Genomic DNA, 56,687 nt, shown 5'->3' with positions numbered 1-56,687 from the left:
AACGCTCCCGCTATCCTGACCGAACTGTTTGACCGGAGCGAAAACTGGCACCCCCGAAGCAGCCCCCATGTTGTCAATCTGAGCCTGCTGCCCCACACGCCAGAAGATATGGCCTTGCTGGAAGCCAGTCTGGGTCGGGGGCGGCTGGCCATTCTGTCCCGCGGGTATGGCAATTGCCGGATAGAGGCAACGGCAACGCCACATGTCTGGCGTGTGCGTTATTTCAATTCCATGGATACGCTTATTCTGGATACGATAGAAGTCTCCTTCGTACCCGAAGTAGCCTGTGCGGCGGTGGAGGATATTGCGGATTCCGCTGCTCGCCTGCACGAAATATGTGCCGTGCTGCGGGAAGAAAATGCCAGCCCGCGGGGCACGCAGGCATGAGCAGGCTCCCTCCGCGGTTTGAAGGGTCCTATCTGGGGGATACCGCACGGCTGGCGGACGATGCCGTTATGGAATGCAAGATATGCTGGAGTGTGTATGACCCCGCAGAAGGGTGCGAGGTATGGCAGATACCCCCGCATACACCATTTGCCAGCCTGCCGGATTACTGGCGCTGTCCCACATGCGATGGCGCAAAAGAGCAGTTTATGGTGGTATCAGCCGCAGCGGTGGTGACCGCGGCAGCGGCTGATGAGGTTCCAGCCAGCCCCCCTGCTCTTGCGCAGGAGGAACCCGGACAAAAGCCAGACCCAGCCAGCGGTTTTGCCCGTGCGCTGGAAGATGTGTTTGCCGATATCTATGCTGGCAAGATGCGTGGCCTGCCGTTTGTAAATGAAGCCCTGAACGTTAAGTTCGTAGGGTTCTGTTCGTTTGAAGGGCAGATGGTCGGGGCGCTGGTGACACCATGGTTCATGAACCTGGTCGTACTCCCCGGTGCCGGAGAAGACTGGTCTGGTGTGGTGTCGGGGAGCAAAAAACTGCTGGATTTCCCCTCCGGCTCCTACGAGTTTACTGCGGCCCTGCGTGATGGAGGGGTAGAGGCGCTGCCGGGTTACTGGGCGTGTTCGCTGTTTTCACCCATGTTTAATTTTACCACCATGTTGCAGGCGGTTGATACGGCGCAGGCTGCCGTGCGTGGTTTGCTGGACCCCGCGCTCAACCCACAGGCCAGCACGGTCCAAGCCGGGGTGTCCGCTCCGCAGGCCGAGCCGTCGGCAGAAAAGTCGGATATGGGGCGCAGGAGCCTTCTGGTTGGCCAGTTAGCCAAACGGGTGGGGGCGCAGGCGTGATTGGCACACTTCTCCTGCGTGGGGGACAGGCCGGGCAGCCCTGGCAGGTGCAGACACGGAATGTAGTCGATGCCGGGCTGTTATGCGCGGGTTTGCAGCCTGCTCAGGCTCTGGCGTTAGTCGGCCGTGTTTTTGGCCTGTGCCGGATGGCCCATATGGCCGCCAGTGTACGGGCCATGGGGTTGGCGGAGCACACAGGGCCTGACCACGCCCGTATGCAGGATGAAATTTTACAAGATCATGCATTGGCTCTGCTGGTCACACTTCCCGCATATCTGAATCTGCCCCCCCAGCGCGAGAGCCTGAGCAGGGTATTGCAGCACCGGCAGGCAGGGCCAGCCATGGCCAGAGAGTTGACCGGGGCAGACGCAGGTCTGGCGCATATGAACGCCCAGGCGTTTGAAGCATGGCTTGCAACCGGGAAGACGGAAACAGGCGCTTTTCTGCCAAGGCTGTTCAACCGCTGCCAAAGTGCGCTGGAAGGAGTGGGAGCTGCGGTGGACATGACGGAACTAACCCCGCAGGCCATACAGGCACAGCTTGCACATGGACAGGAGCCACATGTTCCCACCATGGCGTATGACGCCAGCATCTGGCCTGATTATGCACATTATCCCGTTATGCAGGCTCTGGCTGGAGCGGGGGAGGTAACACCTTTTGCGCGGCTGATTGCGCGGTTGCTGGAGTTTCTGGCCTGTCTGGAGGGGCGGGTGGATACCATGTTCGCCCGTGTCCCCCCCTTTTTGTCCAGTATGGGGGCCGGGGTTGGGGTGGCGCGTGCTGCGCGCGGCATGCTGGTCCATGCGGTGCAGATGCGTGGCGGGTTGGTGGTAAAGTATCAGATTCTCTCGCCCACCTTCTGGCATATGGCCGACGGCGGCCTTTTCCGGCAGGCCGTCTCCCGCCTTAAGCCGGGCTGCGCTAAGGTGTCGGTCGAGTGTGTTCTGGCAGCACTTAACCCGTGTGTGCCTGTTACGGTGGAGGTGGCGTAGCATGCATGAAATGTCCTTATGCGAAAGCCTGCTGGACGTGATCGAGGAGAGCGCACGGCGGGAGGGCTTTACAAAGGTCACATGCGTAAGGGTGGAAGTCGGGCGTTTTGCCGGGGTGGAACTATCTGCCATGCGCTTCGGCTTTGAGGTTGTTGCGCGCGGCACGGTGGCCGAAGGAGCCGGGCTGGACTTTGTGGATGTTCCCGGCAGCGCATGGTGCTTTGACTGCGGGCAGACCGTGACGCTCGGAAACCGTCTGGACCCATGCTCCAAATGTGGGGGCGTGCGTCTGCAACCTTCGGGCGGGATGGAAATAAGGCTGAAAGACATGGAGGTAATCTGATGTGTACAACATGTGGCTGTAGCGGCGATGGCGCAACGTTTGAAGGGGAAGGCCACGCCCATTCCCATGGTGCGCACCACCACCATGCCCACCCGCACGAGCATGAACACGAGCACGGTCACGATCATCCGCATCCGCATGACGGGGCGCATGATAACGGCAGTCTGGACTATGGCAGCGGTCCCGCACGGTCGCATGCGCCGGGGCTGTCTCAGGCGCGGATGGTGGAAATCGAGCGGAATATCCTTTCCAAGAACGATACCTATGCCGCCAGTAACCGTGCCCGTTTTGCACAGAACGGCAATCTCGCGCTCAACCTGCTGGCAGGTCCGGGGGCTGGTAAAACCACATTGCTGGTCGAAACGCTTAAAACACTGGCGGGCACCATTGCGTGCTCGGTTATTGAGGGCGACCAGCAGACCAGTCATGACGCAGAGCGTATCCGGGCCACAGGCACACCCGCCATTCAGGTCAACACCGGCAAGGGCTGCCATCTGGATGCCCATATGGTTGGCCATGCCGCCGAACACCTTGGGTTGAGTATGGGCGGTATCCTGTTTATCGAAAATGTTGGTAATCTGGTATGTCCGGCGGCGTTTGACCTTGGAGAAAAACGAAGGGTTACGCTGCTTTCCGTAACGGAGGGGGAGGATAAACCTCTCAAATACCCGGATATTTTTGAAAAAGCGGATATGGTCCTGCTGACCAAGACCGACCTTCTGCCTTATCTGGACGTGGACGTTGCAGCGCTGGAAAGCAACGTAAGGCGTATAGCTCCTGCCGCGCGTATCCTGCATGTTTCCACCCGTAACGGGCAGGGCATGGCGGAATGGCTGGACTGGCTAAAAGGCGAGCGCCGCGCATTGCTGGACGCTCTGGCGGCGCAGGCGCAGGCCCGTGCGGACATGCTGCGCGCAGCGGAGTGAACATAACGTGGTAGCACCTGCCTGCATTTTGGTTGTTGATGATGAACCGCGCTCCGTGGAGGTTATTGCCCGTATTCTGCGTGAGGAATTTGAGGTTCTGAGCGCAACCAGCGTGGAGCAGGCCCGCACATTACTGGAGAACAGCTGGGTTCACGCCATTTTTTGCGACCAGCGGATGCCGGGCATGAGTGGTGTGGAATTTCTGGCGGAAGTGCGCGCCCGCTGGCCCGACATCGTGCGGATGATCGTGACCGGTTATACCGAACCGGAGGACATGATAGACGCCATTAATCAGGCAGGTATCTACCAGTATATCACCAAGCCGTGGCATCCGGACCAGCTTTTGCTGGCAGCACGCAATGCCACGCAGCTCTTTGCCATGCAGCGGGAGTACGAACGTCTTTCGCTCGAACTCAGGCTGGCTCCTCCTGTGGTGGAAGGGCGTTTGCGCCAGCAGCGGGAGCGTGTGGCGGGCAGCTACCATTTTGACTCCATTATCCGCGCCCCTGCCAGCCCGATGGGTGATGTCTGCCGGCAGGCCGCTAAAACAGCAGTATTTGACATTCCTGTGCTGATTGAAGGGGAGACCGGAACAGGCAAGGAACTGCTGGCCCGTGCGGTGCATTACGCCAGCCAGCGCGGTGCCGGAGCGTTTGTTGCTGTCAATTGTGGTGCCATACCCGATGACCTTCTGGAATCCGAACTGTTTGGTCACCGTAAAGGCGCTTTTACCGGCGCGCATGCAAACCGCCGCGGCCTTGTGGAAGAGGCTGATGGGGGTACGCTTTTTCTGGATGAGATCGGGGATATTTCTCCCGCTTTTCAGGTCAAGATCCTTCGCTTTCTGCAAGAAGGCGAATTCCGTCCTCTTGGTACTAACGAGACAACGCGTGTGGATGTGCGTGTGCTGGCCGCAACGCACAGGGACCTGCGGGCAGAGGTCCGGGCAGGACGGTTCCGGGAGGATCTGTATTTCCGCCTCACAGGTATGGTGCTGGGTATCCCCCCGCTGCGGAGCAGACCTGCGGATATCCATGTTCTGGCGCAGCACCTGCTGGATGCCGCCTGTGCCCGGCACGGGCGGCATGTGCGCGGTTTTGCGCCGGGTGTCATGGACGTGCTGGTGCGTTACGCCTGGCCCGGTAACGTGCGTGAACTGCAGAATGAAATTTTGCGCATGCTGGTGTTGGCTGAAAGTGACAGTCTGGGGCTGGACCTGCTGTCTCCCATGCTCGTGGGAGTGGAGCCTGTTGCTGCAACGCCGCAGATACCGTCCGGGGCCGAGGTTGCTGTGCATGAGAGTGGCACCCTGCAGGAACGCATGGATGCGCTGGAGGCCGATGTGCTGATGGAAACCATTGCCCGGTGTGGGTGGAACAAAAGCCTGACCGCGCGTGAGCTTGGTCTCTCCCGCGTGGGGCTGCGGGCCAAGCTTGAGCGTTACGGCATTGTTCCCGATGCGGGAAAACAGAGTTTGCAGAAGGGAAATTCCTGAAATGTGTCTTGGTATTCCCGGCCGGATAACGGCAATTGTGGATGAACAGGCCATGCTGGCCGAAGTGGATGTATCTGGTGTGCGCAGGCAGGTGGATGTACTGTGTGTCGCAGAGCCGGGCAAACCGCTGGCAGAGCTTGTGGGCGTATGGGTGCTTGTGCATGTTGGGTTTGCCATGAGCCGGATAGATGAGGCAGAAGCACAGGAAACACTGCGACTGCTCGCCAGCATGGACGAACTGGCAGGGGAACTGGACGCCATGCGTAACAGTGCGCGTGTCTGAGCCATGCAGTTTGTAAAGGAATTCCGTAATCCGCATCTGGCGGAAGCTCTTCTGGCACAGATCAGCCACGTAGCCGGGCGCATCGGTCGTACCCGCAAGCACCCTGTTACGGTTATGGAGGTGTGCGGTGGGCATACGCATACGATATTTCGTTACGGGTTGGACCGGCGGCTACCTGCCAATATCGAGTTTGCGCATGGTCCGGGCTGCCCGGTCTGTGTTCTGCCTAAAGGGCGCATAGAAGACGCCATAGCCATAGCGCACAGGCCCGGTGTGATCCTGACCACATTTGGCGATGCCATGCGTGTGCCCGGCGGTAGTGGCAGCCTTTTACAGGCCCGTGCAGCAGGGGCCGATGTGCGTATGGTGTATTCCCCGCTGGATGCGCTGGCCCTTGCACGGGCCAACCCGGAGCGGCAGGTCGTGTTTTTTGCTTTGGGGTTTGAAACAACGGCCCCATCCACCGCCCTGACCGTTTTGCGCGCCAGTGCCGAAAATATCAGCAATTTTTCCATTCTGTGCCAGCATATCACCATTATCCCCACCCTGCGTGCCCTGCTGGAACAACCCGACTTCAACGTGGATGGGTTTATTGGTCCTGGTCATGTTTCCATGGTGATCGGCACACAGCCTTATGCCTTTATTGCGCAGGACTTCAAACGTCCGCTGGTCGTGGCGGGCTTTGAACCGCTGGATATTCTGCAGTCGCTCCTGATGGTGCTGAACCAGATCGAGGCGGGGGACGCACGGGTGGAAAACCAGTATGCGCGTGTAGTGGCGCCACAGGGCAACCCGGCCGCCATGGCCGCTATCGGGCGGGTTTATGAGGTCAGGGAAGCATGCGAATGGCGTGGGCTGGGCCAGATTGCGGGTTCCGGTCTGCAATTGCGGGCTGAGTGGAGCCGTTTTGATGCGGAAAAACGCTTTGCCATACTCCCCCATCATCTGGCTGATCAGGAGCAGTGCTGCTGCGGAGATGTGCTGACCGGGCGGATAAAACCCCCGCAATGTCCGGCATTTGGGCAGACCTGTTCGCCAGATCATCCATCCGGCGCGCTTATGGTTTCCTCTGAAGGGGCTTGTGCTGCCTATTATGAATATCATGGCGTAGGGGAGGCAGCATAATGCCTGGCACTCTAACTGGGATTGGTGCAGAGGGTCGTATTACGCTTGCACATGGTGGTGGTGGCAGCGCCATGCGTTCTCTGATCGATGAGGTCTTTCTGGCCGCCTTCACACAAGGTCCACCTGCTGTGCAGGAAGATCAGGCCCGGCTGGACCTGGGTACACTGGCCCAGGCGGGAGACAGGCTGGCATTTACAACAGATGCTTTTGTGGTGGAACCACTGGAATTTCCTGGTGGGAATATTGGAACACTGGCCGTGTGCGGCACGGTTAATGATCTGGCAGTGGGTGGAGCCGCCCCTATGGCTTTGTCGGCCGCATTTGTGCTGGCCGAGGGACTGGAGCTTGCCGTGCTCCATCGGGTGGTGGAAGCCATGGCCCGCAGTGCGGCTCTGGCTGGTGTGCGTATTGTTACGGGAGATACCAAGGTCGTGCCTCGCCATGCCTGTGACGGACTGTTTGTTACCACAAGCGGGATCGGGGTTATTCGACCGGAACACACCATAAGCATTGCCGCCGGACAACCGGGGGATGTTGTGCTGGTCAATGGCACATTGGGCGACCATGGGGCCACCATATTGTGCGCGCGTGGCGATCTGGCGCTTCAGGCGCATTTGCAAAGCGATTGCGCTCCCCTGAACACTCTGGTGGACGCTCTGTTACACGCTGTTCCCGATGTGCATTGCATGCGTGACGCCACGCGCGGCGGTGTTGCAGGAGTGCTGAGCGAACTGGCAGACGCCAGTGGTGTGCTGGTTAGGGTTCATGAGGCCGCATTGCCAGTTCACCCCGCAGTGGAAGGCGTATGTGAAATTCTGGGCCTGGACCCGCTGTTTCTGGCCAATGAGGGCAAGCTGGTGGCTGTTGTTCCTGCATGCCGTGCGGCGCAGGCGCTTGCTGCCATGCAAAGCCACCCGCTAGGGCGCAATGCCGCCATTATCGGCACGTTGCAGGCCAGTTCTGGCGGGCATGGGGCTGTTCATATTGTTAATGAGTTTGGTGGCGCACGGATTTTGACAATGCCATCAGGCGAACAACTGCCGAGGATTTGCTAACATGCCGCAAAACCCGTCCGTTCCGGTTTTAAGCTCCTTTGGCATGGCGGCCCGTTACATGCAGGCTTACAGGCTTCTGGCGGCTTTGCTGTTCTTTAATGTGCTTGCCTGGCTGGCGGCATGGTTCTGTTTTGGGGGGAATGCCACGCTCTTGGCGTCTGCTTTGCTGGCATGGGTGTTTGGCCTGCGTCACGCCATGGATGCGGACCATATTGTGGCGATCGACCTTGTTACCCGCAAGCTCATGGTTGCCGGGCGCTCTCCTCTGGGGGTGGGATTGTTCTTTTCCCTGGGGCATTCCTCGGTCGTGTGTCTTGCCGTACTCTTTCTGGCTGTTTTGCCGACACATGACTGGCTGGAGCGCTGGCATCTTGTAGGGGGTGGGGTTGGCTCGGCTGTTTCCATCACCTTTTTGTTCCTTATGGCGGCATACAATGTGTATGCCGCCATAAGGCAATGGCATGCGTTGAGGCATAAAACCGATAGGCCCGATGCGCCACCCGGCGGCGTTATGGCACGCCTGTTTGGCCCGGTTTTTCGGCTGATCGGGCGGTCGTGGCAGATGTATCCGCTGGGTTTCCTGTTCGGTCTGGGGTTTGATACGGCAACCGAGATCGGTTTGCTGGGGTTGGCGGCGGCCCAGAGTGCGCAGGGGCTTGGGCTTGTGGGTATTCTTATGTTCCCATTGCTGTTTACCGCAGGTATGTCCGCCATAGATACGTTTGACGCGGTGCTGATGATGCGCGCTTATGGGTGGAGCGCACAAACGCGAACCCGCCGCCAGATTTATAATCTGGCCATTACCAGTGTATCCGCTTTTGCCGCCGTTGGGGTCGGGGCTACGGAATATGTGTCCGGGCTGGGGGAAGATGGCGCAGCAGGCTCCGCCCTTGTGCAGATGGCGTCTGGTCTTGCAGAGCACTTTCCACTGCTGGGGGGCATGATTCTGGTGGTATTTCTGGCGCTGTGGGCGGGTGCTGTCATGTGGGACAAAGCAGCGGTACGGCGGGCGGAGGGCATGGCTCCCGTACCACATACCCGAGGCTGAGCCTGCGCCATGCGCACGGTTCTGGAGCATAAAATCCGCCACAGGCAGGGTGTTGCCGTAACGCCCAGAATGCGTGAAGCGCTCAGGTTGTTGCGCCTGCCGCAACCAGATATGGACGCCTATATAGCCCAGCAGGTGGAGCAGAACCCATTTCTGGAACTGCCAGACTGGGAGTTTGATCAGGGTTCGGGCCGTCCTGACCCGTCGGGTGGGCACTCCACCCATGATGCGACCGAACGGCTGGCCTCGGCCGAAGTGTCGGTCGAGGAGCAGATTCTTCGCCAGATTGCCCTTTCCGTCAGGCCCGCATGGCTTTGCCGACTGGCAGCCCTGCTACTGGAAGAGGTGGATGAATTTGGCCGATTATCATCCACCGTGCTGGATACATTCTGCCAGAGCCGGGGTGTTGTACGCACCTGCGCGGAGGAAGCACGACACTATCTGCTCAGGCTGGACCCTGTGGGGGTTGGGGCTTTTTCTGTTGCCGAATGCTTTGCAGTGCAGCTTGATGATGAAGGGCTGTTGAGCGAAGCATTTACCAGATTGCTGGCAAACCTTGGCCGTCTGGTCAAAGGAGACCGGTCCGGGCTGGCGTTGCAGTGCGGTGTGAGTGCGCAGGAATTGGAGCAGATGCTCCAGACCCTGCAACGTCTGGAACCGTATCCTTATTGCCGGCAGGTTGTGGAGCCAGCCCTGTTACGCCGGGCCGAACTGCGTGTTGAACAGGATGAGCAGGGTGTGTGGCGTGTGTTTGCCTATGCGGATCCGGCACAGAGCCTGAAGCTGAACACGGAATTGCGCGGCCAGCTTTCTCCGCGCATGAGTGCGCGTGAACGTGGGCAGGTCAAGGAGTGGATGACCGATGCACGCTGGCTTGTGAATGTTGTTGCCAGACGGCGCCAGAGCCTTGTGCTGCTAGGGCAGAAAATTCTTGCGCGTCAGCCAGATTTTTTACACCGGGGCGTGGAAGCCCTGCATCCGCTGACCATGCTCCAGATCGCACAGGATATGCAGGTGCATGAAAGTACGGTCAGCCGACTTGTGGCGAATAAATATATCTCCACCCCAGATGGCGTTCTGCCGCTACGTTTCTTTTTTACTGCCGGAGTTGGTCGCCATGGGCAGGCTCCCCCACGTGCGGCTGCTGCGGCCAGAGCCTGTCTGCGCAGGGTTGTGCGGGAAGAAAAACCGGATAATCCCCTTTCCGACAGCGCCTTGGTCGAGGTTCTGGAACAGCAGGGATTCCGGGTATCCAGGCGCACTGTTGTCAAATATCGCCAGCTGATGGGAATACGTTCATCCTTTGCCCGCAAAGGTCAGGTCATTACAGTATAGACGTATATTGCATGGTATTTGGCATTTTCTGCGGTTTTAATATACCGGGAAGGAAAAATTATTTTTCATTGCGGTTCTTGTTGCTACGGAGGCCACGGTCCCCGCGTAAGCCCGGAGCAGCGTTGCCTGGCATAATGAGCCCATATACTCCATTGCTTCCGCCACATGAGGTGTCTGTGGGATATTCCACCACAAACCCCGCAGCCCCTGCCAAAAGTGTGGAAGCATATGGCTCCATGGCAACACAGACGGGGGAGAGCCTGAAGCGGATATGGGATATTCTCAAAGATATGGGGCTTGGTATGGGGGGTGGTGCAACTGTCCAAGGCCCGGCTGGCTGGTGGAAATTGAGATTGTAGCTGCCAGACCGCCGCATCATTAATCCATCCTGCGCAAGGGTCTGGGGCGTGTATGTCCTTGCACTATTTTAATACCGGGTAATGGCAGGCAACCGCGTGGTCGGGGTTGATCTGCGTCAGGATGGGCGCTTCGCTCTGGCAGCGGGCCTGCACTGCCGGGCAGCGTGTATGAAAGCGGCAGCCCGCTGGTTTATTGACAGGGCTTGGAATGTCTCCACGCAAAAGGACATGCCGTGGGGCCCCCACAACCGGGCGGGGCACGGCTTGTGTTAAGGCTATGGTATAGGGGTGGGCTGGATTGTGCAGTACGGCATCCGTCTGCCCCAGTTCCACAATCACGCCAAGGTACATAACCGCAACACGGGTGGATATCTGCCGGACCACGGCAAGGTCATGGGCGATAAAAACATATGTCAGGACAAGCTGTTTTTGCAAATCTGCAAATAGATTGACAATCTGGGCCTGAACCGAAACATCTAAGGCCGAAACAGGTTCGTCCGCCACCACAAGGCGGGGGGAAAGCACCAGAGCGCGGGCAATGTTGATACGCTGGCGTTGCCCGCCCGAAAATTCATGTGGGTAGCGCTCCAGAGCAGCACGAGGCAGACTGACCAGTTCCATCAGTTCTTCCAGCCTGTGTACAATCGCGGCAGATGTGTGTCTGTGCTCATCCTGTGTGCGGTGGACCCGTAAGGGTTCAGCCAGCAGGTCCCCGATCCGCCTGCGGGGGTTAAGGGATGCATAGGAGTCCTGGAACACCATCTGCATCTGCTGGCGCAGGGGACGTAAAATACGTTCGGGCAGGTGGGTTATATCCTGACCATCAAAAATAATCTGACCTGCGGACACATCGTTAAGCCGTAGCAGGCAGCGCCCCAGTGTGGACTTGCCGCAACCGGACTCTCCCACAAGGCCCAGCACCTCACCGGGCATAACAGTAAAGGAAACGCCATCTACTGCTCTGAGTGTTTGCCCGCGTTTGAGGCTGTAGGTCTTGTAAACATCCCTGATGGCCAGCAGGGGCTGTGCTGCATACGGGGACAAAAGAGAGCGAGCCGCCTGCGCGGTGGAGGGAGTGGAATGCATGGGCCTTCTCACGGAACGGGCGTTACGCTGGCGCAAATGGGTGCGGGAAGGGGATGACCTTCTCCGGGAAGCACACAGGCGACCTTGTGCGTGGAGCTGACCGTGCAGAACGCAGGAGGCGGAGCAGGCAGGCAGGAGGCATGGGTATAGGGGCAGCGCGGTGCAAAAGCGCAGCCTGCTGGGCGTTCCAGAGGTTGGGGTGGGGTGCCGGGAATGGCTGGTAGCCGGTCCGGGCGAGGGCCGTTCATGGGGGGGATGGAAGCCAGAAGAGCTGCGGTATAGGGGTGCTGAGGGTGAGCAAACAGCTCCTGCGTGGTACCTGTTTCCGCTGCCCGGCCGGAATACAGGACCAGTGTGTTATCGCATGTTTCGGCCACCACCCCCATATCGTGCGTGATCAGCAGGACAGAGGAGCCATAGCCTGTGCGAAGCCTGCGCATGAGGTCCAGAATCTGGGCCTGCACGGTTACGTCCAGTGCCGTGGTGGGTTCATCCGCGATCAGCAGGGACGGGTTGCAAGAGAGCGCCATGGCGATCATGGCGCGCTGGCGTAGCCCGCCAGAAAGCTGATGCGGGTATCTGTTGGCGGTATTGGCAGGGTCTGGGACTCCCATCTCTCCCAGCAGTTCTACCGTGCGGGCGCGGGCCTGCCGGCGGGAGAGGCTCTGATGGGCCCGTAACTGCTCATCAATCTGCCAGCCAATGGTGTAAACGGGGGTAAAGGCGGTCATCGGGTCTTGAAAAATCATGGCGATTTCCCGACCTCGCAAGATGCGCATTTGTCTGCCCGGCAGGTTCAGCAGGTCCTGCCCTTTAAAGCGGGCGGAGCCGCTAATATGCACACCCGGCGCATCTATCAGCCCCATAAGGGCCATGGCTGTGATGGATTTGCCTGATCCGGATTCTCCCACCAGTCCCAGAATTTCCTGCGCACCAATACTGAAGGAAAGGTTTTCCACAATAGGGATGACCTGCCCGCGTGAGGTAAAGCTGACACACAGGTTATGCACATCCAGCAATGGGGGGGAGGGTGTGTTAGTGGGCATCACGCACCCTTGGGTCAAGGAAAAGATAGGCCGCATCCACCAGAGCATTGGCCAGCACCACAAATACTGCTGAATACATGACCGTGGCCATAATCAGTGGCAGGTCAAGGCTGTTGAGTGCCTGATAGGTCAGGCGGCCCACGCCGGGCAGGCCAAAAACAACCTCTGTCAGTAATGCGCCCCCACCGACAAGCTGTGCAAAATCCATGCCAAAGAGTGAAACAAAGGTTATCAGCGCCGTGCGCAGACCATGGCGGAGCAGGATGCGGGTAGGGGATAACCCTTTGGCTCGGGCTGTGCGTATGAAGTCTTCCTCCATAATTGCCACCAGATCAGCCCGTAAAATACGGCTGTAAATGCCAACAAACATAACTGCCAGCACACACCACGGAATAACCAGTGCCAAAAACCAGTCACGTGGATTTTGGGTGAAGGGCACATACCCCAACCCAGGCACCCAGGAAAACAGCCATGTATCATGGTAGCGGTTCTGGGTGATCAGGTTAACAACCTGCCCAAGCCAGAAAACGGGAATGGAAATACCAACCAGACCGGTCATCATGAGGGTGCGGTCAATCCATGAGCCTTTGCAGGCTGCGGCAACGACCCCCATGCCAATGGACAGCATCACCCAAATAACAGCCGCTCCGGTTACGAGCGAGAGGGTCACAGGAGCGGCACGCATGATTTCGGGCACAACCAGTTCACCACGGTTGGCGTAGCTTGCCAGATCACGGGTGATGAACAGTTTTTTCATCATAATGGCGTATTGTACGGGCAAGGGGCGGTCAAACCCATATTCCTTGCGGACTTTTTCCATGGTCTGGGGGGCCGCATTGCGCCCTGCAATACGGGCCGTGGGGTCTGCACCGGGCGTTGCAAAAAAAACGGCGAACACCAGTGCAGAAATACCGAACAGAACAAAAACCGTCTGACCCAGACGGCGCAGGAGAGGCATGATCATGGTCTGTCCTTCCTCTTATTCCCGCCGGGAGGCATCGCGCACATCCAGTGCATCACGCAGGCCATCACCCAGAATGTTCAGGGCAAGCACTACGGCCACAATGGCCAGACCGGGGGCAATGGCGACCATGGGGCGGGTGTAAATCAACCCTTCACCATCCAGTATGATGGTCCCCCATGAAGCAGCAGGAGCCTGCACACCAATGGAGAGAAAAGACAGCGCACTTTCCGCCAGTAGCGCCATGGCCATAAGCAATGGCCCCATAACCACAAGCGTTGTGCTGACATTGGGCAGGATGTCTCGCACCACAATACGCCAGCGGGGTACGCCAAGGCATCTGGCCGCAGTCACAAATTCCGCCTGCCGCAGCGCAATAACACGCCCGCGCACCGGGCGTGCGGCATAGGGCACATAAACCAGTGCAATAATCACAATGGGAATAAGCAGATTATCGGATTCTATCACAAACGGTCCGATCCGCAGGCCCGAGGTAATCGTAACAATAGAGAGTGATATGGCGAACAGATAAACAGGCACCGCCCACATAATATCCATCAACCGGGACAGAACCATATCTGTCACACCGCCAAAAAAACCGGCGGCAATGCCGACTGCTCCCGCCATAACAAGGCATAATACCGCAGCACTGAAGGAAATAAGCAGGGAGTTCCGCCCCCCATACAGCAGCCGGGCCATAATATCACGCCCCTGACTGTCTGCCCCCAGCAGGTAGGCTGCCTGTCCCGTGGGGCCAATGGGGCTAAGGCCTAGGTGCAACGGGTTGTCGTTGGGCTGCATGATGTCCGTTTCCTGCCCGTTGAGCATAATGGTGCCTGCAACGTTGGAGACAAACGGATCGGTATGGGCAATGTGGTGCGCGTAAAACGGAGCACACAGGCTGGCCACCACAATAAAGGCAAGAACCGCAACCGAGGCAAGGGCTGCGCGGTTGCGCAGCAATGACCGCAACGCGCTGGCCCATGGGCCAGCGGAAGGTCTGGGCATGTCGGATGGCTTTGTCATTGTGCCTGCATGGGTCAGTTCCTCAAGGGGAAAAGTCACCTTGTGGCGTTATGCGGGGAGTGAGTGGGGTCATCCCTGCTCCGTCAGTAACGCTTCACGCTTCATTTCCAGTTCAAGCCACTGTTCTTCACATTCGGCCAGTCTGGCTTCAATTTTCTGTAGCTCAGTGGAGTGTCGGTCAAACGCTTTGGGGTCTTTGCCGTACAGGTCTGGGTTCGCCATGCTGGAGCGGTGCGTCTGGGCTTTGGCTTCCAGTTTTTCCATTTCCTGCGGTAGATTGTCCAACGCATACTGGTCTTTATAACTCAGTTTACGGGTGGCCTGTCTGGTTGCCTGCTCGCGGGGTCTGGCGGGTTCGGGCGTGGGGATGACTGGGGATGTTTCCAGTGGTTGCAGGTTCCGCTGTACCAGCATGTCGCTATAGCCACCGGCATATTCCACCCATAAGCCTCCGCCTTCGGCAGCGAGCACGGATGTGGCGATACGGTCCAGAAAATCACGGTCATGGCTGACCAGCAGGACTGTGCCGGGGTAGGTACTGAGCATATCTTGCAGGATATCCAGCGTTTCCAGGTCCAGATCGTTCGTTGGTTCGTCCAGAATCAGCAGATTGGATGGCTTGGCCAGTGCACAGGCCAGCATAAGACGGCCCCGTTCCCCGCCAGACAGGGCATGAACGGGGGTACGTGCCTGCTCGGGACGGAAGAGGAAGTCCTTCATATAGCCAATAACATGACGCTTTTCGTCCCCGATCTGCACCATGTCTCCCCCGCCATCGGTCAGGGTTTCGGCCAGAGTGCGGTCGGGATTAAGGGAGCGGCGCTGCTGGTCCAGTGTGACCATGCTCAGGGATGGACCAAGGTTAATGGTGCCGCTATCTGGCTGGTCGCCTCCGGTCAGGAGGCGTAGCAGGGTTGTTTTACCTGCACCGTTGGCCCCTACAACGCCTAGTCTGTCCCCGCGCAGGACGCGCAGGTTCAGGTTCTGGATAACGCATTTGTCTCCCCACGCCTTGTTCACGTCCTCCGCTACAGCCACAAGACGGCTGGAAGTGGAGGCGGACTGGGCATTGAGTGTGACCGTGCCCGGAGCGCGCACTGCATCCCGTCGGGCCGTGCGCAGGGCCGCCAGTTCGCGCACACGGCGCACGTTGCGTTTGCGGCGGGCGGTTACGCCGTAGCGCATCCAGTCTTCCTCACGCGCGATCTGGCGGTCCAGTTTGTGGGCATCGCGCTCTTCCTGTTCCAGCACGTCTTCACGCCAGGATTCAAAGCGCTCAAACCCTTCATCCAGTCTGCGGGTGATGCCCCGGTCCAGCCAGACCACGGAACGGGAGAGGGTGGAGAGCAGTCGCCGGTCATGGCTGATCATGATCATGGCCGAGCCAAGACTGAGCAGTTCGCGCTCCAGCCATTCAATGGTTGGCATGTCCAGATGATTGGTTGGTTCATCAAGCAACAGCACATCAGGGGCGGCAGCCAGCACGCCTGCAATGGCGCAGCGGCGGACCTCCCCGCCGGAAAGATGGGCCGTGTTTTCAAGCCCCGTCAGGCCAAGGGCGTCCAGCATGGGGCCGGTGCGCCATTCCATGGCAGGGTCTGCAATCTGGGCTGCAACGTAGTCAGCCGTTGTTGCATACGCGCTCAGGTCCGGTTCTTGGGGGAGGTAGCGTAATGAGGCGCCGGGTTGAAGGAAGACGCTGCCACCATCAGGCTGAATAATACCCGCCGCGATTTTGAGCAAAGTGGACTTGCCCGAACCGTTCCGTCCGACCAGGCAGACACGCTCGCCTTTGCCAACAGCAAACCCCGCGCCATCAAGGAGCGGTTTGCCGCCAAGGGTTAAGGTAATATCCTGCAGATGAAGTAGGGGGGGTAGCGCCATAACAGATTGCCAGCCGTTCCAGAATAAGGTCGATCAAGGTTTCTGGCAGCTTTTTACCCAACAAATCAGGTCTGAGCTACACCCATACTGCTTACGGCCTGATAGGTGGCAACGGCAAGGGTTAAGGGGTCAAACGGTTTGGTAATGACAAAACTGGGTTCCAGTGTTTCACCCGTCAGCAGTCGTTCGGGGTAGGCCGTGACATAAATGACAGGCACTTTAAAGTTTGCAGTAATTTCAGCCACCGCAGCCATGCCATCCCCACCTGGACCAAGGTTGATGTCTGCCAGAATAAGGCCGGGCCGGGTCTGTGCGGCCAGTTGCACGGCATCGGCCTGTGTATGGGCAATGCCCGCAACCTTATGGCCACACTGCATGACCAGAAGTTCAATATCCATGGCAATAATGGGTTCGTCCTCAATAATCAGGACGGAGGTCTGCACGCCTTTATGGAGCTGCTTTTGCGCAGTCTCCAGTTCATGGGCGGCCTGATCGTGGGGCAGGCCGATAATTCTGGCTGCCGTTTCCATATTGATTTCTTCCAGCGTGGTCAGCAGCAGCAACTGCCGCTGTGTGGAGGAAAGACCCGGCCCCTGTGTGCTTCTGTGTATCTCGTCCGCAGCGTAAAGGCGTGAGATGGCCTGATAGAGCTGGAGCAGTGGAGTAAACCCTGCCGCCGGGGGTTGAGAGGTCAGGCCCCTCAGGCTTTGTGCGACCAGCAGATCCCCCTCGGGCTGGTTGCCGGTCAGGGCGCGCGCATAACGTCTGCCATAAGGGAGAGCCCGGATCAGCCCGTCACGCAGTGACTCTGACATGACAAATCTCCTTATGATTGGGTCATGATAAAATATACGGTAAGGCAATGATGCCACGGAGCGGCGTTTGCTGAAAGGGGATGAATCCTGATTAACACACCAAATTCCGATCAGGGCGAGACGCGTTCCCCCTTTAAGGCGGAATTACTGACGCTTTTGCCATCCCTGCGCGGCTTTGCGCGCTTTTTGGCGCGTGACCCCGCTCTGGCGGATGATCTGGTGCAGGAAACCGTTCTGCGCGCGCTGGACCGTATGGCGCAGTACGAGGCAGGCACCAGCCTGAAGGCGTGGTGCTTTACCATTTTGCGCAATCTTTTTCTGGAACAGCGGCGGCGCGGTAAAAAAGAGCGTGAGGTGCTGGCCGATTACGGGCAACACCCGCAGCAACGGGCCGTATCTTCAGCAGACGGGCGGCAGGAAGTGCACGAACTTGAGGCCCTGCTCTGGCAGCTGACGCCGCTGTTGCGTGAAGCGCTGGTGCTTATTGGCGCGCAGGGCATGACCTATGCCGAGGCAGCCGAGATTTGCGAGGTGGATGTCGGGACCATCAAGGCCCGCGTCTCCCGCGCCAGGGCCATGCTGCACAAACTGGCGCAACCGCTGGCGGAATAGGGTGGCCAGATCATGGGAGCACCACAGGCTCCCGGTTTCGTGATTACAAAAAATGCATTCGGATGTAACCTCGGCGGGGTCTTGTTCATTGCTCCCATAAAACGGAAGAAGAGCGGAGTACAAATCAATGACAGCCTCGTTATTCCACGATCAGGTTATTTCCATCCTGCCCAAGCTGCGCGTGCAGGCGCTGGCGCTGACCCGTAACCGCACCGCCGCAGAAGATCTGGTGCAGGACGCTGTTTGCAACGCGCTGGCCGCTCAGCAGAGTTTTATCCCCGGAACCAATTTTGCGGCATGGATGCACCGCATCCTGCGCAACCGCTTTATTTCCGACCTGCGTAAAAAGCGTGAAACTACGGATATTGATGATGCTCCCCAGTCCATGCTGGCCGTAGCTGCCCGGCATGATGACCGGCTGAGTCTGATGGAGTTGGATGCAGCGCTTGCACGGCTGCCAGATGACCAGCGGGAAGCTTTGGTGCTGGGGGTTCTTGAAGGAATGAGCTATCAGGAACTGGCTGAAGTGTCCGGCTGTGCTGTTGGCACAGCAAAAAGCAGGGTTTTCCGCGCCCGGCGTCAGCTTGAGGTCTGGTTAACTGGAGAAGAATCCGTGTCTGATTCAGGTAATCGCAAAAAAGGCGAACATGAGCGGGCTGGAATGGCAAAAAAAAGTGGCGGCGCGCAGCGGGTTTCCTCTCGTATGAGCGTAGCATTGGTCTGAATATGGCGCATGCTGGGCTTATGAGTTGCAGGTCTGTCGGGGATGAGTTGCCTGCTCCGCACACAGTGGCGTCAGGCAAACAACGGCAGGATCCAGGGTTCGGAATGGGAAAGAGTATGGATGGCGCTCCCCCCCGCAAAGGCAGGCAGCCTCGGGATCAGGCTTTTGATGTCTGGCTGAAGCGCGGCCTGCACCAGCTTTTTGATGATGTTGTGAATGAACCTGTACCTGAAGAGCTTCTGAAGCTGATTGAGGAAGACCGGAGCAGGCAGGACTGAGCCTTGTGTCTGCCTTTTCCCTGCTTGGGCAGGCTGCCCGGCGTGTTGGTGCCCTGCTGATGTCCGGGTTGGGGCGGGTGTTTATCACCACCAGCGCGCGTATGCGTGCGCTTATCTGCCTGTCAGGGGTTCCTGTTCTTTGTATTGGCGCTGTTCTGGCCCTTCGGAACTATCAGGAAGTCCGGGTGGGGAGTGCCCAGCGCGCCGTTGCCACCATTATGCGGCTGGACCAGCAGTTCCGGCACGATACGGACCGCCTGCGCAGCGCGCTGGAAACAATTGGCAATATGGAGCTGACGCATGACCAGCTCGTGCATGCACTTAAACTGGCTGAAACCATTAGTGGCCAGCGGTACTGTTTTTTAGCTGTTCTGGATGAAAGTGGCAAAAAACTCGAATCTGTTTCGCCCTCAGGCCGTTCCTGCGCTGAGGTCGGAACCTTGACTCCACCTGCGCGGATTAACGCCACAGTCATGGAAGCCGTGCAAAAAAGTGGTGGTGGGGAAGATAACGGGGCATTTTTGCGGATAACCGTGCCTGCTGTTTTTCTGGAGGATCCGGAATCGCATGGCTATCTGGTCGGTATCCTGCAAATTTCGCGCACACAGGCCTATCTGGGCGGTGCTTCGGGGTGGGAGGCTTTTTCAGATGATACAAACCCCGTTCAGGCGTGGTTGTTAATGCATGACGGGGAGCTTTTTCCCGTTTGTACCAACTGCAACTGGGAGCAGCCTCCACCAGAACTTGTATTTTCGTTAAAGGAAAAGCTGGAAAAAAGTAACAGTTCGGTTGTGTCGCTCCCCTCCATGCAGGGGGGCTATGCTCTTGGTGGCATTGCCGGTGGGGCCGATATTTTTGTCTCGACCCAGCGTACACCCATAGAGGCGGATGCGTTGCGAGCCATGGTTTTCCAGATTGCGGCCCTGCTGTTCCTGCTTGCCGCTGGGCTGATCGGGGTTACGCTGGCGGCTAATATCGTGCTGGTGTGGCCTTTGCGACGGCTGACATATTCCGTACGCAAATGGCAGATGGAAGGGGTGTTTGACGGGCGCATTACGCGCACCATGCCCCTTGAGCTGCAAAGGCTCGGGCAGGCCTTTACGCGCGCAACACAGCGCCTTTCCCGGCATGAGGCTCGGCTGAAGAAGGCCATGGCGCATCAGGAACTCCTGATGAAGGAAATTCATCACCGGGTCAAAAACAACCTCCAGATTGTGGCGTCCCTGCTCAATCTTCAGGCCAATCAGATTGCTCACCCCGAGGTCAAGGCGGAGTTTGCTCTGGCGCGCGACCGAATCCGCGCACTGGCAACGCTTCATCGTACACTTTATGCCGAGGATTCACTGACCAGCCTGAACATGGCCGTATTTTTGAAAGACCTGTGCGAACAGACCTTTCATATCGCGGGGGAGACGGATGCGGGGCGTATTCGTTTGCAGGTGGAGTCAGACAGCTTCTGGATGGATCCGGATCAGGCGGTACCTCTGGCGCTGATCGTGACCGAGATCGTGACAAACTCGATCAAATACGCCTTTCCCGATGGCCGGATGGGAACCATTCATGTGCGGCTGACAAAAAATGGTAATCTGGTCACGCTGAATGTTGGTGATAACGGGACCGGCTGTTCGTTCGATCCCGCATCAGGCGCGCAGGGGATCGGGCTTAAGCTTATTCATGGTTTTGCCAGACAACTAAAGGCATCTTTGAGCTACAGTGGCAAAGATGGCGTGCAGTTCACTTTGCTTATGCATCTGGAAAAAGCGGAAAACCCGTAAAATATGACCACCCGCAGAACGCTGGCATGCCTTACGCGCAGCAGGGAGTGGCGATCTAAACTGTTGCGTCCTTGGCAGAGCAGTATAAACGCTGTCTGTCATGAGGAACGAGAAAGCAGCAATACGTAACTGGACGCGCCTCCAGTCGCGTCTTGGTCGTCAGGCAGCGCGATCAGTGGTTGGGTCCGGGCTGCTCTCCAGTCTTGCCGGTATTGGGCAGGCCTGGTGTGTGGCTGTTGTTCTTGGGCATGCCCTGGTGGTGTGGCAGACGGGCGGGCAGGGGGCTGCTTTTCCGGCATGGCCCTTTATGCTGTTCCCGGCTCTGGCCATGTTGCGTGCCCTGTGCATGATCAAGGCGGATGTGGCTGCTGCACAAGCGGGTATTGTAGCACGCAGGCGCTTGCGGGGGGAGGTGCTGGCCTCCATTCTTGCCGGTGGCCCTGCATTGCTGCGGCGCACGCATAGCGGTGTGCTGGCCTCTCTTGTCGTGGACCGGATAGAGGCACTGGACGGCTTTTTTGGCCGTTGGGTGCCTGCCTCCGTGCTGTGGATGGCGGCGCCCCTGCTTGTTCTGCTTCCCGTGGGCATCATGCAGCCGCGTGCTGCTGTTATTCTGGGCCTGTGTGGTGTGGCGGTTCCTGTTGGGCAGGCCGTCTTTGGCATTGGCGCGGCTGTGGCATCGCGCAACCAGTTTTTGGCCATGACCCGTCTTCAGGCGCGTTTTCTGGATCGTATCAAAGGCATTGCGACCATTGTTCTGGCCGGTCGGACAGAGGATGAAACCCGCCGTTTGGGGGATGCTGCCGAAGAACTGCGCGTGCGTACCATGAAGGTGCTGCGGGTGGCGTTTCTTTCCTCTGCTTCAATTGACTGTGCCATGGTTATTGCGTTCATTCTGCTTGCCGTGCTCGACGGGCGTCAGGCATTGGCCATGCAGGCTGCCGGCCCATCGCCCGCATTGCAGCAGACTGTGGTTGCAAGCCTGTTTGCCCTGCTGGCTGTGCCGGAGTTTTTTGCACCCCTGCGCGGTCTTGCGCTGGCGTATCAGGACCGTGCTCACGCCCAGGGAGCAGCGACCGCCATACTGGACCTGCCCGAAGTTATGGAACGTCCGGTGCTGGGTGGAGCCCGGACCGTTAGCGCCAATGGCGTAATGGTGGCGTTTGATGATGTCGGCTTTACGTGGGACCCTGCGCGCGGGCCTGCTCTGGAGCACGTCAGCTTTACCGTACCTGCGGGGGAGACACTGGTGCTGGCAGGGCCGTCGGGTGCAGGCAAATCCACTATCATGGAACTGTTGCTGGGGTTTATTGTGCCTCAGAACGGGCGCGTTCTGTTTAATGGTGCTCCTTTGCAGAGCATAGTCCCCGACGCCCTGTCCCGTGTGGTGTCATGGATCGGGCAGAAGCCAGTGCTGTTTGCTGGTTCCCTGCGCGATAATATTCTGTTCGCCAGACCCGATGCGGATGAGCAGGAACTGGCAAATGCGCTGCGTTCCGCCGCAGTGGATGAGTTCCTGCCAACGCTGCCCGATGGATTGGATACACAGATCGGTGAGGGTGGGTTTGGCCTGTCCGGCGGGCAGGCGCAACGCATTGCCATTGCGCGGGCCTACCTCAAAAATGCTCCGGTTCTACTGCTGGATGAACCCACGGCGCATCTGGACCCTGCCACCGAAAAAAGCGTTTTTGAAAGCCTGCAACGTCTGGCCGTTGGTCGTACGGTTATTCTGGCCACACATTCGGCTGCGGCTCATATGTTCAAGGGGCGGCGGATAGACCTGCAAAACGGGCGCGTCATCAATCGGCAGGGGGCTGCATAACATGGCAATGCAAGATCAGACATCAGCCGGACACCCCCCCGCACGGATGCATAATGTGCCTGCACAGCCCCCTGCCAGATTTACGGACTGGCAGGCTGTGTGCGTTATATTCGGCTTGTGGCGCAGGCAGGGATTGCGGCTGGTGGGGGGCGCGCTACTGGCTTTGGCCGCGCTGGCCTGCGGGCTAGCACTTATGCAGACTTCCGGCTTGCGGCTGGCAGGGGGTGTGCTGGGCGAAGTGGTGGTGACAACCGCATTGCTGCGCTGGGTTGGTGTGGGGCGCGTGACGCTGCGTTATGCGGAGCGCCTGTTTGCGCATGACGCCATGTTCCGTGCGCTGGCAGATCTGCGGGTCTGGTTTTTTCATTCCCTTGCCCATGGTGCGGCGGCAGGGCTGGGGTTCCGCCGGGCGGGGGATATGCTGTCCCGTCTGGTATCCGATATTGGTGCGCTGGATGGGCTTTACCTGCGGATTGTTGTGCCGCTGGTCTGCGCGGGTCTGACCTTTCCGGCCCTGCTGGTTATTGTAGGGCAGCAGAGCCTTGTGCTGGGGGTGGCGGTTGGCGTGCTGTTTGCCTGTTCGTCTTTTCTGGTGCCCTGGCTGATTGCACGGTCGGGGCAGAAAGCGGCTGACCAGGCGGCTCATCTGCTGGCGCATTTGCGTATTTCCGTGCTGGATCTGGTAGGGGGGCTGCGCGAAATCCGGGCATTTGGTGCAGAAGGGCGGATGCTGGCCCGCGTACAGGCCGCAGATGCGGCACTGTTGCAGGGGCAGATGGCTGTGGCCCGACGTGCGGCATTCGCCAATGGTCTGGCTTTTTTGTTCGGGCAGTTTGCCGTTTTTATGGTGTTGCTGGCCATTGCAGGTATTCTGCTACCCAAGGTAGGCGCGCTTGAAGGGGTGAGCATACTCTTTTTGACCGTTGCCGCGTTTGAAAGTGCTGTAACCCTGACACGTGCAGGTTTGCAGGCCGGTGTTATGGGGGTTTCGGCCCGCAGGGTGGTGGAAATGGCAGTGCAGCCCGCCGCTGCCAATGCGCAGGTTACGCAGGAGAATGCTCCGGCGGATACCAGCATCCACCTGAATAATGTACGATTCCGGTGGGCGGAAGACAGGCCGTGGGTTTTAAAAGGGCTTACTCTGGATATTCCCGCAGGAGCACGGGTGGCCATTCTGGGGCCCTCGGGCACGGGGAAGTCCAGTCTTGCGGCTTTGCTGTTGCGTGCGGCAAGCCCACAGGAAGGTCATATCTATCTGGGCGGGGAGGATATTGCCACCATACGCCCCGATGCGGTGCGGAGCAGAATGGCCTGGCTTTCGCAGGCGACGCATCTGTTTGATGACACCATTCGCGCTAATCTGCTGCTCGGTCGGCCTGATGCCTCCGAAGATGACTTATGGAAGGCTCTCGATCAGGCTGCGGTGTCCGATGTTGTGCGGGCACTGCCCGAAGGGCTGGATACCTGGGTGGGAGAAGGGGGGATTCGTCTCTCCGGCGGGCAGGGGCGTCGTATTGCGCTGGCGCGTACACTGCTGACTCCTGCGCCCATTCTTATTCTGGACGAACCCGCCACCGGGCTGGATGCGCAGACAGAGCAGGACTTCCTCCGGACCTTGAATACCGTAACCGAGGGCCGCACGGTCATACTGATTGCCCATCGCCTGACCGGGGTGGAAAAGCTGGATCGCATCTGGCGTCTGTCCGATGGTGTGGCAAAAGCTGCTGCGGCCTAGGCCTGCTGGAATCGTTGTTGACGCCAGCTGTCGGGAGGGGCACCAAATAAAACGGTTTTGTTTTGATAATTCAGGAATGACCATTATGCGCCGCTTGTTTTCAGTCGCCTGCCTCAGCCTTCTGGCTGCCTGCGCCAGTCAGGCTCCTCGCAAATATGTTGTCTTTTTTTCCAACCAGTCGGCCGAGCTTGATCAGGCCGGGCAGGAAGTGGTTGCGCAGGTCGCGCAGGAAGCGGAGAAGCGCCCTTCCCGCATTGTTCGGGTTGAAGGCTATGCCGGGGCTGGCAAGGATCTGTCTGCCGATGCGCTCGTTGCAATCCAGCGGGCCAAGGCAGTGACGGCAAAGCTGCAGGAAGACGGCGTGCGCGGTGATCGTATTGTGGAAACACCTCGCGCTCCTTCCAACATGGAAGGGATGGTTGTTGGCTCCCGCCGTGTAGAGATCGAACTGACAAGCCCCTGAACGCCATGGAGGAAAGAGAGCCTGCATACCCCGATATTCCTCCGTATGAGCCGCCTTTAGGCCTGCCGGAGGAAAGGGCGCCTGCAGTGCCCCCGCGTGACCGGTTTTGTAACCGGTCCGTACTGGAGGTGTTGCAGGCTGTTTTTGGGTTTCCCGGGTTCAGAAGTTTGCAGGCACAGGCCGTAGAGTGCGCCATGCAGGGGCAGGATGCCCTTGTGCTCATGCCTACGGGCGGGGGCAAAAGTGTATGTTACCAGATTCCAGCTTTATGTCGGCCGGGCATGGGGCTGGTTATCTCCCCCCTTATTGCACTTATGGACGATCAGGTGGCGGGGCTCAGGCAGCTTGGGGTTAATGCTGCCGCGCTGCATTCCGAACTGGACGAAAACGAGTCTGCCCAGATCAGGTCCGATCTGGCAAATGGTCGTGTGGACCTGCTGTATATCTCGCCTGAACGGCTCTTGTCTTCAGGTACGCTGGACCGTCTTACGCGTATTCCGCTGTCCATTATTGCCATAGACGAAGCACACTGCATTTCAGCCTGGGGGCATGAGTTCCGGCCCGAATACAGGGCGCTGACCGCACTGCCACGGCATTTTCCCAACGTGCCACGGCTGGCTCTGACCGCCACGGCGGATGAACGCACGCGTGATGATATTCTGGCGGCGCTGGATATGCCGCATGCGCAGGTTCTGGTTTCAAGCTTTCATAGGCCCAACCTCAATATTGCCGTTCAGCCCAAAGGCTCGGAGTTGAAGCAACTGCTTGTAGCACTTGAGCGTTACAGGGAAGATGCATCCATTGTCTATTGTGGAAGCCGCGCCAGAACCGAGCGTATAGCGGCCTCCCTGCGGGAGCGCGGCTGGCCTGCCCTGGCGTATCATGCGGGGCTGTCCCCGGTGGAAAAACGTGCGGCGTTGCTGCGTTTTCGCTCGGGGGAGCCGCTGGTCATTGTGGCTACGGTAGCTTTTGGCATGGGTATAGACCGCCCGGATGTGCGCGCCGTTGTGCATCTGGACATGCCTTCCTCGCCCGAGGCCTATTACCAGCAGATCGGTCGGGCAGGGCGTGATGGCCTGCCGTCCGATACCGTGCTGCTTTACGGGGGCGAGGATATAGCCCGCGCGCGCTACTGGCTGGACCAGTCCGCCGCTCCGGATAACGAAAAACGCATCATGCGCAGCCGTCTGGAAGCCATGATCGCGTTTACTGAAACGACAGGGTGTCGCACACAGGCGTTGCTACACTGTTTTGGCGAGGAACTGGCACAACCCTGCGGACATTGTGATAACTGCCGCCACCCTGTGCTGACATTTGATGGAACGGAAGCCGCCCGCAAGCTGCTCTCGGCCGTGTATCGCACGGGGGAAAGTTTTGGCGCACTGCACGTTATTGCGGTTTTGCGGGCCAAGAAGACCGATGGCATAAGCCGTAACGGGCACGACAGGCTTTCGGTCTGGGGGATTGGTCAGGACAGGAGCGAGGCGTTCTGGCGCGGTGTGGTGCGCCAGCTTATTGCGCGCGGAGCGCTGCGGATAGAAGGGCAGTATGGCGGATTGCGACTGAACCCCGATATTGCCCGTCCGATCCTGCGCGGGGAGGAAAATGTTGCCTTGCGGGCTGACCCGGTTGTGGAGCACGCAGGTAATGTGGGGTCCACGCGCGGGCAGAGGCAATCTGTGGGGCTGGACCTGCCAGAAGACCGTCTGGCCCTGTTTGAAGCCTTGCGTCAATGGCGGCGGGAAGAAGCCAGAGAGCAGGAAATTCCTCCGTATGTCATTTTCCATGATTCGGTTCTGAAAGACATAGCGCTCGAAAAACCCGATGATCTGGGTACCTTGGGAGAAATCAAGGGCGTAGGTCGCTCCAAGCTGGAACGTTATGGCGAGGCTGTTCTGGCAGTTATTGAGGCAGAACCAGCATGAGTAATGCTCTGGAAAAACGGCGCAGGCATATTCTGCGCCTTGTCAACCAGCACGGCTATGTTGCCAGCGAGGAACTGGCGCGCGAGTTGGGTGTAACTGTGCAGACCGTACGGCGGGACGTCAACATGATGGCCGGGCAGGGGCTGCTGGCCCGCCATCATGGGGGGGCCAGCAGCCTTTCCCCCGCGGAGAACATTGCCTATTCCGACCGGCAGATACTGAACCTCCAAGCCAAGGACGCCATAGGGCGGGAAGCCGCAAAGGCCATACCGGACGGAGCCTCCCTGTTCATCAATATCGGAACCACAACCGAGGCTTTTGCCCGGTCGCTGCGCACCCACAGGACCTTGCGGGTTATTACCAACAATATCCATGTTGCGACCCTGCTGGCTCCAGCCCCTGAATGTAGCCTGATTATTACAGGAGGCAGTGTGCGGCTGCGCGATGGCGGGATTGTGGGCCCGGCTGCTGCTGCCATGATCGAGCAGTATCGGGCAGATTTTGGCGTTATCGGTATTTCCGGCATTGATGCGGATGGCACGCTGCTGGATTTTGATGCGGACGAAATTAACGCGGCGCAGGCGATCATGCGCAACGCCAGAACGGTGTTTCTGCTGGCCGACCATACCAAGTTTTTGCGCAGACCCATGGCGCGGGTAGGGCATATCTCCCAGATCAATGCATTTTTTACGGACCAGCCCCCCTCAGCGGGTATTCGTGCCATTTTGCGGGAGCATGATGTGCAGCTCCATGTTGTTGGCGCGCAGGAGTGTTCGTAAAAGAACATCATGGTTCAAAAAATATCTTCCATCGGGGACGATGACCATAGTTCTTGCGTTCTGTTTTCGAATTCGAATAAAATGAACGGAGCCTTCGTGTAGATGGAACCGATAAAAACCATGTCAGCAGCAGAAACACCTGAACGTATTTATGACCTTCTCGTTATCGGGGGGGGCGTTAACGGTACCGGCATCGCGCGTGACGCCTGCGGGCGTGGTGCGTCCGTCCTGCTGGTGGAACAGGATGATCTGGCAAGCTATACCTCCTCTTCCAGCACCAAGCTGATCCATGGTGGTCTGCGCTACCTCGAATATTATGAGTTCCGTCTTGTGCGTGAAGCGCTGATGGAGCGCGAACGCCTGCTGACCATGGCCCCGCACATCATGTGGCCACTGCGTTTTGTGCTGCCTCATTCCAAACTGGTACGTCCGGCGTGGATGCTCCGGGCCGGGTTGTTCCTGTACGATCATCTGGCATCCAATATGACGCTGCCTAAATCCATTGGCGTGGATTTTCGTAAGCATTCTTCAGGCCGTGCGCTCAAGCCTGAATATACCAAGGGATTCATCTATTCCGATGGCTGGGTGCAGGACAGCCGCCTTGTCGTGCTGAATGCCATGGACGCGGCAGAGCGTGGGGCAGATGTGTGGGTGCGTACCCGCCTGGTTGCCGCGCAGCGCGTGAACGGGCAATGGGTGGCAACACTGGAAGACCGTATGACGGGCCAGACCCGGAGTGTGCGCGCCAGGGCAATGGTTAACGCGGCTGGTCCGTGGGTTGCGCGTCTGCTGGCCGATACGCTTAAAATCCCCAATTCCAAATCTGTGCGTCTGGTCAAGGGAAGCCACATTATTGTCCCGCGTGTTTACGAAGGGCCGCAGGCTTACATTTTTCAGAATCCTGATAAGCGGATTGTGTTCGCCATTCCATATGAGCAGAAGTTCACCCTGATCGGCACGACAGATATTCCGTGGAAGGATGAGCCGGGCAAGGTTGGCATTGCACCAGATGAAGTAACGTATCTGTGCGAGAGCGTGAACCGCTACCTGAATGTGCAGGTCCATGAGCACGATGTCGTGTGGAGCTACGCAGGACTGCGCCCATTGTATGATGATGCTTCTGCCAACGCATCTGCGGTTACGCGCGATTATGTTCTGGATCTGGACACGCGGGATGGTGCGCCCCTGCTTTCCATTTTTGGTGGCAAAATCACGACCTATCGCAAGCTGGCCGAACACGCGCTGGAAAAGCTGGCTCCGGTGCTGCCCGTAGTGGGTGGCCAGAGCTGGACTGCGGGCGAAGTGCTGCCCGGTGGTGATATTGGTGAAGGTGGCTTTGATGGTGCCCTTGCCCGCTTGCGCCGCGCAGCCCCCTGGTTGCCAGAGGAACTGGCCTGGCGTCTGATGCGCAATTACGGCAGCCGTACATACGAAATTATCGGACAGGCCAGCAGCATGGACGATATGGGAGAACTGCTGGGTGGGAATCTGAGCGCGCGGGAAGTTGATTACCTGATGGCGCGCGAATGGGCCCGCACGGCAGAAGATGTGCTGTGGCGGCGCAGCAAGCTGGGCCTGCATCTGAATGATGCCGAAAAAGCCCGTGTTGAAACCTATGTTCAGAAGAAAGCTGTCTGATCTGTAAAATACCGCTTTCCGAACAAAAAAACAAAAAGAGGAAAGATATGGATAAGGTAAAAAATAGCCTCTGGGGCGAGCTGATAGCCGAGTGTCTGGCGGTGCTGATCATTATTCTGATCGGTGATTCCGTTGCGGCCATGTATTCGCTGTATGACCCAAGCCCTTACCAGCTCTCCTACTGGGGAGTTGCCATTACGTGGGGGCTGGGCGTGACCCTTGCCATTTACGTGACCGGTGCTGTTTCTGGCACACATGCCAATCCTGCGGTTACACTGGCCCTTGCCTGCTACCGTGGGTTTGCGTGGCGCAAGGTGCTGCCGTACTGGGGGGCGCAGGTAGTCGGCGGCTTTTTGGGTGCGTGTCTGGTTTATGCCCTTTATGGTTCGGTTATCGTGCATTATGCGCTGTCCCATCATCTGGATTTTGCCAATGATGGCGCTGCAGCAGGCGTGTTTTTTACCCATCCGGGCGATTTTGTAACGCCCCTGCACGCGCTGCTGAACGAGACAATCCTGACGGCTTTTCTGGTCCTCGGTATTTTTGCAGTGACCTGCCAGTACAATACGGCCGCGCCTCAGGCCAATTCTGGCGCGTTGATCATTGGCTTGCTGGTGGCCATTATCGGCGCATCTTCGGGGTATCTGGAAGGGTGGGCCATTAACCCTGCACGCGATTTTGGACCTCGCCTGTTCTGTTTTGTCGCGGGCTGGGGGCGTACGGCTCTTCCTTCTCCCCAGAATTACTGGTGGGTGCCCGTTGTAGGCCCGCTTGTGGGCGGGGTTATCGGGGCCACGCTTTACCAGACGCTGCTGCGTCCGTTCATGCCCGCACTGGGCCGTCATTCCACTCCTGCGGCAGACTGACTGCTCAGAATAAGAAGGGATATTCCCCATGACCAAAAAAGATTGTGTTCTGGCGATTGATCAGGGAACAACATCAACCCGCAGCATCGTTTTTGATCATCACGCCAACGAACTGGCTGCTGCCCGTCAGGAGTTTCCGCAGCATTACCCCAATGCCGGTTGGGTGGAGCACTGCCCCGAAGATATCTGGACCGACGTGCTAACCACAGCGCGCGCGGCGCTGGAGCAGAGTGGTGCTGCGGACCGGGTTGCAGGTATTGGCATTACCAACCAGCGCGAAACCATTGTGGTGTGGGAGCGCAGTACGGGCAAGCCGATCCATCGCGCGATTGTCTGGCAGGACCGGCGGACGGCCAGTGTCTGCCAGAAACTGCGTGACGAGGGAGCCGAAGCTCTGGTGCGCGAACGCACGGGGCTGCTGCTGGACCCCTATTTTTCCGCTACAAAACTGGCATGGCTGCTCGACAACGTGGCCAATGCCCGCGCCCGTGCCGAAAAAGGCGAACTGGCGTTTGGCACCATTGATTCGTTTATCCTGTGGCGGTTGACAGGTGGCAAGGTCCACGCAACCGATGCGACCAATGCCTCACGCACCATGCTGTTTGATATTCATCGTCAGCAGTGGGATCAGGACCTTCTGAGCCTGTTCCGTATTCCTGCCAGTCTGCTGCCCGAAGTCAAGGATAGCAGCACACTGTATGGGGAAACGGACCCGGCCCTGTTTGGACGGCCCATCCCCATTGCCGGGATTGCCGGCGACCAGCAGGCAGCCGTTGTGGGACAGGCCTGCTTTACGCCGGGCATGGCCAAGGCCACTTACGGAACGGGGTGTTTTCTGTTGTTGAACACGGGGGATAAGCCCGTGGAATCACGGAACCGGATGTTGACCACGGTTGCCTACCGGCTCAATGGCAAACCAACATATGCTCTGGAAGGCTCTATTTTTGTGGCCGGTGCGGCCATCAAATGGCTGCGTGACGGGTTGCACCTGATCACCCATGCATCCCAGACGGATGATATGGCAACCCGCGTGCCGCACAGCCACGGTGTGTACATGGTGCCCGGGTTTGTCGGCCTTGGTGCCCCCCATTGGGACCCGGATGCACGTGGCCTGATCTGTGGTCTGACGCTGGATGCCACTGCGGCCCATATTGCCCGGGCAGCGCTGGAGTCCGTGGCGTATCAGACGCTGGATCTGGTCAGCGCCATGGTGCAGGACGGTGGTGGCACCACGGAGAGCATTCGTGTGGATGGTGGCATGTCCGCCAATGACTGGTACTGCCAGTTCCTCGCAGACATGCTGCAAGCCAGGGTCGAACGTCCGCGTAATGTCGAAACGACAGCTCTGGGTGCAGGTTTTCTGGCCGGTATGGCCACTGGTGTCTGGGAAAATGAGGAAAACGTAGCGGCAGAATGGGCGCGTGGCTCCCTGTTCGAGCCTAAAATGGACAATACCCAGCGTCGGACCATGATCGCTGGCTGGCATCAGGCTGTCAAGCGCACGCTCAGCACCTATACCGGTGGCTAGGTGGAACGGTGCCAAAAAAACCGGCGCGCGTGCCGGTTCTTTTGGTGGCTGTTCCTGTACTATTGGGCGGTGGATGTCACCGGTGCGGACATGGTTTTGCTTGATCCGCCAAGAAACTGGAATGTAACCGGCACATTGGGTTGGGTCAGTACCCGTGCCACAGGGTTCACACAGAGCATATGGTAGCCAGCGCCTGCAAATACCAGTGTTGTGGTTTCCGGCAGAGCCAGATGCTGGAACAGACGGCGTGTGGCAGATGTGTTTTCCTGGTCGGCATGGTAGCCGATCAGCGCGCCACAGGCAGGAGAGATAACGCCGGTCAGCAGATGGGTCGTGTGGCTGTTATTGGTAAGGCTGAAATACAGTTCCGTCCGCCCATCGCCCTGTGTGGGGGGGAGGTGAAGTAAAATATCGGTAATGGTGATATCCTGCTGGGCGTTAGCCTGTCCGGGAACGGATTGTCCGTCATTGTGTTCCTGTGCATGTAAGGCGCCGGGTGCTGTCAGACTGATCAGAGCGCTGGCCAGTATTGCTTGGTAACGAGGTTTCATGGTGTCTCCGTGGGCCTTGGGGCATGAGCAGTATGGACGAACCCGCTTAAAACAAATATCTGAGTGTCACCTAGCGCTCTTTGAACAGCACAATGCCGTCGGATACGCGCCTGAGGGAAGGTTGGTACCATCATGCGTTGCCCTTTTTGCGGGAACCCGGATAGTCAGGTCAAGGACAGTCGCCCGAATGAAGAAGGGTCGGCCATCCGTCGTCGCAGGGCGTGCCTGTCCTGTGGGCAGCGATTTACCACAGTAGAACGTGTACAGCTGCGCGAACTGGTCGTGGTCAAGCAGGATGGGCGGCGTGCGCCGTTTGACAGGGATAAAATCTCTCGCTCTATCCGTATTGCCTTGCGCAAGCGCCCGGTATCGGATGAACAGATGGAGCAGATTGTAACCGGGGTGGTACGCCAGCTTGAAGCTTCGGGGGATACGGAAGTCGCTTCCGCTCGCATTGGTGAACTTGCCATGGACGCGCTCAAGGAAGTGGATGGCGTGGGGTATGTGCGTTTTGCCAGCGTGTACCGGGATTTTACGGAAGCCCGGGATTTTTCCGAGATTCTGACGCTCATGGAAAGCAAAACCCAGCAGAGCGAACAAAAAGACTAGACCTTTATGTGTAAAAACGCCACAAAACGCGGCTTCGCATAAAAGTGGGGCAGGAGAGAACGATGACCGAACTACAGGACCAACCCAAGCTCAAAGCCGCACAACGCCCGCGCACAGCCGCGCGTGTTGCCGCCGTACAGGCGCTGTTCCAGATTGAACAGAATGGGGATCGTCCGGATTCCGTTATTGAGCAGTTTCTGGTCCATCGGTTTGGCACGACCCTGAGCGGTGAATCCTACGAGGATGGACGTATTCCCGAAGCGGATGTGGCCCTGTTTACCGCCATTGTAAAAGGGGCTGTTTCCAACCGCACGGCTATTGAAGGCGATATTGCCCAAACTCTGCCATCCACCTGGCCGATTGAACGGCTGGACCCGGTCCTGCGTGCCCTTTTTGTGGCTGCCATAGCGGAGTTCCGCCACGCAGAAGTACCCGCTGCGGTCCTGATCAATGAGTATATGGACGTGGCGCATGGTTTCTTTTCTGGGGATGAGCCCCGTCTGGTGAATGGTGTGCTGGATACGCTTTTCAAAACCCCTACACCGGTTGAAGATCATGACAGCACCGCCGTCCCCCCGATTGCAGACTGATCTGCCACCGGAGTTTGCGTTTATACGGCGGCATTTTTTAGCACTTGCTGGGCCTGCTGCCCTGAACTTGCAAGATGACGCCGCGGTGTTCTCGCCTCCGCAGGGGCGCGAAATGGTTATGGCGGTTGATGCCATGGTGGAAAATGTTCATTTTCTACCGACCGACCCCCCCGATACAATTGGCCGGAAGCTGTTGCGGTGCAACCTGTCTGATCTCGCCGCCATGGGCAGCCAGCCGGAAGGCTGGCTGCTGGCGTTTGCGCGCCCTCCTCATATCACGGATGGCTGGGTAGAGCAGTTCTGCACGGGTCTGGCACAGGATCAGGCCCACTTCGGGCTGAGCCTTATGGGGGGGGACACGACCTCTACCTCCGGACCGCTCGTTCTTTCGCTGACCATTGTCGGCTCGGTCCTGTCCGGTCAGGCTATCCAGCGGTGTGGCGCGCGGGCAGGGGATGGTCTGTGGGTCAGCGGAACCATAGGGGACGGGGCGCTGGGCCTGCGCGTGTTGCAGGGGGTAGAGCCTCCTCTGGCCGACCTTACAGGCTATCTGGCGCAGCGCTACCGTCTGCCGCAGCCACGGATAGGACTGCCCCTGCATGGTCTGGCATCTGCTGCTATGGATGTATCTGATGGACTGGTGCAGGATGCAGGCCATCTGGCGCGGGAGAATGCCCTGCATGTGCGTATTCTGGCTGATCAGGTTCCTCTCTCGCCTGCTGCGCGCGCATTAGGGGCCGCATGGCGGGAAGTCTGCCTGACTGGCGGAGATGATTATGAAATCCTGTTTGCCGTACCCACTGAACGGGAGCAGCAGCTTCTGTCCTGCCCTAACCTGCCTACGCCGTATGGGATTGTGCCTGTAACACGGATAGGCCAGTTTGAAGCCGGTGAGCCGGGTGTGTCCGTTGTGGATGATGCAGGGCAGCCCATGCACTTCAGGACCAAAGGCTGGAGTCACTTGTAGGTGGTTTGTGCGCAAGGAGGGTTTGCACCCGGTTGCGGCGCTTGCCTGTAAAGGGGAGGATTCAGATGTCTGGCTGGACCAGAATCTTCTCATACATACGATGCCGTTTGTATGGAGTAGGGACTATACGCTCAATAAGGTTCCGCAGTCCTGTATGTGTTTCCAGCACCCAACCCAGTTCAATGGTCCGGTAGGGCAGGATGTGTCCGCGTCGCATCAGTTCATCAATAATCAGAACAGGCAGCATGGCGCGCAGGGCGGTGCTCATATATTTCTGGCGAACACCAAGGAGCACAACCCGGGCGGAATGAAAATCATGCCTGAGAATGCGTGACCCCAGTTTAAGCCAGCCCAGAGGGGAGGGCGCACCGCCAAGATCGCCACTGATGTCAAACATATTGGGTATAACCAGCGCTATGGCGGCGGGTTCGCCCTCAACTTCGGCCAGCACATACTGCTCGGGCCGCAGGATGGGTTTGAGCGCCTTGAGCAGGGTTTCGACTTCGTTGGGGGTCAGGGGAACATTGCCCCATGTGTTGGCCCAGGCATCATTATAGATTTCGCGCAGGATTGTGGCGTCTTCTGTAATGTGTTTAAGGCGCAGGCCACGCATGGTAATCTTGCCAAGACGCTGGCGCAGGTTGGGGGGAATCTGGTTGGCGTGCTCGGCCTGCGGCCCTGTTTCCATACGGTAGGAGAGTAGGTCCATCGCTTTTTTAAAGCCGGTCTCTTCAATGGCTGACCCAAGGGTTGTCGGGTGCCATGGAGTGCCGATCATGGGCATTTCATTCTGCCCTTCAATCATTACGCCGGACTGGCCGTTACTGTTCAGTGTCCATGGGCCGCGGATGCGTTCGACGCCGCGTATTTTAAGCCATTGGGTCGCGGCTTCTAGGAGCAGGGGAACGCAGGCGGGTTCTGCTGTGTCCAGCGCACCAAAAAAACCGGTTCTGAGACCGGGTTGCTTGAGCACAAGGGAGTCTATCTGGGCAGATATGCGGCCAATCGGTTTGCCATCCCGCCATGCCAGAAAATAACACGCAAAGCCATGATCGTAAAAAGGCGCTTTTTTTGGGGAGAGCATATTGCGCTCTTCCATGTCCAAAGGAGCAACATATCCGGGCAGACCATCGTAAAGTTTGCGCGGAAGCTTTATAAAGAGAGAAAGCTGACGTGAGCCCGAAACAGGGGAAACGGTAATCTGAGTCGGGAAAGACATTGCCCCTCCATGGAACGGAAGATGAAAAACTTTCCGGGTGATGCCTTATTCTCTCGCAATGGGAAAGGAAAAAATGTGAATTCTGATGCATCGGGGAAGGGCGTTCTGCGTTCCGTGCTTATTACAGGGGCTACGGGCGGCATTGGTGCAGAGCTGGCACACTATTATGCAGCACCCGGCCGGACCCTGATTTTGTGGGGCAGAAATGCCACGCGGCTGAGCCAGCTAGCCATGGAATGTTGCGCCAGCGGGGCTGTGGTGCATACACGCCAGATTGATCTGTGCGATGGAGCCGCAGCCCTGAAAGCTTTTGAAGAAGATGATGTAACCCATAAGCCAGACTGTGTGGTGCTTGGTGCGGGTCTGTCTGATATTCAGTCTCTTGACGACAAAACGGAAGACCCGCAGAAGGTGCTCCAGCTTGGACTGGTCAATTATGCAACGCCAGTCACACTGGCTACGGCAGCAGCGAGGAGCATGGTCGAGCGGCGCAGTGGGCATATTGCGCTCATAGGTTCCGTTGCCGGGTTTTACGAGATGCCGTTTTCTGCCGCCTATAGCAGCTCCAAATCCGGACTGGCATTTTTTGCCAAATCTGCAGGACTGGCCTGGCGGCAATATGGCGTTCAGCTGACATTGATCGTGCCCGGGTTTGTGGATACGCCCATGAGCCAGCGGCTGGAAGGCCCGCGTCCTTTTCTCGTTCCTGCCAAAAAGGCAGCCCGCCTGATTGGTCGCGCCATTGCACAGGGGCGGCGGGAATATATTTTTCCGTGGCCGTTCCGTGTTCTGCGTGTAATCGAACGCCTGCTTCCCCAAAAATTGCGCGAGCATATTCTGCTCAGTCTGGCTGTGGGGCAAACAGAGCGATAAGCTGGAGGAGATATGCAAAAGGCCCGGCAGTTCTGCCGGGCCTTTTGGGCGTTTGACTGTAAACTGCGGGTTAACGCGGCTTACAGCCCTGTTCCACTGTTTGATCAGAACGGTGCGTCAATATCGACCACATCAATCAGCTTGTGGTTGACAAATTCCTTGATGCCAAGACCGATCAGTTCGCGGCCAAAACCAGAGCGGGCCACGCCGCCAAACGGCAGGTCGGCTTTTACCATTGTCGGATGGTTGATGTAGACCATGCCGGTGTAAATGCGGCGGGCTACTTCCACTCCCAGCTTGGTGTCCTGCGTGAAGACGGAGCCGCCCAGACCGTAGGGGGAGTCATTGGCTATGCGAATGGCGTCTTCGGTGTCTTTCGCGCGGTAAAGCTGGGTAACCGGGCCGAAGAACTCCCACAGACGGGCTGGGTTGTTTTCCAGATTGGTGAGCAGTACCGGACGGAAGAAAGCGCCTTTTTCAGGCACGGGGGCACCAATAACTTCGGCTTTGGCACCCAGCTTGCAGGCTTCGTCAACCTGTGCTCGCAGGTCGTCCGCTGCTTTTTGGGAGGAGAGCGGAGCCAGCGTGGTGGCCGGGTCCATCGGGTCCCCCGCCTTCAGTTCGGCAACGCCTTTTTTGTAGAGCTCCACAAAGCGGTCATAAATGGCGTCAGCCACGATCAGCCGCTTGGAAGAAACGCAAACCTGACCGGCATTCCAGTGACGGCCAAAAACAGCCCATTTGACTGCTTTTTCAAGATCGGCATCTTCGAGTACAATAAATGCGTCCGAGCCACCAAGTTCCATGGTCGCTTTTTTGAGCGCCTTGCCTGCAACGGAAGCCACAATGGCCCCCGCCCCTTCGGAGCCGGTCAGAGCCACACCGCATACGCGCGGGTCGTTCAGCACGGTTTCGGTGTGATGGCGTGCGAGGTACAGGTTACGGAATGCACCATCAGGCAGGCCAGCCTTGCGCATCAGGTCGTCAAATGCTGCGGCACACTGGGGAACATTGGAGGCATGCTTGAGGATGACCGTGTTCCCGGCGGAAAGCTGGGGCGCAATAATGCGGGCGATCTGGTAGTAAGGGAAGTTCCACGGCTCAATGGCAAACACAATGCCCTGGGGTTCCTGGACCAGCATGGCCTGACCCTCTTCGGGGTTTTTGACTGGCAGGACTTCGGCTGCCAGCAGGCGCTCGGCATGCTCGGCGTAGTATTCAAAAATTTCGGCCGAGAGCGTGACTTCGGCCTTGGCTTCCCCAAAAACCTTGCCCATCTCCAGCGTCAGCAGGGCTGCGTAATCGTCCATGTTGTCGCGCAGGATCCGTGCTGCGGCGGACATAACCTTGGCGCGTTCGGCAAAGGAGGTATCACGCCAGGACTGGAATGCGGTATAGGCGGCGTCCAGGGCGGTTTGTACTTCCTGGTCCGTGGCGTCGGCAAAAGTTTTGACGACTTCGCCTGTGTAGGGGTTTGTAGTGGCGTAAGCCATAAGCCTGTTCTTCCTTGGCTGTGTGATCAGTGATGCCACAATGAGCTGGAAGAGAGGGAAGGTGATAGAGCAATTCTGCCCACTTCTTGCCTGATTCTCTCTGTCGGGTTATTTGAGTGCTGTTTCAGGCAAGGCATGGGCGTGACTGATTGCCTTATTCTGCTCTATCTGGAATGGTCGTGTACTGGTCTGTCTTTCCGGGCCGGGAGTGTGGCAGAGCGCAACAAAGAGGCACGCATGCCCGGTAATCTGGCAGAATTACAGAAGCTGGTGCTCAGGCACTGTACCCATTCCACGGTCACAACCGCCATTCCCGAGCTTACGCTCTACCGGGCCGAGGTGGTGAGCGAGCCCATTCCCTTCGTGTTTGAACCGCGCGTGTACGTGATTGTGCAGGGTAGAAAACAGGTCATGCTCCGTGACCGTATTTTTGATTATGATGACAGTCATTACCTTGTTACCGCCGTAGATCTGCCCGTAGCAGGATGCATTACACAGGCTACGCCAGAACGCCCCTATCTGGCTCTTTGTCTGGCGCTGGACCCGGCTTTGATTGCGGAACTGCTGCTGGTTGTGAATGACCAGCAGGTGGACCCTAATCAGGCGTGCATTATGGGTATGGGGTTAAGCCCGCTTAACTCGGCCATTACCGAACCACTTTTGCGGCTGATGAAGCTGCTGGACCAGCCAGAGGATATCCCCATTCTCAAACCCCTGATCGTGCGTGAACTCCTTTACCGGTTGTTGCAGGGCAATCAGGGATGCGCACTCAGGCAGATTGCAACGGCGGGGAGCAATCTCTCCCACATTAACAGGGCCATCCACTGGATTGCCCAGCACTATGCGGAGCCGTTTGATATCGGCCGGGCCGCCCGTGTGGCGGGTATGGGGCTTTCCACCTTTCATCGGCATTTTCGGGCGGCCACCAACATGAGTCCCCTGCAATACCGCACCCAGTTGCGTCTGCAGGAAGCGCGCAGGCGCATGGTCAGCGAGAATGTGGATGCAGCAGAAGCCGCTTTTGCCGTGGGGTATGAGAGTCCCTCCCAGTTCAGTCGGGAATACCGGCGTATGTTCGGGCGGCCTCCGGCAACGGATGCACTGTGCGTAAGGGCGGACCAGATTCTGGAGCGCAATGGTAGCAGAGTGCTATACGCCCATCAGACCCATTGCACCTAGTCCAGCCGCGGAGCATTACGCAGGACTGGGTGAAACAACCCGGTGCTGGACAACCTGACCTACAATAATCAGGGCAGGGCTGGTTATGTGGTTCCTTGCAACCTGCCGGGGTAGTGTACTGAGTGTGCCGCTCAGTACACGTTGCCGGGGCAGTGTGCCGCCTTCTACAATAGCTGCAGGCCAGTCTGCTGGCAGGCCATGTTCCACCAGCCTTGTGCAGAGCTGCTCAACCAGCGTGAGCCCCATGTAAATGACAATGGTCTGGCTGCGCAGGGCAATGGTCTCCCACGCCAGATTAAGGGTGCCATCGGCCCGTGCATGACCGGTAATAAACAGGCAGGCCTGTGCGCAGTCACGGTGTGTGAGCGGTATGCCAGCATAGGCCGCGCACCCGTTGGCGGCGGAAATGCCGGGAATGATGCGGAATGGCACGCCTGCTTCCATCAGCGCTTCTATTTCCTCCCCGCCACGGCCAAAAATGAACGGGTCTCCCCCTTTAAGCCTGAGCACACGTTCTCCCGCTCTGGCGCGGCGGATGAGCTCGGCGTTGATGCCATTCTGGGGGAGAGTGTGGTTGTTGGTCTGCTTGCCAACAAAAATCCGTTCGGCATCCCGGCGTACGTAGTTCAGAATATCCGGTCCAACCAGATTGTCGTACAGAACACTATCTGCATCCTGCATGAGCCGCAGTGCTGCAAGCGTGAGCAGGTCGGGGTTGCCCGGACCTGCGCCGACAAGCCACACTTCTCCGGTTTTGGCGTGACCTTGGTCCAGAATGCGGTCGAGTTCGGTCTGGGCTGCCTGCGTGTTGCCTGCCATGGCCAGTGCGCCGCCCGCTCCATCTAAAAAATGTTCCCATACCCGGCGGCGTATGGCGGAATCCGGCACGCGGGTGCGCAGGGCCAGACGGCTTTGCTGCATGAACGCAGCCAGTCTGTGCAGGCCTGCTGGCATGATCTCTTCAATTTTCGCGCGGAGCCTGCGCGCCAGCACAGGGGCGGCCCCACCGGTGGAAACCGCAATCTGCACAGCGCCGCGGGTTGTCATGGCCGGGGTAATGAAGCTGGAAACCTCGGGAGCATCCACCGCACATACGGGTATGTTCATGCTCTGGCACAGCGCGCTGAGTTCGGCATTCAGTGCGCGGTTACTGGTGGCCAGATAAACCATGCGGCAGCCGGGTAGTCGGGTTGTCAGGTTTTCCACCGTAGCGTCCTGGCGTGTGACTTCCGCTTTGCCGTCCGCCACAAGGCGCTCAAGTTCGGGGCAGAGTGTGGGGGAGAGAATTTCCACCCGCGCGCCCGTAGGGACCAGAAGCTGCACCTTGTTGGCCGCGACATTACCGCCGCCCGCCACAAGAACACGTGCCCCTTCCAGATGGAGCATGATGGGAAACCAGCTGGTTCGCTCAAATGAAGCTTGCATGAGACATGCTGCAAGCAGGGTTTTGCCCGCGATGCAAGAAGAAGCTGCGTCAAACGGGATAAAAATGGATGCCTGCCGTGCCATGAGGCGCTTTGACAAGTCCATATCGGGCGGCCTAACACGAACACGGGCTGGCTCCTGATACATTGCGCGCAAGGGGCGAACAGGGCTAAATTTCCAGCGTTCTGGCTGAGTGGTTCTGTTCCACCATGGGGGCGGGTGTGGTGCCATGGTCCTTGTCGTTTTTACAGGGCACCGCGCGCTGGCGAGGGAGGGCGTTCTCCCCGGTTCAGGCGCTCAGGTGGCCGATCAGACGGGAGTAACCGGGGTGTATGGCGGTTTTGCTCAGCCGGAAGTCAAAGGGTGGTGCCCAGGTCTTTTTGCCCCCATGGAAGCTGCGGATGGCTGGCTTGTGCGTGTGCGGCCTACGTTGGGACGGCTGGAAGCGGCGCAGGCATTCTTACTGGCAGATGTGGCCCGGCGGCAGGGAAATGGCCGCATAGGGCTCACCAACAGAGCCAGCCTGCAACTGCGTGGGTTTGGGGCGGATGCCGCGCGCCGGTTCCCTGACATTGCGGTGGCAGCGGGTCTTGGTCTGTCCGATGCAGGTATGGAGCAGCGTCAGGCCATGCTTGTTTCTCCTCTGGCAGGGGATGACCCTGCCTGCGCGGCACAGACCGTAGCCTGTGCGGAGTCCCTGCGTTCTGCACTGATCGGTACGGAAGAGCTGATGGCCCTACCGGGTAAATTCGGTTTTGCAGTGGATGGCGGCGGGCTTTACCCCGTGGGGCTGTTGCAGGCGGATATTACCCTGCGCGCTATGGAAGGCGGGCTATGGTCCGTTGTGTGCGGCAACATGTGCGCCGGGCCAACCTCTTACACAGTTGCAGTTGGGCAGGCCGTTGCTCTGGCGCGTGCTTTTGTCACATCGCACCAGAACGTGCGCCCCCAGCGGGACAGGACGGTGGGGCAGGTGCTGTTCCAGATTCTGGGGCTGCAGGGGCAGGTGCTTGCGCCCAAACCCGGCCGGTCGGATGCCTGCTGTGGTCGCGTGGGGTCGCTGGGCCATGGACTGTTTGCCTTGTCAGCGCCCATGGGGTGTATGAGTGCGGCCATGCTGCATGAGTGCGCAACCGTTGCCGCAACGCAGGGGGACGGCATCTTGCGGCTGACCCCGTGGCACACTCTGGTGCTGGGCGGCATGGACCATGCTCCTGTTGTGGCAGGTATGGTGACAGACCCCCATTCCCCCCTCCTGCGCATTTGGGCCTGTAGTGGTGCCAGAGCCTGTACGCAGGCCGCGGGAGAGACTGAAAATCTGGCACGTAATCTGGCTCCGCTGTTGCCTGCAGGGGCCAGTCTGCATGTTTCGGGCTGTCGCAAAGGATGTGCTCATCCGGGCTCTGCCGATTATACTCTGGTTGCAGGCGATCAGGGTTACGGGCTGGTGCGCAAGGGTTCGGCCTCGGGGGATGTGGAAAGCCTGTTCGTAAGCGAACAGGCTGTTTATACAGCATTTGAGTCATTCAAACAGGAAGGAGCGGTGGATGTCGGCCTATGAGTATATTCGGGATGGGGCGGCCATCTACCAGCGCTCTTTTGCGACCATTCGGGCAGAGGCGGACCTGAGCGCCTTTACGCCGGAACAGGCAACAGTGGTTGTGCGGATTATTCACGCCTGCGGCATGGTGGGTGTGGCACAGTCCGTTGCCATGAGTGCGGACCTTGTGCCCCGTGCACGACAGGCTTTGCGTGGTGGCTGCACCGTGCTGTGTGATGCGGAAATGGTGGCAAGGGGGGTAACCCGCACCCGTCTGCCAGCGGATAATGAGGTTATCTGTACATTGCGTGACCCGCGCACACCGCCGCGGGCATTGGCTATTGGGAATACGCGCTCTGCCGCAGCGCTGGATTTTTGGGGGGACAGGCTTGCAGGAGCCGTTGTGGCCATAGGGAATGCGCCTACAGCCCTGTTCCATCTGCTGGAAATGCTCGATGCCGGTGCCCCCCGGCCTGCCGCAGTACTGGGGGTGCCGGTAGGTTTTGTTGGAGCAGCTGAATCCAAGGAAGCATTGACCAGAAGGCACGACGTGCCGTGGCTGGTTGTGCAGGGTCGGCTCGGGGGGAGCGCCATGGCTGCTGCCGCCCTTAATGCTCTTGCCTCCGAGGTTGAGTAATGGCGGGCACACTCAGCATTGTTGGCGTAGGTCCGGGTGACCCGGAACTGATGACCCTGCGTGCTGCACGCCTGATTGGCTCTGCTCCGGTGGTTGCGTATTTCTGCCGTGACAGGCACCCCAGTCAGGCACGGACCATTGCACAGGCCCATATTGGGTCTGCGGCGCGGGAACTGCCGCTTGTTTATCCGTTTACCACCGAGGTCTCGGTCAATGATCCGGCCTACCACCAGAACATGTCCGCCTTTTACGACCAGAGCGCTGAACGGCTGCTTGAAGAGCTGGCAACGGGCAACGATGTGACGCTCCTGTGCGAGGGCGACCCGTTTTTGTACGGCTCGGCCATGTATGTGTTTGACCGGCTGCGAACGCGGTGCCAGACGCAGGTGGTACCGGGCATTATGGCCATGAATGGCTGCTGGAGTCAGGCCCATGCTCCCATGACCCATGGGGACGATGTGCTGTGCGTATTGCCCGCAACCTTGCCCGAAGCCGAACTGGCAGACTGGCTGGAGCGTGCCGATGCAGCCGTGATCATGAAGATCGGGCGGAATATGCCCCATGTCCGTCAGGCCATAGCCCGGAGTGGACGCATGGACGAAGCCGTGTATGTGGAGCGTGGTACGCAGGGGGCGCAGGTTATAACCCCCATGGCGGAGCAGGGGGGTAAAGCACCTTATTTTTCCCTTGTGCTCCTGCCCGGAAGGAAGCGTGTACGATGAGCGGTGGTTCTCTGGTCATTGTCGGGCTTGGCCCCGGCAACCCTGAGCAGTTGACCCCGCAGGCGCGCCATGCTCTGGCTCGTGCAACGGATCTGGTCGGCTATGCTCCTTACGTTAAACGGGTGGATGCCGGGCCGGAAGTTGTACGCCATATTTCGGACAACAGGGAGGAAATCTCCCGCGCCCGGCATGCGCTGGAAATGGCTCTGAGCGGGCGGCATGTGGCTGTCGTCTCGGGTGGGGATGCCGGGGTGTTCGGTATGGCGAGTGCCGTGTTCGAGGCAGTGGACAATGGCCCTGCTCTTTGGCGCACACTCCCTATTCAGGTCATTCCCGGTGTGAGTGCCGTGCTTGCTGCGGCTGCCCGGCTTGGCGCACCGCTGGGGGGGGATTTCTGTGTGATTTCCCTCTCCGATAACCTCAAGCCATGGCCAGTTGTGCTGGAGCGTCTGCGTCTGGCGGCGCAGGCGGGGTTTGTCATTGCACTTTACAACCCGCGTTCGCACGCACGACCATGGCAGCTTGGAGCCGCGTTTGAGCATCTGCGGCAAAATATGGGGGGGGATGAGCCTGTTGCTTTTGCCCGTGCCATCGGACGCGCTGATGAGGCGGTTCGCTTGTCCACCATTGCGCAGGCCAATGCGGACTGGGCAGATATGAGTACGCTGGTGTTGATTGGCTGCCCCGCTACAAGGCTTGTCAGCCGCCCGGACGGGCAGGAGCCCTGGCTTTACACAGCACGCAAGGTTGAAGCAGTACATTGATGCAGCCAGGCCAGAGCCGCCGCCGCGTCCTTGGCGTGTGGAGTACCCTGCGTGGTGGGGCGGGCGACCATCAGAACAGGTACGTCCAGCATGCGTGCGGCTTCGAGCTTGGCATAGGTCGCAGTGCCACCGGAGTTTTTGGTAACCAGCACGGTAATCCGGTGTTTACGCATAAGTTTGAGCTCGGCAGCCAGATCAAACGGCCCGCGCGCACAGATCACATGGGTGTGTGGTGGCAGGTCAGCCGGACAGGGTGGCTCGATGGAGCGGAACAGATACTGGTGCTGGGGTGCTGTCAGAAAAGGGCGGGTTTCCTTGCGTCCGGTTGTCAGGAACACGGACTGGGGCGTGCTATTCCATCTGCCGGACCGGGCAAGGGTGCGGGCCGCCTCAGCAATACTGGGCACCATAAACCATGTGTCCTGCGGGGTGGCGGTCCAGCCCGGTCGTTCCAGCCGCAGAAGAGGCAGGTGCGCCGTGGCGCACGCAATGGCGGCATGCTGGCTCATCTGGGTGGCAAATGGGTGGGTCGCATCCACAACGGCGTCCATGGCATGGTCATGCAGCCAGTTGGTCAGCCCCGCTACACCTCCAAACCCTCCAATGCGTGTTGTCATGTCGGGCAGGTGTGGCTGGCTGGTCGCTCCGGCAAGGGAGAGCACGGCATGGCAGGTGGGCCATGTTGTGCTCAGAATGCGGCACAGGTTGCTGGCCTCTGTCGTGCCCCCCAGTACCAGTACACGCAGGCTGAGCGGCATGGCGTTTTCCGCATGGGTGCAGGGTGGGGTGGGTGCTGGAAGCATGCAGGAACCTTGGTGCCGGATGATACCCGCCAACCTATACGCGCACGCTTCAGGCATGGGCAAGCGCGGGCCGCTCTGGGGCATGCTATGTTAGAAAGGGTATACAATGCCTGAACCGCACAACCCTGAGGCCACGCCTTGGCTGAATGTGATCGGAGTGGGGGAAAACGGTCTGGACGGGCTGAGCAACACAGCCCGAACCCTTATTGCGCAAGCGGAGTATGTTTTTGGCGGGACGCGCCACATAGGGCTGGTGGCTCCTCTGCCGCAAGGCCGGTGTGTGGCATGGCCTACGCCCTTTAGTGCAGGTGTTCAGCAGGTTCTGGCCTTACGGGGGCGCTCTGTTGTTGTGCTGGCCTCGGGCGATCCATTTTTTTACGGGGTGGGGAGTGTGCTGGCCCGCAGTCTGGGGGCGGGGGAAATGCTTTGCCTGCCTGCTCCATCATCTGTGGCGCTGGCGTGTGCGCGGCTTGGCTGGGCGCAGGAGCATTGTCATGTTGTGTCTGTCTGTGGTCGGCCCATGGTGCGGTTGCGACCGTTTTTACAACCACGGGCACACCTGATTGTGCTTTCAGCTGATTCGCAAACGCCGTGTGTGCTTGCCCAATGGCTGGTGGAGCTGGGACTGGGGGCCGTGCACTGCCATGTTATGGAAGCGCTTGGCGGGCCTGATGAGAGGTGCCGCAGCTTTATGGCTCAGGATGGTCCCCCGCAGGGCGTTGCCAGCCTGAACCTGCTGGCGCTGGATGTGCCCGCAGACGTTACAAACGCATGCCTGCCCCGGTGCAGCGGCCTGCCCGATAGCTGTTTTGAGCATGACGGGCAACTGACAAGGCAGGAAATAAGGGCTGTAACCCTTTCTGCTCTGGCTCCGCGTGCAGGGGAACTGCTGTGGGATATTGGGGGGGGAGCGGGTTCTGTTTCCATCGAATGGATGCTGGCCGCCCAGGGGTGCCGGGCTATAACGCTTGAGAGCGTGCCAGAGCGCTCGGCCCGTATTGCGCGCAATGCACAGGCGCTGGGGGTGCCCGAACTGCACGTGGTGCAGGCGCGTGCACCGGACGGTCTGCACGGGCTGGAAACGCCCGATGCCGTGTTTGTCGGTGGGGGTGCCAGCAGGCCGGGCGTGCTGGAACAGGCCTGGAAAGCCCTGCGTCCAGGCGGGCGCATGGTGGTCAACGCTGTGGTGGTGGAAACAGAAGTCCGGCTTGTGCAGGCCATGCAGGAGTGGGGGGGGCGGCTCACCCGCCTTTCCGTCGCCCGGTTGGATGGGGTCGGGGGGTTCCATGCTTTTCGGCCCGCCATGACGGTCACCCAATGGGTGGCCAGCAAGCCCCACGACACATGATTGTGGTGGGTATGGGCTGGCAGAGTGCAGCGCTGGCGGAGCATGCGCTGGAGCTGGTTGTACAAAGCCTGCGCATGGTGGGGGTTTGTGCGCCTGATTATATTGCCGTCCCTGATTTTAAAAACGCGGATACCCTGCCGCAGAATGTTGCGCACAGGTGGGGGGCCGGTGTGCTGTGGGTGACACGCACGCAGATCAAGCAGATGCAGGCTGCCTGCCCCACAGCGTCCTCCACGGTCATGCGGCATGTGGGGGTTGCATCTGTTGCGGAGGCATGTGCTCTTGCCGGTGCGGGGGATGGCGCACGGTTGTGCCTGTCCCGTCAGGTATTCTGTGGTGTAACCTGTGCGGTGGCAGAAGGAGACAGGAAGTGACAGTTCATTTTATTGGTGCGGGTCCGGGGGCTGCGGACCTGCTGACCATTCGGGGGCGGGATATTCTGGCATCCTGCCCGGTCTGCCTTTACGCGGGGTCCATTGTGCCCCCCGACATGCTTCAGTATTGCCCAGACAATGCCAGGCTGGTGGACACGGCTCCTATGTCTCTGGATAAGATCGAGGCCGAGTACGTGCGGGCCCATCAGGCGGGGCAGGATGTCGCGCGTCTGCATTCGGGCGATCTGTCCATTTACAGTGCGGTCGCCGAGCAGGTACGCAGGCTGGAGCGTAACGCAATCCCCTGGACCATGACCCCGGGCGTACCAGCCTTTGCCGCTGCGGCATCTGTTCTGGGGCGGGAACTGACGGTACCCGGTGTGGCGCAAAGCCTTGTGCTGACCCGTGTTAATGGCCGTGCTTCCGCCATGCCCGAACGCGAGAAACTGGAGTCTTTTGCCGCAACAGGGGCCACGCTGGCCATCCATCTTGCAGTACATGCCTTGGGGCGCATTGTTGCCGGGTTAACGCCGTTTTATGGCCCGCAATGCCCTGTGGCCATTGTTGCCCGTGCATCATGGCCTGACCAGATCGTATTGCATGGTACGTTGGAGAGTATTGAGAAAGAACTCGAACAAAACCCGATCGAGCGCACCGCGCTTGTGCTGGTTGGCCCAGCTCTTGCTGGTATTGCCGAGCGGGAGAGTGCCTTATATGACCCCGATTATCGACGGCGGTTCCGCAGCTAGAGGGAAAAAGGCCGGTCAGCCTTGCCTACCAGTGTGCCGGAGCGGTCAAAGACCAGCACATCCAGTAGCACAGGGGCGGGGGCGAGGGTTTTGTAAGCCACTTCCCATGCCGCCTGCGCGATGACCTCACCCAGAGGGAAGTCGTGGGTGTGGGCAAGCAGAAAAGCCTCCGCAACTGTGGGGCTGGTGCGGATCAGTTCTGGCAGGTTATCTGGCGCGCCATGCCGTGCGGCCAGTTGGGCCAGTGCAGGCATGTCTGCCCGACTGCGGCTGGAGTGCAGGTCCAGACAACCCTGACCAAGTTTGGCCATCTTGGCAATGCCCCCGGCAAGGCTCAGGCGGGGGACGGGGTGGTGACGGATATATTTGAGTAGTCCACCCGCAAAATCCCCCATTTCAATCAGGGCCATATCCGGTAGGCCGTACAGGGTCTGCCCCGCTTTTTCTGACACATTGCCCGTGGCGGCCAGTACATGGGGCAGGTTTTGCGCCCGTGCCACATCAATTCCGCGGTGAATGCTCTGTATCCATGCCGAGCATGAAAACGGCATGACAATACCCGTTGTGCCCAGAATGGACAGCCCACCTACAATGCCCAGCCGTGCATTGAGCGTGCGCTTTGCCAACTCCTGCCCGTGATCAATGCTGATTGTAACTTCCGCGTCCGGAGGGGTGCCGTTATTGGCCTGTGTCAGAGCTGCACTGATCATGGCGCGGGGGACTGGGTTAATGGCCGGTTCACCCGGTGGCAGCGGTAGACCGGGGCGTGTAATGGTGCCAACGCCCGGCCCGGCCCTGAACACAAGACCTGCCCCCGCATCCAATGCACGGACCGTGCAGCGGATCATGGCGCCATGTGTAATATCGGGATCATCCCCCGCGTCTTTTATAACTGCGGCGCAGGGGGCCTCGGGCGTGCCGCTGTACTGGCACAGGCTGAAGGCGACATTCTGGCCGGAGGGTAGGCTAATGTTCACGCAGGCAGGAGGTTCATGCCCCCGCAGTACCAGCCATGCGGCCTTGGCCGCAGCCGTTGCGCAACTGCCTGTGGTCCAGCCACGGCGGAGGGGAGGGGCGGTCTGCTTCATGTCCTGTTCGTGTCTCATATTATTGCGGGGGGATGCAAATATGAATACGGCAGGCCGGAGCCGGGCTGGGATAAGGTGGCTTAGCCAGTGCCGGGCAAGGTTGCTTTTGCCAATTGCTGCTCGCGCCACGCGCGGGGGGAGAGGCCACTCCACTTGCGGAACGCTCGGCTGAAAGCACTTGTTTCGGTATAACCAAGGGTCAGGGCAATTTCCCCCATATCCGGGCCGGACGGGCCAAGCTGGCGGCAGGCTTCAGCGTAGCGCACTTCCTCGAGCAATGAGCCGAAGGAAAGGTTGAACTGGGCGAGCCTGCGTTGCAGTGTCCAGGCGGGCATGTTCATGTGTTTAGCAACGTCAGAGAGTGTACAGCGACGTTCCGCCAGTCCTGCGCGGATCATGGAGGCAATCTGTTCTTTAAGAGATGGGGCCGATGCGCCCTGCCCGTTGCTCTGGTGATTGCGGGAGAGGGAAATCAGCGATGCCCGCATGATTTCGAGCATGCTGGCGTTAGCCCTGGGCATAGGGCGCTCCAGCCCGGCTTTGCTGAACAGCAGGGCGTTCGTAACATGGTTAAAGTGAACATCTGCCCGAAAAGCATCCCTGTGTTCATGGGCCTGTTCGGGTTGGTGGTGTTCAAACAGAACGGCTTCAGGCACCCAGTCTTCCCCCATGGCGTGGCGGAGCACATTGCAGAACATGCCCATAGTCAGTTCCGCATCATGCCTGCGTTGGGTAATGCTGCGGTCCTGAATGGCGTATTCCAGCCGGAACAATCCGTTTTCCTGTTCGATCAGCTGCGTGTGGGTGTTGCATTGGTGATAGCCAAAATGGCTGGCCAGGTTGCGTACCGCATCCCCCGCTGTGGTGGACAGAAGCGCAATATACCCTACAAGCCCCAGCATTTCCGGCTGGAACTGCTGCCCGAACCAGAGACCCAGATTGCCATCCTGCGTCTCATGCGCGGCTTCTTCAAACAGCCGACAGTACGCAGTCAGGTCCAGCCTGTCCGTGGGCAGGGCGAACTGGCCGGGGCTCAGGCCTGAACGCCCGGCAATCCGGTCCATATCTCCACCGCGGGAAGTAATGAAGTTTTCAACACCGGTTGCGGCGGCGGCCAGCACACCGGATGTCGGGCTTTGCATCGGCTCAGACATGGCAGGATACGTCTACGTAAGAGTGCAGTTTGTTTTGAATGATCAATGAATTGTTTCCTCCGGTCAAGTCTGAAGCTGGTGATGCTGCTATTGTAACGGTATCGAACTGAACTGCAAGGTACCCTCCGCTTGGGGCCTTGCAGCAGGAATGTGCAGGGCGGGAGGCTGGCCTTATGGGATATCGTCATGGACTGGGGGGAGAGAGTTACCACTTTCCGGACCTCAAGACCCTTCTGGCTGTTGCCTCATCGGTACGTTCGGGGGACCAGTTGGCCGGTTTGGCAGCGCAGTCCGATGCCCAGAGAATGGCTGCCCGTTACGCTTTGGCCGATGTTCCATTACGCAGTTTTATCCAGACCGCACTTGTTCCGTATGAAGAAGACGAGGTGACACGCCTGATCGTGGAGACCCATGATCACAAGGCTTTTGCACCCATAGCGCATATGACAGTGGGAGAGTTCCGGGACTGGCTGCTCTCGCACGCGGTGGATACAGCAGTCCTTGCGCGGATTGCACCGGGCATTACGCCAGAAATGGCCGCCGCGGTAAGCAAACTGATGCGAAACCAGGACCTGATAAGTGTTGCGCGTAAAATCCGGGTCATTACCAAATTCCGCAATACAATCGGCCTGCCCGGTTGCCTGTCCTCGCGCTTGCAGCCGAACCATCCGACGGATGATCTCAAAGGCATTGCGGCTTCTACGCTGGATGGCCTGCTCTACGGTATGGGGGATGCCGTAATTGGTATTAACCCGGCAACCGATAGTGTGGCCAATGGTCTGGCCCTGCTGGATATGCTGGATCAGGCCCGCCAGCTTTATGAAATTCCAACCCAGACCTGCGTGTTGACCCATGTGACCAATACGTTGGAGATCATGAATCGTGGCGGTGCGGTGGACCTTGTTTTCCAGTCCGTGGCGGGCACACAAAAGGCGAATGAAGGGTTCGGGGTCAATCTCGCCATTCTGCAGGAGGCGTATGAAGCGGCTCTGGCGCTCGGGCGTGGCACGGTCGGGCAGAATGTCATGTATTTTGAAACCGGACAGGGGGCAGCCCTGTCCGCAGGGGCGCATCATGGCATTGACCAGCAGACGGTAGAGGCCCGGGCTTATGCCGTGGCGCGGGCATTCAACCCTTTGCTGGTGAACACGGTAGTCGGCTTTATTGGCCCTGAATATCTGTATGACGGCAAGCAGGTCATACGCGCGGGGCTGGAAGACCATTTTTGCGCCAAACTTATGGGTGTGCCCATGGGATGTGATGCCTGCTACACAAACCATGCCGAAGTTGATCAGGATGATATGGACAACCTGATGACCCTGCTGGGTGTGGCGGGCATTACCTTTCTGATCGGGGTGCCCGGCGCGGATGACATCATGCTCAATTATCAGAGCCTCTCCTTCCACGATATTCTGACCCTGCGGAATATGCTCGGCATACGCCCGGCCCCCGAGTTTGCCACATGGCTGGACCATATGGGTCTCTATGACAGCCTGACCAACCAGATGCGTCCTCTGGAGCTGGGGCAGACGCAACTGGTCAGACTGGTAAGTGCAGCATGACGGAGCATGGCAAACCTCCTGCTCAGTCCGGTACAGTGGCAGATGCATGGCAGTCTTTGCGTGGCCTGACCCGTGCACGCATTGGTCTGGGGCGCAGTGGCAATGCACAGCGCACAACGGATGTACTGGCTTTTCAGGCGGCTCATGCCCAGGCGCGGGACGCCGTACATGCTCCGCTGGACAGACAGGCCATGGAACAGCAGCTACACGGTGCTCCCTGCCTGCATGTGCAAAGCCGTGCCATGGACCGGGCGACCTATCTGCGTCGTCCGGATCTGGGGCGCAGGCTTTCGGAAAATTCTTTGCATATGCTGGGCAAAGGGGTGTGGGACGTTGTTTTTGTCGCAGCGGACGGTCTTTCCTCCATTGCGACACAAACAAACGCCATTCCGGTTTTTCAGGCCATGCAGCCTCTTTTGCAGGGATGGCGGATTGCGCCTTTGGTGATCGCGACACAAAGCCGCGTCGCTCTGGGAGATGAGATTGCACAGGCCATGGGGGCCAACATGGTCGTCATGATGATTGGCGAGCGGCCCGGCCTGAGTGTTGCGGATAGTCTGGGTATTTACCTGACATACGCACCGTATGTGGGGTGCCCGGATTCCTCACGGAACTGCCTGTCCAATATCCATGCACACGGCATGACGATACCTGCTGGCGCAAGCAAGCTGGCATGGCTGATGCAGGAGGCCAGACGGCTTGGCCTGACAGGTGTCGGCTTAAAAGACGCTGCTCCGGACCAGTTGGTGGGCAATACGACATTATCTTTACATGATAAGGACTTAGACGCATGAGTGAGAGCAGCGGGACCAAGCTCAGCCAGTCTCTCGGTGCCTTCCATTTGTGGGGGATCGCCGTTGGACTTGTCATTTCTGGCGAGTATTTTGGCTGGAGTTACGGGTGGGGAACCGCCGGAACACTCGGTTTTTTGGTCGCCACCGTTTTTGTGGCTTTAATGTACACGGCCTTTATCTTCAGTTTTACAGAACTGACGTGTTCTATCCCGCATGCAGGCGGTCCTTTTGCTTACAGCTTTCGGGCTCTGGGCCGCTGGGGAGGGCTTGTTGCCGGCCTCGCCACACTGATCGAGTTTATTTTTGCTCCACCGGCCATTGCACTGGCTATTGGCGCTTACCTGAATGTCCAGTTCCCCGGGCTTTCTCCCAAAGTGGCGGCTCTGGGCGCGTATCTGGTGTTCATGACGCTTAACATCATTGGTGTGCATATTGCCGCAACCTTTGAGTTGTTTATTACCATTGCGGCCATTGTTGAACTGCTGGTGTTCATGGGTGTCGTGGCTCCGGCCTTTACGTGGGACCATTTTCTGGCCGATGGCTGGGGCGGGGTTCCTCATTTTGGCTGGCAGGCACTGGGCGGAATTTTTGCGGCTATGCCTTTTGCCATCTGGTTTTTTCTGGCCGTGGAAGGTGTCGCCATGGCGGCGGAGGAAGCACGTGATCCCCGGCGCTCCATTCCCATCGCCTATATTGCGGGCATCCTTACCCTTGTAACACTTGCTTTTGGTGTCATGATTTTTGCCGGTGGTGTTGGTGACTGGCATACCCTGTCCAACCTGAACGACCCCTTGCCGCAGGCCATGAAGCAGGTTGTGGGGGCGCATAGTGGCTGGTTGCACATGCTGGTCTGGCTGGGGCTGTTTGGGCTTGTGGCTTCCTTGCACGGTATTATCATGGGGTATGCGCGCCAGATGTATGCTCTGGCCCGTGCAGGGTTCCTGCCAGAAGTTCTGGGGCGGCTGCATCCGCGCTTCAAAACGCCATATGCGGCAACGCTGGCAGGAGGGGCTATCGGGATTGCCGCCATTTTTTCCGATGACCTGATCAGTATTCAGGGGCAGTCACTCACTGCAACATTGGTCACCATGTCCGTTTTTGGCGCGCTGACCATGTATATGCTGAGCATGATCAGCCTGTTCCGTCTGCGCCGGACCGAACCGACGCTGGTACGCAGCTACAAGGCTCCGCTTTACCCTGTTCTGCCCGCCTTCGCCCTTGTCGCGGCGTTGATTGCGTTCGCTGTTGTAGTTTATTACAATATCGAAATATTCGTTATATATTCAGCTATAATGATGGTTTTTACAGTATTTTTTATGAATAAATTCAAAAAATAATGAACCGTAGATACCGAATATAGTTTTCTTTCTTGGATTGGGATTATCGGGAATGCGTAAAAACTTTGTTCAGGAAGTTCACTTCCTCCTTGCGGCATGTGTATCTGGCGGCTGGTTGCTTGCACCGTATGCCCATGCAGCAGCAACTGCGGTTACTCCTGTGTCCCAGAACTCCGCTCAGGTTGTTAACACGCCCATCAGCGCGCCGCCTGAAGCGGAAAAAGCCGCGGGCACTCCCTCTGATGGTGAGGAAGTCCCTTCTGGTGTGGGCAGCGAAGATGATGCGATGAAGCCCACCGTAGGCAATCTCTTTCATCCCAAAGCCGGGCAGACGCCTACGTACTGGCAGGGGCTGGAAGCGCATGTGTCGGTAGAAGGAGGTGTTACCGGCAACCCCTGGACACGCTCGGGCCGCAACTTTGCGCAGTACTATACAGACCGCGCCAACACAGCGACCCTTAACCAGATCATGGGCTCCATCTCCCATCCCGTTACGTCCGTTGGCAAAGGCTATGGTCTGGGGTTTGTGTTTGAAGCCATGTATGGCTCGGATGCACGTTTTGACCCGACCCTTGGTATGGGCTCGGGCTCCTTGCATGGCCTGTACCAGTGGGCTCCTACGCAGGCCCATATTGATGCCCATCTGCCGTGGGTTTTCAAACGCGGGATCGATGTCCAGATCGGTCAGATGTACGGGATCATGGGGGCAGAGGGCACACCCGCACAGGCTCGTCCGTTCTATAGCTTCAATTACGCGTCCGATTATATCGTACCGTTTGAAACGGTGGGTATTCTGGCCACCATGCATCTGACCCAGCATATGGACTGGATACTTGGGGTCGATGCGGGGAACTCTACAACCTTTGGGGCATCGGGGAACAACAACAAACCCAAGGGGTATTTTGGTTTTGCTTGGAACAAGCTGCTGGATGGCAAGCTGGATATGCATGCCATCGGTCATTTTGGACCTCAGGGTAATAATGGTCGCCAGATACGCTCCGCAAAAGGCTGGCTGAGCGCTGGTCTGGGCAAGCCCGCCAACAGCCTGATGCAGTATAACGGGGACTTCATGGCCACTTACCATGTGAATGATAAGATGACGCTTTCCCTCAATGGCACCTACTTGCATGATGATGCCCTGCGTGACGATGTTTATGGTGTCAGCACCTACTTTTCCTACGCTTTTCACCCATGGCTGACCCTGAACGCTCGAGGCGAAGTTTTTCGTGATAATGCGGGCATGGTGATTGCTGAATATTCCAGCTTCAATTCCTTTACGCAGTATCTGGCCAACAAGCCGTATCCCTACTACAATGCCATGCCCACAACATATGGTGAACTCACGGTCGGAGTGACGTATAAGCCGGAGTTCATTAATAAAAAGATGGCTCTGGGTGGTTTGATTATTCGGCCTGAAGTCCGTCTGGATAAATCGCTTAACGGCACACACCCTTTTAATCAGGCAGGCACTGCTACTAACCCGACCGTTAATAACGGCATGAACAACATGTTCTGGTTCAGTTGTGATGCGACTTGGGCGTTCTGAGGTTATCCGCAGGGTCGTAGCTGAATAGGCAACGCAATAGAGTCTGCGGACATTTCCGCAGACTTCTTTTGCCGGGAAGCGTGTATAAAATAATTTTTATTCTTCTAAAATCGGGTCGTTTCAGAACGAATCAATTTTGAAATAAAGGCGTGAAATCTGGCCGGAAAGATGTGCGCCATGGGTTCTGCCGGAGAACGACATATCAACCCCCTTGGCATTTTCCATTACAATTCCAGCAGGGCCAGAACCTACGGCGGCGTCTCCGCCAACCGTCCAGTAAGTCCCTTCAAAATCTACAAGACGCGCAAGGTTGCTCACGCAGCCAGTGCCGGTAACCGTTGCGCTACCAAGGGCAAGGGCGCCACCTCCCTTGACCGATATGGGGTAACGCTGCCCGCCATACGTAAGCGTTCCGTGCCCCCACATATAGCCAATAGCTGCGCCAACTTCCTTCATGGAAATTTCAATCTGCCCATCGGATGCGGTATCGCACGCGGTCTTGGCCATGGCCTGGCCACTTAGGGCTGAGGCCACAATAAGGGAAACAACACCGGAGCGAAAAAAGGACATGAACAGAACTGCCAGACGTCTGGAAAGTGAGGAAAATGACATGTCATGGAAAGAGCAAAAGGGCAATGCCGAAACGTTGTAATAAACCCGTATTTTAACGGTAACTTGAGAACGGGGCAGGCCGTTCGCATCAAGGTTTTTGACGACCGGACAAGTCTTTCCTATTAGGAGCCTCTTTGTCGAGGAAGTTTTCAGTCAAAACGGGAGAGGAATTACGCCGATGGCAGCTGCCACGCAGTTCGGAAATACCAGACGGCGGACATACGCCATCCTTGTCGCTCTCGTTTTGGGAATTGTGTGCGGGCTGTCCGTGCATGTCTGGGCGCCTGCTTACATCGGCGCGGCAGAGCAGGCGTCAACATTGCTTACAGGGCTGTTCCTCAGGCTGATTCGGATGGTCATTGCGCCGCTCGTGTTTGCCACGCTGGTTAGCGGCATAGGCAAACTGGGGGACGATACGCTGGTCCTGCGTGTTGGCGGCAAGGTTATCCTCTGGTTTCTGGCCATGTCCTTTATCTCGCTCACCATCGGATTGCTGGCGGCCAATATCTTGCAGCCGGGGGCAGGGTTCTCTGCCCCGCTCCCGGCAGATATCGGCTCCCTCAAGCATGCTTTCCAGCCAGTTGATTTTATATTGCATATCGTGCCCACCAGTATTCTGGATGCGATGTCGCGGAATGACATTCTCCAGATTGTTGTCTTCTCGGTCCTGTTTGGGGTGTCTTTGCCTGCGGCGGGCAAGGCTGGAAAAACCATGCTGTCATGGTCGGAGGAACTGGCCCATATCATGCTGCGTATGACCGATATGGTCATGGTGCTGGCCCCGATTGCCGTTTTTGGCTCCATCATGGGCAGCCTTGCCCATAGCGGGCCGGAAATGATGATGCATTTCGGGCGCTTTCTGCTCCAGTTCTATGGAACAATCATGACCTTATGGGTTGTGCTGACCTTTATTACGTTCTGTATCATCGGCCCCAGGATCAAGGTGTTGATTCAGGAGCTGGTGCAGCCAGTCATCCTTGGTTTTGCAACGGCCAGCAGTGAGTCGGTTTACCCTTTGCTCCTTGAGCGGCTGGAAAATTTTGGCGTGCCTTCGCGTATTGCAGGGTTTGTTCTGCCTCTGGGGTATAGCTTCAATCTGGATGGCTCCATCCTGTTCCAGTCTTTTGGGGCCATCTTCATCGCACAGGCCTACGGTATTCATATGCCATGGACACAGCAGGCGCTGATGGTGCTTGTCATGATGCTGAGCAGCAAAGGGATTGCGGGTGTGCCCCGGGCATCCCTTGTCACACTGGTCGCCGTCTTGCCGCAGTTCGGTCTGCCCGAGGCGGGTATTGCCCTCATTCTGGGGATTGATCATTTCCTCGACATGCTGCGCACGGCCACCAATGTGCTGGGCAATGGCTATGCGGCAGCCGTGTCAGCCAAATGGGAAGGTGTTTTGTCCGAAGGGCCAACCGAAGACGTTATCTGATCATGGACAGATGGCAATACGTGGAGAGGTGAGGCTGGGGATCAGAGCCATATTTCATTTTGGATTGAGGGCAATTATTTTTAGGAATGGCGGTTTTCTGGGGTTTTTTGTTTAGGTTATGATTTTGTTTCATTTTTTTGTTTTCTGGAGTTGACGT

Annotated in this window: 55 protein-coding genes (1 of these 55 running past the window's edge); 41 read left to right on the top strand and 14 right to left on the bottom strand. The window is 58.3% G+C overall.

Annotated features, from left to right (window positions below; translation table 11 throughout):
* From PY793_RS12285 to PY793_RS12230, 12 genes are all read left to right on the top strand, one after another.
* Positions 1-387: the 3' end of a hydrogenase expression/formation protein gene (locus PY793_RS12285; protein ID WP_275178304.1), read on the top strand. 504 nt of this gene lie to the left of the window's left edge; 387 of the gene's 891 nt are visible here — the last part of the coding sequence; its start codon lies off the left edge, out of view; its stop codon occupies positions 385-387.
* Positions 384-1,235, top strand: a complete 852-nt coding sequence (hybE, locus tag PY793_RS12280; RefSeq protein WP_275178303.1) for a [NiFe]-hydrogenase assembly chaperone HybE — start codon at positions 384-386, stop codon at positions 1,233-1,235. Before PY793_RS12285 ends, hybE begins: the two co-directional genes overlap by 4 nt.
* Entirely contained in the window at positions 1,232-2,227 is a 996-nt protein-coding gene (locus tag PY793_RS12275) for a hypothetical protein (protein WP_275178302.1), read from the top strand. The genes hybE and PY793_RS12275 overlap by 4 nt, the downstream gene beginning before the upstream one ends.
* Position 2,228: 1 nt before the next feature.
* Positions 2,229-2,570 carry a hydrogenase maturation nickel metallochaperone HypA gene (hypA, locus tag PY793_RS12270; RefSeq protein WP_275178301.1) on the top strand — a complete coding sequence of 114 codons (342 nt, stop codon included), beginning with the start codon at positions 2,229-2,231 and terminating at the stop codon, positions 2,568-2,570.
* Positions 2,570-3,496: a hydrogenase nickel incorporation protein HypB gene (hypB, locus tag PY793_RS12265; protein WP_275178300.1), complete on the top strand. Its 927-nt coding sequence runs from the start codon at positions 2,570-2,572 to the stop codon at positions 3,494-3,496. Before hypA ends, hypB begins: the two co-directional genes overlap by 1 nt.
* A 7-nt stretch (positions 3,497-3,503) precedes the next feature.
* Positions 3,504-4,991, top strand: a complete 1,488-nt coding sequence (locus PY793_RS12260; protein WP_275178299.1) for a sigma-54-dependent transcriptional regulator — start codon at positions 3,504-3,506, stop codon at positions 4,989-4,991.
* Between the two features lies 1 nt (position 4,992).
* The gene (locus PY793_RS12255) at positions 4,993-5,274 is read left to right on the top strand and encodes a HypC/HybG/HupF family hydrogenase formation chaperone (protein WP_275178298.1); all 282 of its coding nucleotides are present in this window, start codon (positions 4,993-4,995) and stop codon (positions 5,272-5,274) included.
* Between the two features lie 3 nt (positions 5,275-5,277).
* Complete coding sequence (gene hypD, locus PY793_RS12250; RefSeq protein ID WP_275178297.1) at positions 5,278-6,399, top strand: hydrogenase formation protein HypD; 1,122 nt, start codon at positions 5,278-5,280, stop codon at positions 6,397-6,399.
* Positions 6,399-7,454 (top strand): hydrogenase expression/formation protein HypE, encoded by a 1,056-nt coding sequence (gene hypE / locus PY793_RS12245; protein WP_275178296.1) that lies wholly within the window; start codon positions 6,399-6,401, stop codon positions 7,452-7,454. The genes hypD and hypE overlap by 1 nt, the downstream gene beginning before the upstream one ends.
* Before the next feature lies 1 nt (position 7,455).
* Positions 7,456-8,502: a HoxN/HupN/NixA family nickel/cobalt transporter gene (locus PY793_RS12240; protein ID WP_275178295.1), complete on the top strand. Its 1,047-nt coding sequence runs from the start codon at positions 7,456-7,458 to the stop codon at positions 8,500-8,502.
* A 9-nt stretch (positions 8,503-8,511) separates the two neighbouring features.
* Positions 8,512-9,837 (top strand): RNA polymerase factor sigma-54, encoded by a 1,326-nt coding sequence (gene rpoN / locus PY793_RS12235; RefSeq protein ID WP_275178294.1) that lies wholly within the window; start codon positions 8,512-8,514, stop codon positions 9,835-9,837.
* Between the two features lie 176 nt (positions 9,838-10,013).
* The gene (locus tag PY793_RS12230) at positions 10,014-10,196 is read left to right on the top strand and encodes a RidA family protein (RefSeq protein WP_275178293.1); all 183 of its coding nucleotides are present in this window, start codon (positions 10,014-10,016) and stop codon (positions 10,194-10,196) included.
* A gap of 63 nt (positions 10,197-10,259) precedes the next feature.
* Here PY793_RS12230 and PY793_RS12225 read toward each other — a convergent pair whose 3' ends face one another.
* The 6 genes from PY793_RS12225 to PY793_RS12200 form a co-directional block, all read right to left on the bottom strand.
* On the bottom strand, positions 10,260-11,282 hold the full coding sequence (locus tag PY793_RS12225) for an ABC transporter ATP-binding protein (RefSeq protein WP_408744709.1): 1,023 nt from the start codon (positions 11,280-11,282) through the stop codon (positions 10,260-10,262).
* A gap of 8 nt (positions 11,283-11,290) precedes the next feature.
* A complete protein-coding gene (locus PY793_RS12220; RefSeq protein WP_275178292.1) occupies positions 11,291-12,328 on the bottom strand; it encodes an ABC transporter ATP-binding protein in 1,038 nt (345 codons plus the stop codon).
* A complete protein-coding gene (locus PY793_RS12215; protein WP_275178291.1) occupies positions 12,318-13,292 on the bottom strand; it encodes an ABC transporter permease in 975 nt (324 codons plus the stop codon). Before PY793_RS12215 ends, PY793_RS12220 begins: the two co-directional genes overlap by 11 nt.
* 15 nt (positions 13,293-13,307) lie before the next feature.
* Positions 13,308-14,315 (bottom strand): ABC transporter permease, encoded by a 1,008-nt coding sequence (locus PY793_RS12210; RefSeq protein ID WP_408744710.1) that lies wholly within the window; start codon positions 14,313-14,315, stop codon positions 13,308-13,310.
* Positions 14,316-14,384: 69 nt separating this feature from the next.
* A complete protein-coding gene (locus PY793_RS12205) occupies positions 14,385-16,199 on the bottom strand; it encodes an ABC-F family ATP-binding cassette domain-containing protein (RefSeq protein WP_275178290.1) in 1,815 nt (604 codons plus the stop codon).
* A gap of 65 nt (positions 16,200-16,264) precedes the next feature.
* The gene (locus PY793_RS12200; protein ID WP_275178289.1) at positions 16,265-17,014 is read right to left on the bottom strand and encodes a PhyR family response regulator anti-anti-sigma factor; all 750 of its coding nucleotides are present in this window, start codon (positions 17,012-17,014) and stop codon (positions 16,265-16,267) included.
* A 165-nt stretch (positions 17,015-17,179) separates the two neighbouring features.
* Between PY793_RS12200 and PY793_RS12195 the strand changes: the two genes are divergently transcribed.
* From PY793_RS12195 to glpK, 12 genes are all read left to right on the top strand, one after another.
* Positions 17,180-17,626, top strand: a complete 447-nt coding sequence (locus PY793_RS12195; RefSeq protein WP_275178337.1) for a sigma-70 family RNA polymerase sigma factor — start codon at positions 17,180-17,182, stop codon at positions 17,624-17,626.
* A 127-nt stretch (positions 17,627-17,753) separates the two neighbouring features.
* The gene (locus PY793_RS12190) at positions 17,754-18,350 is read left to right on the top strand and encodes a sigma-70 family RNA polymerase sigma factor (RefSeq protein ID WP_275178288.1); all 597 of its coding nucleotides are present in this window, start codon (positions 17,754-17,756) and stop codon (positions 18,348-18,350) included.
* Between the two features lie 116 nt (positions 18,351-18,466).
* Positions 18,467-18,628 (top strand): NepR family anti-sigma factor, encoded by a 162-nt coding sequence (locus tag PY793_RS12185; RefSeq protein ID WP_275178336.1) that lies wholly within the window; start codon positions 18,467-18,469, stop codon positions 18,626-18,628.
* 101 nt (positions 18,629-18,729) lie between these two features.
* Positions 18,730-20,403 carry a sensor histidine kinase gene (locus PY793_RS12180; protein ID WP_342803927.1) on the top strand — a complete coding sequence of 558 codons (1,674 nt, stop codon included), beginning with the start codon at positions 18,730-18,732 and terminating at the stop codon, positions 20,401-20,403.
* 100 nt (positions 20,404-20,503) lie between these two features.
* Entirely contained in the window at positions 20,504-22,225 is a 1,722-nt protein-coding gene (gene cydD / locus PY793_RS12175) for a thiol reductant ABC exporter subunit CydD (protein WP_275178286.1), read from the top strand.
* A gap of 46 nt (positions 22,226-22,271) precedes the next feature.
* On the top strand, positions 22,272-23,960 hold the full coding sequence (gene cydC / locus PY793_RS12170; RefSeq protein ID WP_275178335.1) for a thiol reductant ABC exporter subunit CydC: 1,689 nt from the start codon (positions 22,272-22,274) through the stop codon (positions 23,958-23,960).
* Positions 23,961-24,045: 85 nt separating this feature from the next.
* Positions 24,046-24,423 carry an OmpA family protein gene (locus tag PY793_RS12165; protein ID WP_275178285.1) on the top strand — a complete coding sequence of 126 codons (378 nt, stop codon included), beginning with the start codon at positions 24,046-24,048 and terminating at the stop codon, positions 24,421-24,423.
* A gap of 5 nt (positions 24,424-24,428) precedes the next feature.
* The gene (gene recQ, locus PY793_RS12160; RefSeq protein ID WP_408744708.1) at positions 24,429-26,348 is read left to right on the top strand and encodes a DNA helicase RecQ; all 1,920 of its coding nucleotides are present in this window, start codon (positions 24,429-24,431) and stop codon (positions 26,346-26,348) included.
* Entirely contained in the window at positions 26,345-27,127 is a 783-nt protein-coding gene (locus tag PY793_RS12155) for a DeoR/GlpR family DNA-binding transcription regulator (RefSeq protein WP_275178283.1), read from the top strand. The genes recQ and PY793_RS12155 overlap by 4 nt, the downstream gene beginning before the upstream one ends.
* 102 nt (positions 27,128-27,229) lie before the next feature.
* Positions 27,230-28,765 (top strand): glycerol-3-phosphate dehydrogenase, encoded by a 1,536-nt coding sequence (gene glpD, locus PY793_RS12150; protein ID WP_408744707.1) that lies wholly within the window; start codon positions 27,230-27,232, stop codon positions 28,763-28,765.
* A 47-nt stretch (positions 28,766-28,812) separates the two neighbouring features.
* Entirely contained in the window at positions 28,813-29,631 is an 819-nt protein-coding gene (locus PY793_RS12145) for an MIP/aquaporin family protein (RefSeq protein WP_275178281.1), read from the top strand.
* 28 nt (positions 29,632-29,659) lie between these two features.
* Positions 29,660-31,159: a glycerol kinase GlpK gene (gene glpK, locus PY793_RS12140; protein ID WP_275178280.1), complete on the top strand. Its 1,500-nt coding sequence runs from the start codon at positions 29,660-29,662 to the stop codon at positions 31,157-31,159.
* Positions 31,160-31,218: 59 nt separating this feature from the next.
* Here the strand turns inward: glpK and PY793_RS12135 are convergent, their stop codons facing one another.
* Positions 31,219-31,710: a copper chaperone PCu(A)C gene (locus tag PY793_RS12135; protein WP_275178279.1), complete on the bottom strand. Its 492-nt coding sequence runs from the start codon at positions 31,708-31,710 to the stop codon at positions 31,219-31,221.
* Between the two features lie 132 nt (positions 31,711-31,842).
* Here PY793_RS12135 and nrdR point away from each other — a divergent pair, with 132 nt between their 5' ends.
* The 3 genes from nrdR (at position 31,843) to thiL (ending at position 33,876) form a co-directional block, all read left to right on the top strand.
* Entirely contained in the window at positions 31,843-32,319 is a 477-nt protein-coding gene (gene nrdR / locus PY793_RS12130) for a transcriptional regulator NrdR (RefSeq protein WP_086646468.1), read from the top strand.
* Positions 32,320-32,381: 62 nt separating this feature from the next.
* The gene (gene nusB / locus PY793_RS12125; protein ID WP_275178278.1) at positions 32,382-32,909 is read left to right on the top strand and encodes a transcription antitermination factor NusB; all 528 of its coding nucleotides are present in this window, start codon (positions 32,382-32,384) and stop codon (positions 32,907-32,909) included.
* The gene (gene thiL, locus PY793_RS12120) at positions 32,875-33,876 is read left to right on the top strand and encodes a thiamine-phosphate kinase (RefSeq protein WP_275178277.1); all 1,002 of its coding nucleotides are present in this window, start codon (positions 32,875-32,877) and stop codon (positions 33,874-33,876) included. Before nusB ends, thiL begins: the two co-directional genes overlap by 35 nt.
* Positions 33,877-33,937: 61 nt before the next feature.
* Here the strand turns inward: thiL and PY793_RS12115 are convergent, their stop codons facing one another.
* Positions 33,938-35,095: a hypothetical protein gene (locus PY793_RS12115; protein WP_275178276.1), complete on the bottom strand. Its 1,158-nt coding sequence runs from the start codon at positions 35,093-35,095 to the stop codon at positions 33,938-33,940.
* 21 nt (positions 35,096-35,116) lie between these two features.
* Here PY793_RS12115 and PY793_RS12110 point away from each other — a divergent pair, with 21 nt between their 5' ends.
* A complete protein-coding gene (locus PY793_RS12110; RefSeq protein WP_275178275.1) occupies positions 35,117-35,968 on the top strand; it encodes an SDR family NAD(P)-dependent oxidoreductase in 852 nt (283 codons plus the stop codon).
* 104 nt (positions 35,969-36,072) lie between these two features.
* On the opposite strand, the gene PY793_RS12105 is transcribed toward PY793_RS12110, so the two are convergent.
* Positions 36,073-37,461, bottom strand: a complete 1,389-nt coding sequence (locus PY793_RS12105; RefSeq protein ID WP_275178274.1) for an NAD-dependent succinate-semialdehyde dehydrogenase — start codon at positions 37,459-37,461, stop codon at positions 36,073-36,075.
* A 135-nt stretch (positions 37,462-37,596) separates the two neighbouring features.
* On the opposite strand from PY793_RS12105, the gene PY793_RS12100 reads away from it, so the two are divergent.
* Positions 37,597-38,640: an AraC family transcriptional regulator gene (locus PY793_RS12100; RefSeq protein ID WP_275178273.1), complete on the top strand. Its 1,044-nt coding sequence runs from the start codon at positions 37,597-37,599 to the stop codon at positions 38,638-38,640.
* A 15-nt stretch (positions 38,641-38,655) separates the two neighbouring features.
* Here the strand turns inward: PY793_RS12100 and cysG are convergent, their stop codons facing one another.
* Positions 38,656-40,065, bottom strand: coding sequence for a siroheme synthase CysG (cysG, locus tag PY793_RS12095; RefSeq protein ID WP_275178272.1), 1,410 nt, complete (start codon positions 40,063-40,065; stop codon positions 38,656-38,658).
* Positions 40,066-40,294: 229 nt separating this feature from the next.
* Between cysG and cobG the strand changes: the two genes are divergently transcribed.
* Genes cobG through cobJ form a run of 4 tightly spaced genes read left to right on the top strand, consistent with a single transcriptional unit; the run spans position 40,295 to position 43,728 of the window.
* Positions 40,295-41,626, top strand: a complete 1,332-nt coding sequence (gene cobG / locus PY793_RS12090; RefSeq protein WP_275178271.1) for a precorrin-3B synthase — start codon at positions 40,295-40,297, stop codon at positions 41,624-41,626.
* On the top strand, positions 41,613-42,242 hold the full coding sequence (locus PY793_RS12085) for a precorrin-8X methylmutase (protein WP_275178270.1): 630 nt from the start codon (positions 41,613-41,615) through the stop codon (positions 42,240-42,242). The genes cobG and PY793_RS12085 overlap by 14 nt, the downstream gene beginning before the upstream one ends.
* Positions 42,242-42,964, top strand: coding sequence for a precorrin-2 C(20)-methyltransferase (locus PY793_RS12080; RefSeq protein ID WP_275178269.1), 723 nt, complete (start codon positions 42,242-42,244; stop codon positions 42,962-42,964). Before PY793_RS12085 ends, PY793_RS12080 begins: the two co-directional genes overlap by 1 nt.
* Positions 42,961-43,728, top strand: coding sequence for a precorrin-3B C(17)-methyltransferase (gene cobJ / locus PY793_RS12075; RefSeq protein WP_275178268.1), 768 nt, complete (start codon positions 42,961-42,963; stop codon positions 43,726-43,728). The genes PY793_RS12080 and cobJ overlap by 4 nt, the downstream gene beginning before the upstream one ends.
* On the opposite strand, the gene PY793_RS12070 is transcribed toward cobJ, so the two are convergent.
* Positions 43,695-44,531, bottom strand: coding sequence for a cobalt-precorrin-6A reductase (locus PY793_RS12070; protein WP_275178267.1), 837 nt, complete (start codon positions 44,529-44,531; stop codon positions 43,695-43,697). The two genes, cobJ and PY793_RS12070, sit on opposite strands and share 34 nt — an antisense overlap.
* Before the next feature lie 106 nt (positions 44,532-44,637).
* On the opposite strand from PY793_RS12070, the gene cbiE reads away from it, so the two are divergent.
* The 3 genes from cbiE to cobM are packed head-to-tail and all read left to right on the top strand — an operon-like array spanning position 44,638 to position 47,002.
* Positions 44,638-45,879 (top strand): precorrin-6y C5,15-methyltransferase (decarboxylating) subunit CbiE, encoded by a 1,242-nt coding sequence (cbiE, locus tag PY793_RS12065; RefSeq protein WP_275178266.1) that lies wholly within the window; start codon positions 44,638-44,640, stop codon positions 45,877-45,879.
* Positions 45,849-46,253, top strand: coding sequence for a cobalamin biosynthesis protein (locus tag PY793_RS12060; protein WP_275178265.1), 405 nt, complete (start codon positions 45,849-45,851; stop codon positions 46,251-46,253). Before cbiE ends, PY793_RS12060 begins: the two co-directional genes overlap by 31 nt.
* Entirely contained in the window at positions 46,250-47,002 is a 753-nt protein-coding gene (gene cobM, locus PY793_RS12055; protein ID WP_275178264.1) for a precorrin-4 C(11)-methyltransferase, read from the top strand. Before PY793_RS12060 ends, cobM begins: the two co-directional genes overlap by 4 nt.
* On the opposite strand, the gene PY793_RS12050 is transcribed toward cobM, so the two are convergent.
* The gene (locus tag PY793_RS12050; protein ID WP_275178334.1) at positions 46,999-48,090 is read right to left on the bottom strand and encodes a cobalt-precorrin-5B (C(1))-methyltransferase; all 1,092 of its coding nucleotides are present in this window, start codon (positions 48,088-48,090) and stop codon (positions 46,999-47,001) included. The genes cobM and PY793_RS12050 overlap by 4 nt on opposite strands.
* An 80-nt stretch (positions 48,091-48,170) precedes the next feature.
* Positions 48,171-49,244 carry an AraC-like transcriptional regulator QhpR gene (qhpR, locus tag PY793_RS12045; protein WP_275178263.1) on the bottom strand — a complete coding sequence of 358 codons (1,074 nt, stop codon included), beginning with the start codon at positions 49,242-49,244 and terminating at the stop codon, positions 48,171-48,173.
* 173 nt (positions 49,245-49,417) lie between these two features.
* Here qhpR and PY793_RS12040 point away from each other — a divergent pair, with 173 nt between their 5' ends.
* Genes PY793_RS12040 through PY793_RS12025 form a run of 4 tightly spaced genes read left to right on the top strand, consistent with a single transcriptional unit; the run spans position 49,418 to position 54,483 of the window.
* On the top strand, positions 49,418-50,806 hold the full coding sequence (locus PY793_RS12040) for an ethanolamine ammonia-lyase subunit EutB (RefSeq protein WP_275178262.1): 1,389 nt from the start codon (positions 49,418-49,420) through the stop codon (positions 50,804-50,806).
* A complete protein-coding gene (gene eutC, locus PY793_RS12035) occupies positions 50,803-51,600 on the top strand; it encodes an ethanolamine ammonia-lyase subunit EutC (protein WP_275178261.1) in 798 nt (265 codons plus the stop codon). The genes PY793_RS12040 and eutC overlap by 4 nt, the downstream gene beginning before the upstream one ends.
* Positions 51,597-52,937, top strand: coding sequence for an ethanolamine permease (gene eat, locus PY793_RS12030; RefSeq protein ID WP_275178260.1), 1,341 nt, complete (start codon positions 51,597-51,599; stop codon positions 52,935-52,937). Before eutC ends, eat begins: the two co-directional genes overlap by 4 nt.
* A gap of 52 nt (positions 52,938-52,989) precedes the next feature.
* Positions 52,990-54,483, top strand: coding sequence for an outer membrane beta-barrel protein (locus tag PY793_RS12025; protein ID WP_275178259.1), 1,494 nt, complete (start codon positions 52,990-52,992; stop codon positions 54,481-54,483).
* Between the two features lie 120 nt (positions 54,484-54,603).
* Here the strand turns inward: PY793_RS12025 and PY793_RS12020 are convergent, their stop codons facing one another.
* Positions 54,604-55,053 carry a hypothetical protein gene (locus tag PY793_RS12020; RefSeq protein WP_275178258.1) on the bottom strand — a complete coding sequence of 150 codons (450 nt, stop codon included), beginning with the start codon at positions 55,051-55,053 and terminating at the stop codon, positions 54,604-54,606.
* Positions 55,054-55,273: 220 nt separating this feature from the next.
* On the opposite strand from PY793_RS12020, the gene PY793_RS12015 reads away from it, so the two are divergent.
* Positions 55,274-56,530 (top strand): dicarboxylate/amino acid:cation symporter, encoded by a 1,257-nt coding sequence (locus PY793_RS12015; protein WP_275178257.1) that lies wholly within the window; start codon positions 55,274-55,276, stop codon positions 56,528-56,530.
* The last annotated feature ends 157 nt before the right edge of the window (positions 56,531-56,687 follow it).

Source organism: Acetobacter fabarum, assembly GCF_029069195.1.
Classification (GTDB): domain Bacteria; phylum Pseudomonadota; class Alphaproteobacteria; order Acetobacterales; family Acetobacteraceae; genus Acetobacter; species Acetobacter fabarum_A.
This window is presented reverse-complemented; position numbering and strand designations above follow the sequence as displayed.

Coding starts and splice junctions, on each gene's coding strand:
- PY793_RS12145 (WP_275178281.1), top strand. CDS start 28,813: ATGGATAAGGTAAAAAATAGCCTCTGGGGCGAGCTGATAGCCGAGTGT.
- PY793_RS12180 (WP_342803927.1), top strand. CDS start 18,730: ATGCGTGCGCTTATCTGCCTGTCAGGGGTTCCTGTTCTTTGTATTGGC.
- hypA (WP_275178301.1), top strand. CDS start 2,229: ATGCATGAAATGTCCTTATGCGAAAGCCTGCTGGACGTGATCGAGGAG.
- PY793_RS12200 (WP_275178289.1), bottom strand. CDS start 17,014: ATGTCAGAGTCACTGCGTGACGGGCTGATCCGGGCTCTCCCTTATGGC.
- PY793_RS12110 (WP_275178275.1), top strand. CDS start 35,117: ATGAAAAACTTTCCGGGTGATGCCTTATTCTCTCGCAATGGGAAAGGA.
- PY793_RS12225 (WP_408744709.1), bottom strand. CDS start 11,282: ATGCATTCCACTCCCTCCACCGCGCAGGCGGCTCGCTCTCTTTTGTCC.
- PY793_RS12085 (WP_275178270.1), top strand. CDS start 41,613: ATGTCGGCCTATGAGTATATTCGGGATGGGGCGGCCATCTACCAGCGC.
- cydC (WP_275178335.1), top strand. CDS start 22,272: ATGCATAATGTGCCTGCACAGCCCCCTGCCAGATTTACGGACTGGCAG.
- PY793_RS12210 (WP_408744710.1), bottom strand. CDS start 14,315: ATGACAAAGCCATCCGACATGCCCAGACCTTCCGCTGGCCCATGGGCC.
- PY793_RS12070 (WP_275178267.1), bottom strand. CDS start 44,531: ATGCTTCCAGCACCCACCCCACCCTGCACCCATGCGGAAAACGCCATG.
- PY793_RS12040 (WP_275178262.1), top strand. CDS start 49,418: ATGGGATATCGTCATGGACTGGGGGGAGAGAGTTACCACTTTCCGGAC.
- rpoN (WP_275178294.1), top strand. CDS start 8,512: ATGCGCACGGTTCTGGAGCATAAAATCCGCCACAGGCAGGGTGTTGCC.
- eat (WP_275178260.1), top strand. CDS start 51,597: ATGAGTGAGAGCAGCGGGACCAAGCTCAGCCAGTCTCTCGGTGCCTTC.
- glpD (WP_408744707.1), top strand. CDS start 27,230: ATGGAACCGATAAAAACCATGTCAGCAGCAGAAACACCTGAACGTATT.
- hypB (WP_275178300.1), top strand. CDS start 2,570: ATGTGTACAACATGTGGCTGTAGCGGCGATGGCGCAACGTTTGAAGGG.
- cysG (WP_275178272.1), bottom strand. CDS start 40,065: ATGCAAGCTTCATTTGAGCGAACCAGCTGGTTTCCCATCATGCTCCAT.
- nusB (WP_275178278.1), top strand. CDS start 32,382: ATGACCGAACTACAGGACCAACCCAAGCTCAAAGCCGCACAACGCCCG.
- PY793_RS12025 (WP_275178259.1), top strand. CDS start 52,990: ATGCGTAAAAACTTTGTTCAGGAAGTTCACTTCCTCCTTGCGGCATGT.
- PY793_RS12060 (WP_275178265.1), top strand. CDS start 45,849: ATGGGTGGCCAGCAAGCCCCACGACACATGATTGTGGTGGGTATGGGC.
- cydD (WP_275178286.1), top strand. CDS start 20,504: ATGAGGAACGAGAAAGCAGCAATACGTAACTGGACGCGCCTCCAGTCG.
- PY793_RS12115 (WP_275178276.1), bottom strand. CDS start 35,095: ATGTCTTTCCCGACTCAGATTACCGTTTCCCCTGTTTCGGGCTCACGT.
- PY793_RS12105 (WP_275178274.1), bottom strand. CDS start 37,461: ATGGCTTACGCCACTACAAACCCCTACACAGGCGAAGTCGTCAAAACT.
- PY793_RS12080 (WP_275178269.1), top strand. CDS start 42,242: ATGGCGGGCACACTCAGCATTGTTGGCGTAGGTCCGGGTGACCCGGAA.
- PY793_RS12100 (WP_275178273.1), top strand. CDS start 37,597: ATGGGCGTGACTGATTGCCTTATTCTGCTCTATCTGGAATGGTCGTGT.
- recQ (WP_408744708.1), top strand. CDS start 24,429: ATGGAGGAAAGAGAGCCTGCATACCCCGATATTCCTCCGTATGAGCCG.
- PY793_RS12135 (WP_275178279.1), bottom strand. CDS start 31,710: ATGAAACCTCGTTACCAAGCAATACTGGCCAGCGCTCTGATCAGTCTG.
- PY793_RS12205 (WP_275178290.1), bottom strand. CDS start 16,199: ATGGCGCTACCCCCCCTACTTCATCTGCAGGATATTACCTTAACCCTT.
- qhpR (WP_275178263.1), bottom strand. CDS start 49,244: ATGTCTGAGCCGATGCAAAGCCCGACATCCGGTGTGCTGGCCGCCGCC.
- hypD (WP_275178297.1), top strand. CDS start 5,278: ATGCAGTTTGTAAAGGAATTCCGTAATCCGCATCTGGCGGAAGCTCTT.
- thiL (WP_275178277.1), top strand. CDS start 32,875: ATGACAGCACCGCCGTCCCCCCGATTGCAGACTGATCTGCCACCGGAG.
- PY793_RS12255 (WP_275178298.1), top strand. CDS start 4,993: ATGTGTCTTGGTATTCCCGGCCGGATAACGGCAATTGTGGATGAACAG.
- glpK (WP_275178280.1), top strand. CDS start 29,660: ATGACCAAAAAAGATTGTGTTCTGGCGATTGATCAGGGAACAACATCA.
- PY793_RS12215 (WP_275178291.1), bottom strand. CDS start 13,292: ATGATCATGCCTCTCCTGCGCCGTCTGGGTCAGACGGTTTTTGTTCTG.
- PY793_RS12155 (WP_275178283.1), top strand. CDS start 26,345: ATGAGTAATGCTCTGGAAAAACGGCGCAGGCATATTCTGCGCCTTGTC.
- hypE (WP_275178296.1), top strand. CDS start 6,399: ATGCCTGGCACTCTAACTGGGATTGGTGCAGAGGGTCGTATTACGCTT.
- PY793_RS12185 (WP_275178336.1), top strand. CDS start 18,467: ATGGATGGCGCTCCCCCCCGCAAAGGCAGGCAGCCTCGGGATCAGGCT.
- cbiE (WP_275178266.1), top strand. CDS start 44,638: ATGCCTGAACCGCACAACCCTGAGGCCACGCCTTGGCTGAATGTGATC.
- eutC (WP_275178261.1), top strand. CDS start 50,803: ATGACGGAGCATGGCAAACCTCCTGCTCAGTCCGGTACAGTGGCAGAT.
- nrdR (WP_086646468.1), top strand. CDS start 31,843: ATGCGTTGCCCTTTTTGCGGGAACCCGGATAGTCAGGTCAAGGACAGT.
- PY793_RS12220 (WP_275178292.1), bottom strand. CDS start 12,328: ATGCCCACTAACACACCCTCCCCCCCATTGCTGGATGTGCATAACCTG.
- cobJ (WP_275178268.1), top strand. CDS start 42,961: ATGAGCGGTGGTTCTCTGGTCATTGTCGGGCTTGGCCCCGGCAACCCT.
- cobG (WP_275178271.1), top strand. CDS start 40,295: ATGGTCCTTGTCGTTTTTACAGGGCACCGCGCGCTGGCGAGGGAGGGC.
- PY793_RS12020 (WP_275178258.1), bottom strand. CDS start 55,053: ATGTCCTTTTTTCGCTCCGGTGTTGTTTCCCTTATTGTGGCCTCAGCC.
- PY793_RS12165 (WP_275178285.1), top strand. CDS start 24,046: ATGCGCCGCTTGTTTTCAGTCGCCTGCCTCAGCCTTCTGGCTGCCTGC.
- PY793_RS12240 (WP_275178295.1), top strand. CDS start 7,456: ATGCCGCAAAACCCGTCCGTTCCGGTTTTAAGCTCCTTTGGCATGGCG.
- PY793_RS12190 (WP_275178288.1), top strand. CDS start 17,754: ATGACAGCCTCGTTATTCCACGATCAGGTTATTTCCATCCTGCCCAAG.
- PY793_RS12050 (WP_275178334.1), bottom strand. CDS start 48,090: ATGAAGCAGACCGCCCCTCCCCTCCGCCGTGGCTGGACCACAGGCAGT.
- hybE (WP_275178303.1), top strand. CDS start 384: ATGAGCAGGCTCCCTCCGCGGTTTGAAGGGTCCTATCTGGGGGATACC.
- PY793_RS12015 (WP_275178257.1), top strand. CDS start 55,274: ATGGCAGCTGCCACGCAGTTCGGAAATACCAGACGGCGGACATACGCC.